Annotated in this window: 34 protein-coding genes and 2 pseudogenes (1 of these 36 only partly in view); 18 read left to right on the forward strand and 18 right to left on the reverse strand. The window is 72.6% G+C overall.

Going from position 1 to position 44,031, the window contains the following annotated elements; all coding sequences use genetic code 11:
- A protein-coding gene (locus IT780_RS23130; protein WP_199513707.1) for a DEAD/DEAH box helicase crosses the window boundary here: on the forward strand, window positions 1-544 show its 3' portion. 953 nt of this gene lie to the left of the window's left edge; only the last 544 of its 1,497 coding nucleotides appear in the window; the start codon falls outside the window, past its left edge; its stop codon occupies window positions 542-544.
- A 117-nt stretch (window positions 545-661) separates the two neighbouring features.
- On the opposite strand, the gene IT780_RS23135 is transcribed toward IT780_RS23130, so the two are convergent.
- Complete coding sequence (locus tag IT780_RS23135; protein ID WP_199513708.1) at window positions 662-1,306, reverse strand: hypothetical protein; 645 nt, start codon at window positions 1,304-1,306, stop codon at window positions 662-664.
- Between the two features lie 17 nt (window positions 1,307-1,323).
- Between IT780_RS23135 and IT780_RS23140 the strand changes: the two genes are divergently transcribed.
- Window positions 1,324-1,515 carry a hypothetical protein gene (locus IT780_RS23140; RefSeq protein ID WP_199513709.1) on the forward strand — a complete coding sequence of 64 codons (192 nt, stop codon included), beginning with the start codon at window positions 1,324-1,326 and terminating at the stop codon, window positions 1,513-1,515.
- Window positions 1,516-1,518: 3 nt separating this feature from the next.
- Here IT780_RS23140 and IT780_RS23145 read toward each other — a convergent pair whose 3' ends face one another.
- The 3 genes from IT780_RS23145 to IT780_RS23155 form a co-directional block, all read right to left on the reverse strand.
- Window positions 1,519-2,559, reverse strand: coding sequence for an App1 family protein phosphatidate phosphatase (locus IT780_RS23145; protein WP_199513710.1), 1,041 nt, complete (start codon window positions 2,557-2,559; stop codon window positions 1,519-1,521).
- Between the two features lie 107 nt (window positions 2,560-2,666).
- Window positions 2,667-3,374 (reverse strand): hypothetical protein, encoded by a 708-nt coding sequence (locus IT780_RS23150; RefSeq protein WP_307831325.1) that lies wholly within the window; start codon window positions 3,372-3,374, stop codon window positions 2,667-2,669.
- A 171-nt stretch (window positions 3,375-3,545) separates the two neighbouring features.
- Window positions 3,546-4,028, reverse strand: a complete 483-nt coding sequence (locus IT780_RS23155) for a hypothetical protein (RefSeq protein WP_199513711.1) — start codon at window positions 4,026-4,028, stop codon at window positions 3,546-3,548.
- 152 nt (window positions 4,029-4,180) lie between these two features.
- On the opposite strand from IT780_RS23155, the gene IT780_RS23160 reads away from it, so the two are divergent.
- The 8 genes from IT780_RS23160 to IT780_RS23195 all read left to right on the forward strand — a co-directional run bounded on the left by IT780_RS23160 (window position 4,181) and on the right by IT780_RS23195 (window position 13,840).
- Window positions 4,181-5,017 carry an NAD-dependent protein deacetylase gene (locus IT780_RS23160; protein ID WP_199513712.1) on the forward strand — a complete coding sequence of 279 codons (837 nt, stop codon included), beginning with the start codon at window positions 4,181-4,183 and terminating at the stop codon, window positions 5,015-5,017.
- 228 nt (window positions 5,018-5,245) lie between these two features.
- Window positions 5,246-6,265, forward strand: coding sequence for a LacI family DNA-binding transcriptional regulator (locus tag IT780_RS23165; RefSeq protein WP_199513713.1), 1,020 nt, complete (start codon window positions 5,246-5,248; stop codon window positions 6,263-6,265).
- A 160-nt stretch (window positions 6,266-6,425) separates the two neighbouring features.
- A complete protein-coding gene (locus tag IT780_RS23170) occupies window positions 6,426-8,108 on the forward strand; it encodes an ABC transporter substrate-binding protein (RefSeq protein WP_199513714.1) in 1,683 nt (560 codons plus the stop codon).
- A gap of 80 nt (window positions 8,109-8,188) precedes the next feature.
- Complete coding sequence (locus tag IT780_RS23175) at window positions 8,189-9,295, forward strand: ABC transporter ATP-binding protein (protein ID WP_199513715.1); 1,107 nt, start codon at window positions 8,189-8,191, stop codon at window positions 9,293-9,295.
- On the forward strand, window positions 9,292-10,272 hold the full coding sequence (locus IT780_RS23180; RefSeq protein ID WP_199513716.1) for an ABC transporter permease: 981 nt from the start codon (window positions 9,292-9,294) through the stop codon (window positions 10,270-10,272). The genes IT780_RS23175 and IT780_RS23180 overlap by 4 nt, the downstream gene beginning before the upstream one ends.
- Window positions 10,273-10,275: 3 nt before the next feature.
- A complete protein-coding gene (locus IT780_RS23185; RefSeq protein ID WP_199513717.1) occupies window positions 10,276-11,361 on the forward strand; it encodes an ABC transporter permease in 1,086 nt (361 codons plus the stop codon).
- Window positions 11,358-12,368: an ABC transporter ATP-binding protein gene (locus tag IT780_RS23190; RefSeq protein ID WP_199513718.1), complete on the forward strand. Its 1,011-nt coding sequence runs from the start codon at window positions 11,358-11,360 to the stop codon at window positions 12,366-12,368. Before IT780_RS23185 ends, IT780_RS23190 begins: the two co-directional genes overlap by 4 nt.
- A gap of 68 nt (window positions 12,369-12,436) precedes the next feature.
- Window positions 12,437-13,840 (forward strand): GH1 family beta-glucosidase, encoded by a 1,404-nt coding sequence (locus IT780_RS23195; protein ID WP_199513719.1) that lies wholly within the window; start codon window positions 12,437-12,439, stop codon window positions 13,838-13,840.
- Between the two features lie 125 nt (window positions 13,841-13,965).
- Here IT780_RS23195 and IT780_RS23200 read toward each other — a convergent pair whose 3' ends face one another.
- Window positions 13,966-15,219 (reverse strand): ROK family protein, encoded by a 1,254-nt coding sequence (locus IT780_RS23200; protein ID WP_199513720.1) that lies wholly within the window; start codon window positions 15,217-15,219, stop codon window positions 13,966-13,968.
- A gap of 113 nt (window positions 15,220-15,332) precedes the next feature.
- On the opposite strand from IT780_RS23200, the gene IT780_RS23205 reads away from it, so the two are divergent.
- Window positions 15,333-16,163 carry a class I SAM-dependent methyltransferase gene (locus IT780_RS23205; protein WP_199513721.1) on the forward strand — a complete coding sequence of 277 codons (831 nt, stop codon included), beginning with the start codon at window positions 15,333-15,335 and terminating at the stop codon, window positions 16,161-16,163.
- Between the two features lie 60 nt (window positions 16,164-16,223).
- Complete coding sequence (locus tag IT780_RS23210; protein WP_199513722.1) at window positions 16,224-16,433, forward strand: hypothetical protein; 210 nt, start codon at window positions 16,224-16,226, stop codon at window positions 16,431-16,433.
- A 279-nt stretch (window positions 16,434-16,712) separates the two neighbouring features.
- Here IT780_RS23210 and IT780_RS23215 read toward each other — a convergent pair whose 3' ends face one another.
- Window positions 16,713-17,081, reverse strand: a complete 369-nt coding sequence (locus IT780_RS23215) for a cupin domain-containing protein (RefSeq protein ID WP_199513723.1) — start codon at window positions 17,079-17,081, stop codon at window positions 16,713-16,715.
- A 70-nt stretch (window positions 17,082-17,151) separates the two neighbouring features.
- Between IT780_RS23215 and IT780_RS23220 the strand changes: the two genes are divergently transcribed.
- Window positions 17,152-17,589: a MarR family winged helix-turn-helix transcriptional regulator gene (locus tag IT780_RS23220; protein ID WP_307831326.1), complete on the forward strand. Its 438-nt coding sequence runs from the start codon at window positions 17,152-17,154 to the stop codon at window positions 17,587-17,589.
- A gap of 371 nt (window positions 17,590-17,960) precedes the next feature.
- Here the strand turns inward: IT780_RS23220 and IT780_RS23225 are convergent, their stop codons facing one another.
- The 6 genes and pseudogenes from IT780_RS23225 to IT780_RS23240 form a co-directional block, all read right to left on the reverse strand.
- The gene (locus tag IT780_RS23225; RefSeq protein ID WP_307831332.1) at window positions 17,961-20,477 is read right to left on the reverse strand and encodes a DNA gyrase/topoisomerase IV subunit A; all 2,517 of its coding nucleotides are present in this window, start codon (window positions 20,475-20,477) and stop codon (window positions 17,961-17,963) included.
- A 228-nt stretch (window positions 20,478-20,705) separates the two neighbouring features.
- Window positions 20,706-21,353, reverse strand: a pseudogene (locus tag IT780_RS43220) (LAGLIDADG family homing endonuclease); the annotation flags it as partial.
- Between the two features lie 171 nt (window positions 21,354-21,524).
- Window positions 21,525-21,785: pseudogene (locus IT780_RS43225) on the reverse strand (DNA gyrase subunit A); the annotation flags it as partial.
- 17 nt (window positions 21,786-21,802) lie between these two features.
- Window positions 21,803-23,860, reverse strand: a complete 2,058-nt coding sequence (locus tag IT780_RS23230; protein ID WP_199513726.1) for a DNA gyrase/topoisomerase IV subunit B — start codon at window positions 23,858-23,860, stop codon at window positions 21,803-21,805.
- Window positions 23,861-23,983: 123 nt separating this feature from the next.
- Window positions 23,984-29,194 (reverse strand): diguanylate cyclase, encoded by a 5,211-nt coding sequence (locus IT780_RS23235; RefSeq protein ID WP_199513727.1) that lies wholly within the window; start codon window positions 29,192-29,194, stop codon window positions 23,984-23,986.
- A gap of 96 nt (window positions 29,195-29,290) precedes the next feature.
- Window positions 29,291-29,926, reverse strand: coding sequence for an adenylate/guanylate cyclase domain-containing protein (locus tag IT780_RS23240; protein WP_307831327.1), 636 nt, complete (start codon window positions 29,924-29,926; stop codon window positions 29,291-29,293).
- Between the two features lie 175 nt (window positions 29,927-30,101).
- Between IT780_RS23240 and IT780_RS23245 the strand changes: the two genes are divergently transcribed.
- Together IT780_RS23245 and IT780_RS23250 are read left to right on the forward strand one after the other, a co-directional pair.
- Window positions 30,102-32,918 carry a helix-turn-helix transcriptional regulator gene (locus IT780_RS23245; RefSeq protein ID WP_199513728.1) on the forward strand — a complete coding sequence of 939 codons (2,817 nt, stop codon included), beginning with the start codon at window positions 30,102-30,104 and terminating at the stop codon, window positions 32,916-32,918.
- A gap of 159 nt (window positions 32,919-33,077) precedes the next feature.
- Entirely contained in the window at window positions 33,078-33,848 is a 771-nt protein-coding gene (locus IT780_RS23250) for a DUF5995 family protein (protein ID WP_199513769.1), read from the forward strand.
- Between the two features lie 71 nt (window positions 33,849-33,919).
- On the opposite strand, the gene IT780_RS23255 is transcribed toward IT780_RS23250, so the two are convergent.
- From IT780_RS23255 to IT780_RS23265, 3 genes are read right to left on the reverse strand one after another with little or no spacing between them, the layout of a single operon-like run.
- Window positions 33,920-34,417 carry a hypothetical protein gene (locus IT780_RS23255; RefSeq protein WP_199513729.1) on the reverse strand — a complete coding sequence of 166 codons (498 nt, stop codon included), beginning with the start codon at window positions 34,415-34,417 and terminating at the stop codon, window positions 33,920-33,922.
- Between the two features lie 41 nt (window positions 34,418-34,458).
- Entirely contained in the window at window positions 34,459-35,808 is a 1,350-nt protein-coding gene (locus IT780_RS23260) for a sensor histidine kinase (protein ID WP_199513730.1), read from the reverse strand.
- The gene (locus tag IT780_RS23265; RefSeq protein WP_199513731.1) at window positions 35,801-36,490 is read right to left on the reverse strand and encodes a response regulator transcription factor; all 690 of its coding nucleotides are present in this window, start codon (window positions 36,488-36,490) and stop codon (window positions 35,801-35,803) included. Before IT780_RS23265 ends, IT780_RS23260 begins: the two co-directional genes overlap by 8 nt.
- A 141-nt stretch (window positions 36,491-36,631) precedes the next feature.
- Here IT780_RS23265 and IT780_RS23270 point away from each other — a divergent pair, with 141 nt between their 5' ends.
- Window positions 36,632-37,102, forward strand: a complete 471-nt coding sequence (locus tag IT780_RS23270; protein ID WP_307831328.1) for a hypothetical protein — start codon at window positions 36,632-36,634, stop codon at window positions 37,100-37,102.
- A 179-nt stretch (window positions 37,103-37,281) separates the two neighbouring features.
- On the opposite strand, the gene IT780_RS23275 is transcribed toward IT780_RS23270, so the two are convergent.
- Window positions 37,282-37,656 carry a VOC family protein gene (locus IT780_RS23275; protein WP_199513732.1) on the reverse strand — a complete coding sequence of 125 codons (375 nt, stop codon included), beginning with the start codon at window positions 37,654-37,656 and terminating at the stop codon, window positions 37,282-37,284.
- A 68-nt stretch (window positions 37,657-37,724) separates the two neighbouring features.
- Window positions 37,725-40,775: a discoidin domain-containing protein gene (locus IT780_RS23280; RefSeq protein WP_372443774.1), complete on the reverse strand. Its 3,051-nt coding sequence runs from the start codon at window positions 40,773-40,775 to the stop codon at window positions 37,725-37,727.
- 236 nt (window positions 40,776-41,011) lie between these two features.
- Between IT780_RS23280 and IT780_RS23285 the strand changes: the two genes are divergently transcribed.
- Window positions 41,012-41,824 (forward strand): endonuclease/exonuclease/phosphatase family protein, encoded by an 813-nt coding sequence (locus IT780_RS23285; protein ID WP_199513733.1) that lies wholly within the window; start codon window positions 41,012-41,014, stop codon window positions 41,822-41,824.
- Window positions 41,825-41,861: 37 nt separating this feature from the next.
- Window positions 41,862-42,437, forward strand: coding sequence for a DUF305 domain-containing protein (locus tag IT780_RS23290; protein WP_199513734.1), 576 nt, complete (start codon window positions 41,862-41,864; stop codon window positions 42,435-42,437).
- Between the two features lie 67 nt (window positions 42,438-42,504).
- Here the strand turns inward: IT780_RS23290 and IT780_RS23295 are convergent, their stop codons facing one another.
- The gene (locus tag IT780_RS23295; protein WP_199513735.1) at window positions 42,505-43,899 is read right to left on the reverse strand and encodes a DUF1996 domain-containing protein; all 1,395 of its coding nucleotides are present in this window, start codon (window positions 43,897-43,899) and stop codon (window positions 42,505-42,507) included.
- Between the last annotated feature and the right edge of the window lie 132 nt (window positions 43,900-44,031).

The following is a 44,031-nucleotide window of genomic DNA, read 5'->3' on the forward strand; positions in this document are numbered from 1 at the left end:
CGACCCGCCGGTCGAGCACAAGGCGTACCTGCACCGCTCGGGGCGTACGGCCCGGGCCGGAGCGCAGGGCACCGTGATCACGCTGATGACCGACGACCAGCAGGGCGACGTGCGGGACCTCACCCGCAAGGCCGGCATCAAGCCGACCACGTCGAAGGCGCGGCCGGGCGACGCCCTGCTCGCGCAGCTGGCGCCGGGTGAGCGGACGTTCACCGCGCCCTCGGCTCCGGCTCCCGTCTCGGACGAGGCGGGCCGGCCATCGGGCGGTTCGCGGCGCGGCCACGGGCGGGGACGCCCCGCCGGCGCCCGCGAGCAGGCGCCGGCCGCGGGTGACAAGTCCGGTGGCCGTCCGCCGAAGGGCCGGAGCGCGCAGCAGTCCCGGACCGGCGCGTCGGGCGGGCAGCCGCGATCGGCCGCCTCCGCCGGGCAGCCGCGGGCTCGTCGCAGCGGCGGCGCCGGTTCGACGCCGGTGCACACCAGCCAGTCCGGTGGCGCCGCCGCGTTCTCGTCGGGCAGCCGCCTCGGTCGCCGCGGCGGCCGCTGACCTCTCACCACCGACCGCCACTGTCGCGCGGCCGCTCGCTTCTGCGGGCGGCCGCTCGCCGTTCCCAGGGACTTGCCCGAACGGTCAGCTCGGCGGTCCTCTGAGGACGGAGCACCGTCAGGGGATGCTGACCGAGATCTCCTCGCCCAGCCGGTAACCGTCGCACAGCTCGAGGTCGTCGCCGCTCCAGAAGCGGCCCGGGTCGTACCAGTTCGGCTGCTTGCCGCGCGGCAGCAGCCCCATGTCCTCGTACGTCACCGCGACCACCTCGGCGCAGTACGCCGTCTCGAGGTCGTCCGGCTCCGGCTTGTCCTGCTGCCAGGGCAGGCGGATCAGCGGCACCCGGCCCCGCGCCCAGCGCCAGGCGAGCTGCGCGCTCGACGGGAACGGCGTGCCGTCCAGGCGGGCCACCGTCTTGAGCGCCTTGTCCTCCATGTCCTTGCCCACCGGCGGCTCGAGCTGACGCAGCCAGCCGCGCTGGCCGTACCGCTTGGCCCACACGGTGACCGCGTCGCGCAGGTCGTGCAGCTGCACGCCGCGCTGGAACGTGCCCGACCACAGGTCCGGCAGGGACTTGCCCAGCTCCGCGTGCCACATCAGCGGCGGCATGTCGTCGATCACGACGGACATGCCCACATGGTTGACCGGACTGTTGGTCATCGCCTGGATGGCACGGTCCGGGCCCGAGCGGCCCCGGAAGATCCAGATGTCACCCGTACGCGTCAGGTCGATGGCCTCGTCGAGGCTGATCCCGGCAACCACGTGTCTATCCTCGGCAGATGCGTTGGTGGAAAGTAGCGGGACTGGCCGGGCTGGCGGGCGTCGCCGCCACGGGTGTGGTGCTGGCACGGCAGGAGCGGCGGCGGCGGGCGTACACGCCGGACGAGATCCGGGAGCGGCTGCACGCCCGGGTGGCGGAGACGTCCGGGACCTCCCCGGACCCGGAGGCCGGGGCCGGCGCCGGGGGCTGACGCCTAGACAACGTCGGAGTCCCGCAGCAGCGACCAGAGGCCGGCGCCGTCCGGGGCGGAGAACCACGTCTTGCCCCCGGAGCCGACGGCCTCCGCGTTGCCCGTGGGCCCCGGGATCGCGCCGGCCAGCACGGCCTGGGTCGGCGACAGGCGACGGATCGCGACCGCGGCCACGTTGTCCGGGTGCGCGTGCGCGAACTCGGAGTAGATCTCCTGGTCGTGCTGGCCGTCGTCGCCGACGAGCAGCCACCGGATGTCAGGGAACTCCCCGGCGAGCCGGGCCAGCGTGTTGCGCTTGTGCTCACTCCCGCTGCGGAACCACCGGTCCGGCGTCGGTCCCCAGTCGGTGAGCAGCAACGGCCCGGCCGGGTAGAGGTGCCGGGAGAGGAACCGGGTCAGCGTCGGGCCCACGTTCCACGCGCCGGTCGACAGGTAGAAGACCGGGGCGCCGGGGTGGGCGTTGACCAGCCGCTCGTAGAGCACCGCCATGCCCGGGACCGCCATGCGGGCGTGCTCGTCCAGCACGAATGTGTTCCAGGCGGCCAGCAGGGGCCGGGGCAGCGCGGTCACCATGACGGTGTCGTCGATGTCGCTGATGACCCCGAACTTCATGGCCGGGTCCACCACGCGGATCGGCGCCTCGACCGGCTCCGCGCCCTCGGTGGACAGGCGTACGCACGCCCAGCCCGGCTCCAGCTCGCCCTTGACCCTGGTGTCCACGTACCCGCTGCGGTCGGTGCGGGTCTGGTGCACCTGGTCGCCGATCTGGATCTCCACCAGCGCGTTGTTGACCGGTGACGTGGTGAAGCTGCGCCAGCCGCGGACCTTCTCCAGCCGCTTGGGGACCTGCGAGTGACGGGTGAGCACGACGCGGGCCATGACGCGGGCCCAGCCGGGGGCACCGTACCCGGTGTAGGCGGTGATCACGGGCCGCCAGCCGCGCTGCCGGAGCCGCCGCTCGACGACCTCGTGGACGGCGTCCTCGATGCGGGCCGCGCGGTGCAGCCGCACGGCCGGCGGACGGCCCGCCGGGGTCACTGACACTTCGGCCTCCTGCCATTCGTCGTCGAGGGCCCCTGTGACGGTACCCGGCCCGCCTGGGTCCCGCGCCGCAACCGGCGAAGGCGCGGGCCGGGGTCCACTCCGGAGGGTCAGTGCACCGCCAGGCGCGCGTTCGCCGGGCGGGCGACCGGCTCGGCCGGGCTCCACTGCTCCGCCCGCCGGGCGTCCTCGGGCCGCGGGTCGCGCCCGGCGCTCATCGTCGCGGCCAGCGCCTCCGCGCGCAGGCTGCGCAGGGCCACGGCGGCCTTCTCGGCCTCCGCCCACGCCGACCGCTCCCGCTCGACGGCGGCCCGGTACGCGGCCAAGCGATGCTCGGCGACGGCGGCCCGCAAGGCGGTCTCCTGAGCGACCGGATGCTTGCGCGGATTCCACGGGCCGCGGTGCGCGAGCACCTCGTTGAGCTGGGCGATCGACAGCTCCTTGCGGCGGCACGCAGCGAGCGCCGAGCGGTGCAGGCAACGCGTGCGGTCGGCGATCTCGGCCCGGGTGCGGCGCTGCCGGAGCACCGGGAACACGGCCGCCGCCCGGCAGCGACGGGCCTCGCGGTCGGCGGCGTCGTACGCGGCCCAGGCGGCGTCGACCTCCTCCTGCGCGATCTCCCACGCGACGCGGCTGCGCCGGGCGACCCCGGCGGCGTGATCGGCGGCCGCGGCCACCTCATCGGCGTACCGTTCGGCGGCGGACGGCGGGGCGGGGTGACGGCCGGCGCGCGCCTCCCGGCGCGGCACGGCGACAGCGGCCGTCGCGGCGGCGACGGCGAGCAGCATGATCATCCAGATGACGGCAGCGGTCTCCACGGTCAACACCGGTTTCCTCGTGCGTCGGGCTTCGCTGATGACGGGCGGGCGGCCGCGGCGGGTACGGGCACAGCACCTCGCCGCGGACCACCGGGGCGACGCTCACACGGGCGGGGCAGGCGCGCACGCCGGCCCGTGGGCGTCACGGGAGGGTTTCTTCGCCGGTGGCCGCTACGCCCGCGGCGGGGCACGCCCGGCGTAGGGGCGCTGGGCGGCACCGTCGAGGCCGGGCACGTCCCGGTCGCAGAGCTTGGCCGGACCGGCCGCGTCGGAGGAGAAGGCGGGCGCGTCGGCCGTCCCGGCGCGGGAGGCGTCGGGGTTCACGGTGCCGTCCGAGCCGCCGGAGGCGGTCGCGGTCTCGCCGGAGGTGGCCGCGCGGGCCTCCAGGCCGGCGACGGCGGCGGCGCGGGCCTCCTCGCCCGACGGCGCGGAACCGGGCCGGGAGTCACCCTCCGGCACCAGCACGCGGTCGCCGAGGCTCGCGTCCAGCGGCGCATCGACCGTGGTGACCACGGTCCCGGAGGTGCCGGCGTCGGGCGTCGCGGACAGTGCCGGCGTGGCGAACGCGAGCGCGATCAGCGCCAGCCCGGCGAGAAATTGCAGCAGGCGGCGCCCGTCCCAGTGACGGGGAAGCAGGCGCACGACGTCGGCCACGGCATCAACCTACCGTGATCCGCAGGTCCGTGCACAGATCGCATCGACTGAGTACTTCGTCCCACTCCCCCGGGTGAACGCCACCGGACGGGCCCCGGCCGCCGTGACCGGCGTCTCGCGGCGTGCGGCCGGTCGTGAGGGACCATGGTGGGGTGGAGCGAGTCGAGGAGCTGGCGCGGTGGTGCGCCGACGGCGGTGTCGTGGTGCTGAGCGGCGCGGGCCTGTCCACCGAGTCCGGCATCCCGGACTACCGCGGCCCGTCGGGCGCCGCCCGGCCCGGCACCCCGATGACCTACCAGGCGTTCACCCGGGATCCGATCGCGCGCCGGCGCTACTGGGCGCGCAGCCACCTCGGGTGGCGCACCATCGGCGACGCCCGTCCGAACGACGGGCACCGGGCGGTCGCGCGCCTGCAGGAGCTGGGCCGCGTCGACGGGATCATCACGCAGAACGTCGACGGGCTGCACCAGTCCGGCGGCGCGCACGGGGTGGTCGAGCTGCACGGCAACCTGGCCTGGATCGTCTGCCTGGACTGCGGCCGGCGGACCGGCCGGGCCGAGCTCGGCGAGCGGCTCGACGCCGCGAACCCGGGCTTCGCCGCGGCGGTCTCGGCCGTGAACCCGGACGGCGACGTGGAGATCGACGATGCCGAGCTGGACGGCTTCACGGTGGTGGACTGCACGGCCTGCGGCGGCATGCTCAAGCCCGATGTCGTGTACTTCGGCGAGACCGTGCCGCCGGCCCGGGTGAGCCGCAGCTTCGAGCTCGTCGCCGGGGCGCGGACCCTGCTGGTCCTCGGTTCGTCGCTCACCGTCATGTCGGGCCGCCGGTTCGTGCTGCGGGCGGCGAAGGACGGGATCCGGGTGGCGATCGTCAACCAGGGCGAGACGCGGGGAACGCCGTACGCGCAGCTGATCGTCGACGCGCCGCTGGGCCGGGTGCTGCCCGAGGTGGTCCGGCGCGTCGAAGGAGTCCCCGCGGCCCACTGATCACGGATCGGTCACGGGAGGGCCTGCGGCCGGCGGGTGATTCGCCCGGTTCGTGGTGGCGTGTGAAGCCGGTAAACGCCTGAGTCTCCCCTTGGTTATCGTCTCGAAACCTAAATAAAGACGCCGACGCGTTGACGTGACGCGGCTCACCGGAGTTTACTGCCGGAACCGCTCCCGAAACCGGTTCCGAACCTGCGGTTTACCCCACGGACACAAGTCGGAGGACCAGTGCCAATCACCATCGCCGATGTGGCGGCCCGGGCCAAGGTCAGCAAGACCACGGTGTCCCGGGTCCTCAACGGCAAGGGTGAACTGGACGAGTCCACCGCCGCCCGGGTCCGCAAGGTCATCGAGGAACTCGGATACGTGCCGAGCTCCCGGGCCGTCGGGCTGGCCCGCGGGCGTACCCGGGTCGTCGGCATGCTGGTCCCCTCCCTGACCTGGCCGTGGATCGGCGAGGTCCTGCAGGGCGCGGTCGACGTGCTGGAGACCGAGCGCTACGGGCTGCTGCTGTTCACCTGCAACCGGGGTGAGGAGTCCATGCGCCAGTTCGGCGTCCAGGTCTCGGCCAAGAGCTTCGACGGCCTGCTGGTCATCGAGCCCGAGGGCACCCTCGACTACATCGCCACGCTGCACGCCCGCGGGCTGCCGGTCGTGCTGATCGACGACCGGGACGTCCAGCCGATGCAGATCCCGAGCGTCGGCACCACCCACTTCACCGGCGCCGGCGCGGCGGCGCGACACCTGCTGGAGATCGGCCGCTACAAGCCGCTGGTCATCGCCGGCCCCGAGCGCTTCGGCTGCACCGTGCAGCGCCTCGAGGGCTTCGCGACCGAGTACGCCGAGGCGGGCCACCCGATCCCGGCCGGCCACATCCTGCCCGGCGACTTCACCATCGCCTGCGGCTTCGAGGGCGTGAACGCCGCGATCGAGGCGGGGCTCGACTTCGACGCCGTCTTCGCCCACAACGACCTCTCCGCCACCGGCGCCATGCAGGCGATCCTCGACAGTGGACGGCGCATCCCCCAGGACGTCGCGGTGGTGGGCTTCGACGACATCCCGCTGGCGGCGCACACCCAGCCGCCGCTGACCACCGTGCACCAACCGTTGCGCGAGATGGGCGAGGCCGCGGCACGCACGCTGCTCGCCCACTTCGAGGGCTCACCCCTGCCCAACCGACCGACCGTCATCCCCGCCACCTTCATGGCCCGCGGCTCGACCGGAGCCGGACCGGCCGCCACCACCTGAACCCGGGGTTCCCCTCCACGCCGACCCAGCGGCAGCGACGCCCACCTGAGAAGAGCCGCACCGGACCTCGCACGCCGACCGCCTCCAGCGGCCGGCCGTACCCGCCCTTCCTCGGGCACCCCCTCTCACCCGATATCGCATTACCTGAGGAGATTTAGAGATGCAGAGAAGGAAACTGTTCGCGGTCGCCCTGGCGGGTGTGCTCGCCTCGGGCGGGCTCGCCGCCTGCAGCGACTCGCCGAACGCGGGCAACAAGAACGGGTCCGGCGGCAACACCTTCCTGACCGTCGGCATGCCGAACGGTCCGCAGACGGAGAACCACAACCCGTTCCTCACCACGTCGGCCGGCGCCTCGCTCGGCTACCGCTGGATGATCTACGAGCCGCTGATGATGTGGAACCCGGTCAAGCCGGCGGACCCGTCGAAGCCGTGGCTGGCCACCAAGGCCGACTGGTCCCCGGACTTCAAGAAGGTCACGATCACCGTCCGCGACAACGCGACCTGGTCGGACGGGCAGAAGGTCACCGGCGACGACGTCGCCTTCACCTTCAACCTGATCAAGAAGAACGAAGCCCTGAACACCGCCGCCATCCCGTACGGCGAGGTCAGCAACAGCGGCAACACGGTCACCGTGACGTTCACCAGCTCGATGTTCGTCTACAAGGACACCTGGCTCGGCCAGACCCCGATGGTGCCCAAGCACGTCTGGGAGAAGATCAGCGACCCGAGCAAGGACCCGAACAAGAACCCGGTCGGCTCCGGCCCGTACACGCTGAAGTCCTTCACCCCGCAGACCACCACGCTGTCGGTGCGCACCGAGGGCTACTGGCAGGACCTGCCCCAGGTCAAGGAGCTGCGCTACACCTCGTACACCGACAACAACGCGCAGACCACGGCGCTGTCGGACGGCTCCAACGAGTGGAGCTTCGTCTTCATCCCGAACTACAAGACGGTCTTCATCGACAAGGACCCGGCCCACTACAAGGTCTGGGCGCCGCCGGTCCTCGGCATCCACGGCCTCTACATCAACACCACCAAGAAGCCGTTCGACGACCCGAAGCTGCGCCGCGCGATGGGCATGGTCATCAACCGCGAGGACATCTTCAACCAGGCCGAGGCCGGGTACTTCCACCCGCAGGTCACCAGCGTGACGGGTCTGCCCTCGCCGGCCGGTGACGCGTACATCGCGGAGGAGTACAAGGGCAAGAACGCGACCGTCGACGTCGCGGGCGCCAAGGCCCTCCTGCAGGAGGCCGGCTACAAGCTCAACGGCACCACGCTGAGCGACCCGAGCGGCAAGCCGGTCAAGATCACCCTGACCGACCCGAGCGGCTGGTCCGACTACCAGACCTCGCTCGAGATCGTGAAGAGCAACCTCGCCGAGATCGGCATCCAGGCCACCGTCGACAAGGCGAACCAGGACGCCTGGTTCCGCAACGTCGAGGAGGGCAACTTCGACGCCACCTTCCGCTGGACCAACGGTGGCGCCACGCCGTGGAACCTCTACCAGACGGTCATGGACGGCAAGCTGCTCAAGCCGGTCGGCACCGCCTCCCCGGGTGGCAACTTCGGCCGCTTCAAGAGCGACGACGCCACCAAGGCGCTCGCCGACTACGCCAACGCCACGGACGACGCCGCGCGGACCAAGGCGCTCGCCACCATCCAGAAGGTGTTCGTCGAGCAGGCCCCGATGATCCCGGTCGGCGCCGACAACATCGGCATGGCGTACAGCACGAAGAACTGGGTCGGCTGGCCCGACGACACCAACCCGTACAGCGCCGGCCAGCCCACGCAGGCCAACGCCCTGGACGTCGTCCTGCACCTCAAGCCCGCCAACTCCTGATCCGCACCGCCGCCCCCGGGACCCGCGTCCCGGGGGCGGCACCGCGGCGGTTCCGACCCCTTTCCTCAAAGGAACTCGACATGACGTTGAGCCCCGACGCGAAAGCGCCGGCCAGCGAGGTGGTGCTTGAGGCGATCGGCCTGACCAAGCACTTCCCCGTCCGCCGGAAGCTGCGCGACCTGTTCAAGCGCGAGCACGACGCCGTGCACGCGGTCGACGACGTGAACCTCACCCTGCGGCGTGGTCGGGTGGTCGCGCTGGTCGGCGAGTCCGGCTCCGGCAAGTCCACGGTCGCGCGGCTGCTCGCGCAGCTGTACCCGCGTACCGCGGGGGACATCCAGCTGCACGGCGAGTCCACCCGGGTCAAGAGCGGCAGGCCCTTCCGGGCGTACGCCCGCCGCGTCCAGATGATCTTCCAGGACCCGTTCGCGTCGCTGAACCCGGTGCACACGATCCGGTACCACCTCACCCGGTCGCTGAAGATCCACGGCAACGCCGGCAGCTCCGCGGCGGACCTCGAGAGCGCGCTCACCGACCTGCTCAACCGGGTCAGCCTGACGCCGCCCGAGCGCTACCTGGACAAGTTCCCCCACGAGCTCTCCGGCGGCCAGCGGCAGCGCGTCGCGATCGCCCGGGCCCTCGGCGCGGACCCCGAGGCGCTGCTCGCCGACGAGCCGGTGTCCATGCTGGACGTGTCGATCCGCCTCGGCGTGCTCAACCTGCTGCGGGACCTGAAGGAACGGCTGAACCTGGCCATCCTCTACATCACCCACGACATCGCGTCGGCGCGCTACTTCGCCGACGAGACCCTCGTGATGTACGCCGGCCGCATGGTCGAGGGCGGCGACAGCGAGAGCGTCACGCAGTCGCCGGCGCACCCGTACACCCGGCTGCTGATCGAATCGGCGCCCGACCCGGACCGGATCGAGAACATGCTCGGCGACGCCGGGGACCGGGGCAACGGCGAGCCGCCGAGCCTGATCCGCCCGCCCGCCGGCTGCCGGTTCCACCCGCGCTGCCCGATGGCGATGCCGCGCTGCACCACCGACCTGCCGGTCCGCCTGGAGATCGGCGACGCCCCCGGCCACTGGGCCGCCTGCTGGCTGTACGACCCGGCCACGGTCGCCGAGCAGCCGCCGGGATCGGCAGCCGCCGCGGGCATCGTGAACGTGGAGGGCGCCCGATGAGGTACCTGGTCCAGCGGATCCTGTTCTACGTCTTCACGGCGTGGGCCGCGATCACCATCAACTTCTTCATCCCCCGGATGATCCCCGGCGACCCGGTCAAGTCGCTGCTCGCCCGCTTCCAGGGCCAGATGAGCACCGAGGCGATCAACTCGCTCTACGTGCTGTTCGGCCTCGACAAGGACGCCAGCATCTGGAGTCAGTACATCGACTACTGGCAGCAGCTGTTCCACGGCGACCTGGGGCTGTCCTTCACGGCGTTCCCGTCGCCGGTGTCCGAGGTCATCAGCGACGCGCTGCCGTGGACCCTCGCGCTGGTCGGCATCACGACGATCATCAGCTTCCTCATCGGCACCGGCCTCGGCGTGCTCGCCGGGTGGCGGCGCGGCTCCTGGATCGACGGGCTGCTGCCGACCACGACGTTCCTCTCGTCGGTGCCGTACTTCTGGCTCGGCCTCCTGGCGATCTACCTGCTCGCCGGCCCGGACAGCTTCTTCCCGTCGTCCGGCGGCTACGAGCCGGGCCTCGTGCCGGCCTGGGACCAGTACTTCATCCCGAGCGCGATCCGGCACAGCCTGCTGCCCGCGCTGACGATCCTCATCTCGTCGGTCAGCGGCTGGATCCTCAGCATGCGCAACATGATGGTCACCGTCGCGTCGGAGGACTACATCACCGTCGCGCACGCCAAGGGCCTGTCCGACCGCCGGGTGTCGCTGAGCTACGCGGCCCGCAACGCGCTGCTGCCCAACGTCTCCGGCTTCGCGCTGGCGCTCGGCATGATCGTCGGCGGCACGCTGCTGGTGGAGATCGTGTTCTCGTACCCGGGCCTCGGCTTCCTGCTGTTCCGGGCGGTCGGCGCCAAGGACTACCCGCTGATGCAGGGCATCTTCCTGGTCATCACGATCTCCGTGCTGGTCGCGAACCTCATCGCCGACGTCGTGTACCTGCTGCTCGATCCCCGTACCCGCAAGGAGGGCTGACCGGTGAGCATCCCCACCTCCAGCGTCGAGCAGGTCATCCCCGGGCAGGGCGCGATGGCCCAGCCCGAGCCGACGCCCGCGAAGGCCAAGCGCAAGCGGTTCCGCTTCGTCGCCAACGCCAAGGCCACCACCGGCCTGGTCGTGCTCGGCCTGTACCTGCTGTTCGCGATCATCGGGCCGTGGATCGCGCCGTACGACCCGGACGCCCGGGGCCCGGCGCTCACCGCCCCGCCCTCGGCCGACCACTGGTTCGGCACCACCCACCTCGGCCAGGACGTCTTCAGCCAGGTGCTGGTCGGCACCCGCGGCGTCATGCTCGTCGGCCTCGCGGCCGGCGCGCTCGCCACGATCCTGTCGGTGCTGATCGGCGTCACCGCCGGCTACCTCGGCGGCGGCTGGGACGACAGCCTCTCCGCGCTGTCCAACGTGTTCCTGGTGATCCCGGCGCTACCGCTGATCATCATCGTGACCGCGGCGGCCCCCGGCGGCGGCGACACCCTCGTCGCGCTGATCATCGGCTTCACGTCGTGGGCCTGGGGCGCCCGGGTGCTACGAGCGCAGACGCTCTCGCTGCGGCGGCGAGAATACGTCGAGGCGGCCCGGGCCAACGGCGAGTCGACCTGGCGGATCATCCTCTTCGAGATCCTGCCCAACCTGACCGCCATCATCGCCTCCGGCTTCGTCGGCACGGTGATCTTCGCGGTCACCTCCGAGATCACCCTGGCCTTCATCGGCATCGGGTCGGTCACGAGCTGGAACTGGGGCACGATCCTGTTCTGGGCGCAGAGCCAGCAGGCCCTCGCCCAGGGCGCGTGGTGGTGGTTCGTCCCCGCCGGTCTCGCGATCGCGTTCCTCGGCACGGCGCTCTCGCTGATCAACTTCGGCATCGACGAGTTCGTCAGCCCGCGCCTGCGCAGCGCCGGCAAGACCAAGGTCAAGACCGCCTCCGGCCACACCGTACGGATGCGCGTCGGCTTCACGCCGGTGCTGAGCAACTCGTCGGCGCCGCACACCCACGCGCGGCCGATCCCCACGATCAACTCCGCGGCGGCGACGCCGGTGAACCGCGGCAAGGAGGCCACGCAGTGAGCGGCGCGCCCGTCCTCGAGATCAAGAACCTGAACGTCGACTACGGCCTGGGCGACCAGGCGGTGCACGCGGTCCGCGACGTGAACCTCACGCTGCACCGCGGCGAGGTCCTCGGCCTGGCCGGCGAGTCCGGCTCCGGCAAGTCGACCCTCGCGTACGGCCTCACCCGGCTGCTCGCCCCGCCGGGGGTCATCAGCGGCGGCGAGGTCATCTACCACCCCGACGGCCGCGACCCGTACGACGTCCTGAGCCTGGACGACGAGGGCCTCCGCAAGTTCCGGTGGGCCGAGACGGCGATCGTGTTCCAGGGGGCGATGAACTCGCTCAACCCCGTACACAAGATCTCCACGCAGTTGACCGATGTCCTGGCCGCGCACGACCCGAAGATGTCGGCGCACAGCCGCAACGCCCGGGCCCGCGAGATGCTCAAGCTCGTCGGCATCTCGCCGGACCGGATGGACGCCTACCCGCACCAGCTCTCCGGCGGCATGCGCCAGCGCGTGATGATCGGCATGGCGCTGATCCTGCAGCCGCAGGTGGTCATCATGGACGAGCCGACCACCGCGCTGGACGTGGTGATGCAGCGGCAGATCCTCGGCCAGCTCATCGAGCTGCGCGAGCGGCTGGGCTTCTCGGTCATCTTCATCACGCACGACCTGTCGCTGCTGGTGGAGTTCTCCAACCGCATCGCGATCATGTACGGCGGCCGCATCGTGGAGGAGGCACAGGCGTCCGCGCTGTACAAGGACTCGCTGCACCCGTACAGCGCGGGGCTGCTGGGGTCGTTCCCGGCGCTGCGCGGGCCGCGCCGCGAGCTCGCCGGCATCCCCGGCTCCCCGCCGGACCTCAAGGGCATGCCCACGGGCTGCTCGTTCCACCCGCGCTGCCCCAAGGCGTTCGACCCGTGCGCGGACAACATCCCGGTGCTGGGCCACCCCGACACACCCGACGGCCCGGCCCGGACCGTGGCCTGCTGGCTGCACCCCGCCCAGCAGCCGGTCGGCTGACCACCGGCCACCGACGGCCCCGGCCTGCGCGCCGGGGCCGTTCTCTATCCATCCCCACCAGGAGAACCATGAACCCCACCGTCAGCTCCGCCCCCGGGCTGCTCCTGCCCGCAGCCGACTTCCCCCCGTCGTTCAAGTGGGGCGTCGCCACCTCCTCGTACCAGATCGAGGGCGCCGTCGCCGAGGACGGGCGCACGCCGTCCATCTGGGACACGTTCTGCCGGGTGCCCGGCGCCGTGGTCGACGGGGACCACGGCGACGTGGCCTGCGACCACTACCACCGGATGCCGCAGGACGTGGCCCTGATCAAGAGCCTCGGCGTGGACACGTACCGTTTCTCGGTGGCCTGGCCGCGGGTGCAGCCGCACGGCCGCGGCCCGGTCAATGCGGCCGGACTCGGCTTCTACGACCGGCTGACCGACGAGCTGCTGGCCGCGGGCCTCGACCCGTGGGTCACGCTCTACCACTGGGACCTGCCGCAGGAGCTGGAGGACGCGGGCGGCTGGCCGAACCGCGACACCGCGTACCGCTTCGCCGACTACGCGATGATGGTCTTCGACAAGCTCAGCGACCGGGTCGGCACGTGGACCACGATGAACGAGCCGTGGTGCTCGGCGTGGCTGGGCTACGTCACCGGCGTGCACGCACCGGGCCGCAAGGACTTCGACGCCGGCCTGGCCGCCGTGCACCACCTGCTGCTCGGCCACGGCCTCGCGACCCAGCGGATGCGGGCCGCGGCGACACGCGAGCACACGTACGGCATCACGCTCAACATGGGTACGGCGGACCCGGCCACCGACAGCCAGCTCGACCGTGACGCCGCCCGCCGCGCCGACGGCATGGGCCTGCGCGTGTACCTGGACCCGCTGCGCAAGGGCGCGTACCCGCAGGACATGGTGGACGACCTGGCCGCGCGAGGCTCGGCGTTCCCCGTGCAGGACGGCGACCTGGAGATCATCTCGACGCCGTTCGACGTGCTCGGCGTGAACTTCTACTTCGGCCAGGACTTCAGCGGCACCGACGAGAACGGCAACACGGTCGACGCCGACGGCCTGCCCGTCGTCCGCGCCATCCTGCCCGACCGTCCCCGCACGGCGATGGACTGGCCGATCACCCCGGAACGCTTCACCCAGCTGCTCGTCCGCCTGCACCAGGACTACCCCGGCCTGCCGATCGTGGTCACCGAGAACGGCGCGGCCTTCGACGACCGGGCCGACGAGACCGGGTACGTGGCCGACGACGACCGCACGTCGTACCTGGCGGAGCACATCGCGGCGGTGGCGGCGGCCCGGGAACAGGGGGCGGACATCCGGGGCTACTTCGCGTGGTCGCTGATGGACAACTTCGAGTGGGCCGAGGGGTACGCCAAGCGGTTCGGCATCGTGCACGTCGACTACGAGACGCAGACGCGGACGCCCAAGCAGTCCGCGCTGTGGTACCGCGACACGATCGCCCGGATGCGCGGGGTCTGACGGTCATCTCGCTGGGGGGCGCGGCTTCGGTCGCGCCCTCTTTGCGTCGGCTTTGTGCGTTCCCGCGGCCTTTGCCGGGGCGATCCCGGCTTTGCGGGACGCTTCCGCGGGCTTGCGTTTTGTGATCAGCGGCCGCGGCTCAGGGACCGGCGGTGGGCCGCCCGGGACATCGGTGCCGGGCCGGCGCTCGCCGGCAGGCCGCCGTCGGCGAGGAGGCGGGCGATCGGCAGGGTGGCCGCGCCCATCGCGACGGCGTCGGGTCCGAGCTGACAGAGCTCGATCCGGGTACGCGAATACGGCTGCCGCAGGGCGTTCCGGGCGGCCGCGTCCCGGATGTCCGGAAGAAAACGCTCTCCCAGAGCCAGGCCCGCCGGGCCGCCCAGCACGATGCGCTCCGGCGAGAACAGGTTGACCAGGCCTGCGATCCCGGCGCCGAGGTAACCGACCGTCTCGCGGATGACCTGCGCGGCCGCCTCGTCGAGCGGGCCGTCCGCCGCCAGCATCCGGGTCAGCAGCTTCGGTTCGGGCTGCCGGCCGGTCGCCTCCGCCAGCCGGGCGATCACCCTCTCCGAGTTGATGTACGCCTCCAGGCACCCCCGCGCCCCGCACCGGCACACGTCACCGTCGTACACGAGGGTGGTGTGTCCCCACTCCCCCGCGCTGCTGTTGGCGCCGCGGTAGCTGCGCCCGTCCATCACGACCGCCGCGCCGACGCCCGTGCCGACCATGACGATGACCGCGTGCCGGGCGCCCCGGCCCGCGCCGAACCACATCTCGGCCTGGCCGACCGTCTTCGCGCCGTTCTCCACGAAGATCGGCACCTCGGCGCCCTCGCGCAGCATGCGTCCCAGCGGCACGCCGTCCCAGCCGGTGGTCTGCGAGTGGACCACCGGGCCGTCCCCGGCCTGGTCCACCACCCCGGCCACGCCCACCCCGAAGCCGAGCACTGCCGACTTCTCGATGCCCGCCTCGGCGACCACCGCGTCCAGCCCTTCGAGCAGCTTCGCGGCGGCCACCTCGGGAACCGGGCCGTCGGCGCCGAGCGCGTACTCCACCACGCCGAGGCGGGACATCGCCAGGTCGTACAGCTCGACCAGGACGCGGGACTCGCCCACGTCGGCGCCGGCGACGTACCCGAATCCGGGGGCGACCCGCAGCAGCGCGCGCGGCCGACCGCCGTCCGAACCGACCAGGCCGGCCTCCTCGACCAGGCCCTCGTCGATCATCTCGCCGATCAGGTTGCTCACGCTGGCCTGGCTGAGCGCCGTGGTGTCGCCCAGCTGCTGCCGGCTCTGCCGGCCGCCGTGGAACAGGTCCGTGAGCAGGCTGGCCCGGTTCGCGCGTCGGACGTCCCGCACCGTCGTACGCCTGGTCTCCAAGCCCGCACCCGCCTTTTGTCGACCCGCATCTGACACCCCCCATGATGGCCTGCCGCCGGCCCGGCGCGAAAACCGGGCGAACCCGCGCCCGAGCTGGGGTACGGTCGGCCCCCGTGACCGATTACCTGGACGTCAACCGCGCCAACTGGGACGAACGCGCCCCGGCCCACGCCGCCTCGACGGGCTACAACCTCGCCGCGTTCGCCGCCGACCCGGGGCACCTCAGCGACGTCGTACGCTTCGACCGGCCGCTGCTGGGCGACATCGCCGGGCTGCGCGGCGTACACCTGCAATGTCACATCGGCAGCGACACCGTGTCGCTGGCCCGGCTGGGCGCGACCATGACCGGCCTCGACTTCTCGCCGGCCGCGCTCGCCGAGGCCCGCAAGCTGGCGGACCGTACCGGCACCGAGATCGACTTCGTCGAGTCGGACGTGTACGGCGCCCCGGACGTCCTCGGCACCGGCGGGTTCGACCTCGTCTACACCGGCATCGGCGCGCTCGGCTGGCTGCCCGACATCCGGCGGTGGGCGCGGGTCGTGGCTGCGCTGCTGCGCCCGGGCGGCCGGTTGTTCATCCGCGAGGGACACCCGGTCCTGTGGTCCCTGCAGGACGTCGGCGCCGACGGCCGCCTCGTGATCGAGTACCCGTACTTCGAGCACGCCGAGCCGATGGTCTGGGACGAGCCCGGCACGTACGTCGACACCGACCACGAGTTCGTGCACACCGTCACCCACGAGTGGAACCACGGCCTCGGCGAGATCGTGACGGCGCTGCTCGAGGCGGGCATGACGATCACCGGGCTGGTCGAGCACGACAGCGTGCCGTGGGAGGCGCTGCCCGGCACGATGACGCTGCTCCCCGGCGGCGAATGGCAGGTCACCGACCGGCCCCGGCGGCTGCCGCACACGTACACGCTGCAGGCCGTGCGCGCCGCAGTTTAGAGATCGACGCGTCCTGGGTATGTCGCGGGCCACTCCCCCACCTCAAGCAGGAGGCCCCCGATGCGCGCAGGATCGATCGGCGCATTCATCGTCATCCTTTGGCTCGTGCTCGGCGCCGTCGCCGCGTTCGAACGTGGCTACTTCAAGGACACCGGCGACGCCAGCTGCGCGAAAGCCGGCACGGTCGTGGTGACCGTCGTCGCCGGACCGCTCAACTGGCTGGGCGTCAACCCGAAGATCAAGTGCGACATCCCGGAGCCGTCGAAGTAAACAGCCGCCGCGCCGCGCGCCCGCCGGGCCATGGGACCGGACGGGCGCGCTGTGGACGTGGCGGTGGCTGAACGCTGCCGCTCGGCCTGCGGGGTTCGTCGCGGGCGTCGATCTTTCGCTGCGAGCTTGGCTACGGGCGTGCGTTGCGGCCTTTCGCTGCGGGCGCCGGCCTTTTGCCGCGGGCGCCGGCTTTTCGCTGCGAGCGCCGGACTCTTGCTACGGGCGCCGGCTTTTCGCCGCGGGCGCCGAGGCCTCGCCGTGCCACCTGGAATCTCGCTGTCAGCGGGTCCACGGTGGGCTGATCGATGAGCCGTCCGGCATGGTGGCCTGCAGGCCGACGCTCGTGGTCACCCACGCCGTCGCCGCGTCGCCCGACGTGTTGTCGACCCGGAACGTCGCCCCTGCCGGCACGAATGCGACTTCGCCCGGCCGCAGCGTGCCCGGTACGCCGTCGACCGCCACCTCCAGCTCTCCGGAGATCAGCAACACCACCTCCTCCCGGCTGACCCGGTGCTCGACTCCCGCCGTACCGCCGGCGACCTCCAACCGCCACGCGCACAGCTCCCGGCTGCCCGACGACGGCGCGACGAAGGAATGGAACGTCGCCCCGTGCAACTCGTGAGCGACCGCTTCCCTGACAACTGCCATGACGCCTCCCTTGGTCAAGCTACTTGACCATATAGTCAAGCAAATTGACTTCTATGTCAAACTGCTTCCCGTGGAACTCCTCGATCTCCCGGTCCTGCTGCTCGGCGTGGCCCGTTCCCTGGTGGACGGCATCGACGACGGCGTACGCGCCCGCGGCTTCACGGACGTGCGACCGGCACACGGCTTCGCGTTCTCCCGCATCTCCTTCGGCGGCGCGACGGTGGCGCAGCTCGCCGAACACCTCGACGTCACGAAGCAGGCGGCCAGCCAGATGGTCGAGGAGCTCGTCACCAAGGGCTACGTCGAACGCCACCCCCACCCGGACGACGCCCGAGCCCGGCTGATCGTGCTCACCGAGAAGGGCTGGGCCTGCACACGAGCCGCGAACGACGCGGCGGACGAGGTGCTGCGGCCGTGGGCGGACGACATCGGACCGGAGCGGCTGGCGGCGTTGCGAACGGACCTCGCGAAGCTGAGCAGGCCGGGCCGCCTCCGGCCCGCCTGGTAGCCGCCACCGCGGCGCAGCCGGTCACAACGCGCACCGATGAGCGACGGCCCCGCGACATACAGCTCAGCCGGGAGCCGGGCTCGCGACAGACGGCTCGGCCGCGAGCCGGAACGGCCAGGCCCGCGCTCGATCGTGCTGCTCGCCCACGAAGACCGCAGGCCAACCCCTCTCCCGCGCAGCACTACTGCAAGCGAACGATGCCGACGGGCCGGGGATGCCGACGGGCCGGGGATGCCGACGGGCCGGGGATGCCGACGGGCCGGGGATGCCGACGGGCCGGGGATGCCGACGGGCCGGGGATGCCGACGGGCCGGGGATGCCGACGGGCCGGGGATGCCGGCGGCGGGCCGGGGGCCGGCCGCCGGCGTCGGTCAGCCGCGTTCGATCAGGTGGCCGACGATCTGCGGGCCCATCAGGACCGCCTCGCCCGAGCCGTCGCGGCGGGTGTCCGGGTCCGGGAGGTCGACCGGGTCGCCCGTGGTGCTGGCGCCGACCGGGCGGGGGCCCACCCAGGCGACCGCGAGGCGGGATTCGCCCTTGAGGAAGCGCTGGACGCGGACGCCGCCCGTGGCTCGGCCCTTGGCCGGGTACGCCGCGAACGGGGTGACCTTCACCTGCGTGCCCGTGGAGGTGACGACCATGGGTTCGCCGTGCTGGGGGTCCTGGGTGCTGACCGCGTTGAACGAGAGGGCCTCGGAGCCCGCGGTCAGGTTGATGCCCGCCATGCCGCCGCCCTTGAGGCCCTGCGGGCGGACGAGTTTCGCCGGGAAGCGCAGGAGGGACGCGTCCGAGGTGACGAAGACGAGGGCTTCGGAGCCGTCGGTGAGCCAGCCGGCCTGGAGCACCTCGTCGCCGTCCTTGAGCGTGATGACCTCGAACTCGTCGGAGCGGACCGGCCATTCCGGCGCGCAGACCTTGACCACGCCGCGGCGGGTGCCCAGGGCCAGGCCCGGGGAGTCGCCGGCGGTGAGCGGGGCCAGGCCGACGACGCGTTCGCCCTTCTCGAGGGGGATCAGCTCGGAGGCGGACATGCCGCCGCGCAGCGACACCGTGCCGGACTGCTCGGGGAGCACCGGCAGCGGCAACACGTCCGTCTTGAACGCCCGGCCCTGGCTGGTGATCAGCAGAACCCGCCCGCGGGCGGTGGAGTGCACGACCGCGCGGACGGCGTCGTGCTTGACCCGGCCGCTGCGGCGGCGAACCTCCGTCGCCTCCTCGCTCTCGGCCGCCGTACGGGCGATCAGCCCGGTGGCCGAGAGGATCACCTGGCAAGGGTCGTCCGCGACCTCCAGCGGCCCGGCCGGCGCGGAGGCGGCCAGCACCTCCTTGAGGTCGCCGTCGATGAGCGTGGTGCGCCGGGGCGTGGCGAACTCCGCCGCGACCTCGGCCAACTCATCCGAGACGACCTGCTTGAGCACGTTCTCGTCGTCGAGGATGCGGGACAGTTCGGCGATCTCCTCGTTGAGCCGCTGCTGCTCGGTCTCCAGCTCGATCCGGTCGAAGCGGGTCAGCCGCCGCAGCGGGGTGTCCAGAATGTACGTCGCCTGGATGTCGGACAGGCCGAACTCGCTCATCAGGCCGGCCTTCGCAGCCGCGGCGTCGTCGCTGCCGCGGATGATCGCGACCACCCGGTCGATGTCGATGAGCGCGATGAGCAGGCCGTCGACGAGGTGCAGCCGGTCCTGCCGCTTCGTCCGCCGGTGCGTGGTGCGCCGGGTGACCACCTCGTAGCGGTGCGCCAGGAACACCTCGAGCAGTTCCTTGAGCCCGAGGGTGCGCGGCTGGCCGTCGACCAGCACGAGGTTGTTGATGCCGAAGGAGGACTCCAGCGGGGTCAGCCTGTACAGGTCGGCGAGCAGCGCCTGCGGGTTGACGCCGACCTTGCACTCGATGACGAGCCGGGTGCCGTGCTCGCGGTCGGTGAGGTCCTTGACGTCCGCGATGCCCTGCAGCCGGGCGGCCTGGCGCTGGCCCTTCCTCGGGCCGGAGACGATGAGCTTGCCCTTCACCTCGTCGGTGATCGCCTCGATGATCTTCTCGGTGCCGACGCCGTACGGCAGCTCGACCACGGTGATGGCCTGCCGGCCACGGCCGCCCTCCAGCGGCCCCGTCTGGGCGCGGGCCCGCATGCGGACCACGCCGCGGCCCGTCTCGTACGCCCGGCGCACCTCGTCGAGCCCGAGCAGCTGCCCGCCGGTGGGCAGGTCCGGGCCCGGCACGAAGCGCATGAGCTCGTCCAGGTCGGCCTCGGGGGTGGTGATCAGGTGCCGGGCGGCCGCCACGACCTCGCCGAGGTTGTGCGGGATCATGTTGGTGGCCATGCCGACCGCGATGCCCGACGTGCCGTTGACCAGCAGGTTGGGGAAGGCTGCGGGCAGCACCTTCGGCTCGCGCTCGGAGCCGTCGTAGTTGGGCTTGAAGTCGACGGTGCCCTCGCCGAGCTCGCCGACGAGCAGCATCGCCTCACGCGACATCCGGGCCTCGGTGTACCGCTCAGCGGCGGGCCCGTCGTCGGGGGAACCGAAGTTGCCGTGGCCGTCGATCAGCGGGACGTTCAGCGAGAAGTCCTGCGCCAGACGCACCATCGCGTCGTAGATCGCCAGGTTGCCGTGCGGGTGGTACTTACCCATGCAGTTGTGGACCACGCGGCCCTCGGCGACGAAGGCGTGCTCCTCGGAGCCGACCTGGATGTCGTAGGTCGTGTCCGGCTCCACCGGCTCGACCGAGACGACCTCGACGAAGGACGACCCGCACAGCGCCTCCAGGCGAGCACCGAGCGGCGAGCCGATGCGCTGCAGCTTCTCGATCCACCCGTCGCGCTGAGCACGCCACAACGGGAATGTCCGCTCGGCGAGCGGCTTCCCGTGGCGATCACGCCCGTAGCGCACCGCCGCGCCGCCGGCCGCCAGCCCGGCGCGGAAGGCCCGGCCGTCGGAATCACGGAACCATCCGCCGCCCTGATGGGCCGCCGACAACTCCTGGAAGAGACGCTGGGCCGGAAGGCGGTCGCTGCCCTGCTTGCCGCCGTACCGGTAGGTCAGCTCGAGGAGGTTCCGCAGCCCGTCCTGCTTGTAGCCGATGCGGACGGCGGGGAGGAGCAGCGCGGCGAGGGCTTGGGCGTCACGGCCCGAGACCGACAGTCCGTGAAGCGTCTTGTGGCCGTCACCGCTCTCGCGTGCCCAGCGGTGACTCACGATGCCGAGGTCGGCAAGCATCGCACTGATCTGGCGCAGCAGGATGATGCTCGTGCTGACGAAGACGACTTCCCGGTTGCGCTTGCGCACGTAACCGTCGCCGTCGAAGTAGCCGGCGAGGAAGGAGACCCACGACTTGCGGTCACGGAGCACGTCCGCGGGCACCTGCTTGGCGTCGCTGAGAGCGCCGCCCACCTCGAGCAGACCGGCGTGCCGACCGAACGTGAGGATGTGCTGGTCGCGATAGGTCGGCTGGGCGGCTCGGCGCTTGCCTCGGGACACGTTCACGCCGGCCTCGATCGCCCACGCGTGCGCCGTGTCGAGAGGCTCGACGTCGCACATGTGGAGCCGGACCCGGCCGTCGGCGGGCCGATGGCGGTCGACCGAGAACCCCTCGGCGATGACGAGGCCGCGGACATAGGCGTAGAGGTCCAGAACACCGGTCGTCTCCGCGGCGCGCCGGTCGCCGAAGCCGACGGTCAGGCGACCTTCCAGCTCGCGGGCGGGCACCCATTCCGTGCGGTAGTCGTCCGACACCACGCGGAACCGCTGCCCGGGCGTGACGACCATGGACGACCCGTTGGACCAGGTGACCTTCACGAGCTCCGAGCCGGGGTTCTCGTACACGGCGGTCACCGGCACGGCGGCACCACCCGGATCGAGCACGAGGTCGCCGACCTCGAACGACTCGATCGGGCGCAGGCCCTCCGGCGTGGAGACCAGCGTGCCCCGGACGAAACAGTCGCCGACGACGCGGGCGGACTTCACGTACGGACGGTCCGGCCGGTGACCCTGCTCCTGCATCGACCACAGGATGCGGCGGTGGACGGGTTTGAGGCCGTCGCGGGCGTCGGGGAGGGCGCGGGAGTGAATGACCGAGTACGCGTACTCCAGGTAGGAGTCCTCGACCTCGGTGGTGATGGGGTTGTCGATGACGCGGGCCCCGGCCTGGTCGAAGGCCGACAGGTCCACCCGGGGCTGCTCGTTCTTGCGGCGTGCCATGTCTTGTGACCCGTTCCTCAGGCGTCGATCGTTTCCTGGTCGATGCGGCCGGCGGCCTCGATGAGCCAGTTCTTGCGCGGCTCGACCCGCTCACCCATGAGCAGCTCGAGCGTGGCCTCGGCCCGCTCGGCGTCGTTCAGGGTGATGCGCCGGACAGCGCGGGTGGCCGGGTTCATCGTGGTGTCCCACAGCTCGTCGGCGTCCATCTCGCCGAGGCCCTTGAACCGGGGCACCGGCCGGTTGACGGTCTTGCCGGCCTTCTCGAGCCGGGTCACCGTGGTCTCCATCTCCTGCTGGGTGTACGTGTACACCGTCTCGGCGTTGCGGCCCTTGGTGCTGACCTTGTGCAACGGCGGCATGGCGGCGAAGAGCCGGCCGTTCTCGATCACCGGCCGCATGTACTTGGCGAACAGGGTGATCAGCAGCGTGCGGATGTGCGAGCCGTCGACGTCCGCGTCCGCCATGATCATGACCCGGCCGTAGCGCATGGTGCTCAGGTCGAACGTGCGCCCCGAGCCGGCGCCCAGCACCTGCACGATGGCCGAGCACTCGGCGTTGTCCAGCACCTGCTGCAGGCTGGCCTTCTGCACGTTGAGGATCTTGCCGCGGATCGGCAGCAGCGCCTGGTACTCGGAGCTGCGGGCCATCCGGGCGGTGCCCAGCGCGCTGTCACCCTCCACGATGTAGAGCTCGCTGCGGCTGATGCCGGTCGAGCGGCAGTCGACGAGCTTGGGCGGCATCGACGCGCCTTCGAGGGCGGTCTTGCGCCGGGCGGCGTCCTTCTGCTGCTTCTGGGTGAGGCGCACGCGCGCGGCGTCGACCACCTTCTGCAGCACCGTGCGGGCCTCGCTCTTGGTCCGCCGGTCGTCGATCCACTGCTTGAGGTGCTGCTCGACCAGGCCCTGCAGCACCCGGGTGATGCCGGCGGTGGAGAGCTCGTCCTTGGTCTGCGAGGTGAACTGGGGCTCGGGCACGCGCACGTGGATGACCGCGGTGAGGCCCTCGAGGTAGTCGTCGAGGACGGGCACGTCCTCCTTGGGCTTGAGCAGGCCCCGGGCGTTGCGGACGGCCTCGCCGAGAGCGCGGGTCAGGGCCCGCTCGAAGCCCTTACGGTGGGTGCCGCCGTGCATGTTGCGGATCGTGTTGGTGAAGCACTCGACGGTGCGCTCGTAGCCGGTGCCCCAGCGGAACGCGACCTCGATCTCGGCGCGGCGCTCGACGTTGGACTGCATGACGCCGTTGGCGTCGGCGGCGTTCTCCTTGTAGGTGCCCTCGCCGGTGACCATCAGGATGCCGGAGACCGGCTTGTCGCCGGACGGGGTGAGGAACTCCACCATGTCGGTGAGCCCGTGCGGGTAGTGGAAGCTCTCCTCGAGCGGCTCCTCGCCCGTGCGGTCGTGCAGCACGAACGCGACGCCGGGCACGAGGAAGGCCGTGTTGCGCAGCTTGGCGCGGACCGTGTCGGCGTCGAGCCGGGCGCCGGTCTCGAAGTAGCGGGCGTCGTACCAGTAGCGGATGGACGTGCCGGACCGCTCGCCGCGCTTCATCTTGCGCACGACGCGCAGGCCGGGCTCGGCCTGGAACGTCGCCGCCGGCCCGTCGCCGGAGAAGATGCCCGGGACGCCGCGCTGGAACGACATCTCGTGGACTTTGCCGTCGCGCTTGACCGTGACGTCGAAGCGCAGCGACAGCGCGTTGACCGCGGAGGCACCGACGCCGTGCAGGCCGCCGGAGGTCTTGTAGCCCGAGCCGCCGAACTTGCCGCCCGCGTGCAGCCGGGTGAGGACGAGCTCGACGCCGGAGAGGCCGGACTTGGCGTTGATGTCGGTGGGGATGCCGCGGCCGTCGTCGTCGACCTGCACCGAGCCGTCGGCGTGCAGGAACACCGTGACGGTGTCGGCGTGGCCGGCGACGCCCTCGTCGGTGGAGTTGTCGATGATCTCGTTGGCGAGGTGGTTGACGCCGCGGCTGTCGGTCGAGCCGATGTACATGCCGGGGCGCTTGCGCACCGCGTCGAGGCCCTCGAGGTGCGTGAGATCGTCGGCCCCGTAGAGGATCTCCTGTTGCGCAGTCACGAGGTATTACTCCCGGGCAGTGGCGGCCGTCAACGACGCGGCGAGCCTACCGGGCAGGTACGACGAGTTTCGTGAGGCCGACCCGGTACGCCCCGGCAAAGACCGGGAGGAACCGGACGAACATCACTCTTCGTGAGCCACGACACGGTTCCGGCCGCCCTGCTTGGCGGCGTACAGGCCCGCGTCTGCCCGGCCGAGCAGGGTGTCCGCGGTCGCGTCCGAGGGACGGAGCCGGGCCAGCCCGACACTGATCGTGACGGGGATCGGGCCCGTACGCGTCTCCACCGGGCTCCCGTCGACGGCGGCGCGCAGCTTCTCGGCGAGCGCCGGCCCGTCCTCGCACACGCCCGGCAGCAGGACGGCGAACTCCTCACCGCCGTACCGGGCGACGAGACCCTCGGGGGGCAGGCCGGCCAGCAGCCGGTCGACCACGCCACGGATCACGTCGTCGCCGATCTGGTGGCCGTACGTGTCGTTGATGCGCTTGAAGTGGTCGATGTCGATCATCAGCGCGGTGACCGGGTCCCCCGACCGCCGCGCCGCGCCGAGGGAGCGCTCGGCGAGCTCGAAGAACCGCCGCCGGTTCGCCACCCCGGTCAGGCTGTCGGTGGTGGCCAGCTCGTTGATGCGGCTGAACAGCCGGGCGTTGTCGTACGCGACCATCCCCTGCCCGACCAGCGCGGCCGCTACGCCGAGGTCCGCGGCGGCGTACGCGTTGGCCCGCTCGGACGCGAGCACGAGCACGCCCACCGGCCCGTCCCGGTCGTCCAGCGTGACGGTCAGCCAGCTGCCGCCGGTGTGCGAGCCCAGCGAGGACGCCCAGGCCGGCGTACCCGGCGTGAGGTCGGCCTGCCGGTTGTCGAGCAGCGCGCGCAGCTCGGGGTGGTCCGCCAGGGTCAGGGTGGCCGTGCCGCCGGTGCCGTCGAGCACGGTGACCTCGGCCGACGACGACGTGCCGAGCAGCAGCCAACCGCGCTCGCCGCCGGGCGTCTGCCGGGCGGTGAGCAGCAGCCGGCGCAGCACGAGCTCCGGGTCGAGGGTGCCGCTGAGCCGGGCCATCGCGCGGCGCAGCGTCTCGGCGAGGTCGCGCTGCCGGTTGGCGGCGGCGACCGCGACCTCGAGCTGCGCGGCGCGGGCGGTCTCCAGACCGACGGCGATGTGGTGGGTGATGGCGGTCAGCACGTCGGCGTCGTCGACCGTGAACACGCCCTTGGCGACGCGGCTGTCCAGGTACACCACGCCGAGCAGGCGGTCGTCCAGTTCGAGCGGGGCGACGAGGATGCTGCGCAGGCCGTACTGGACGACGCTGTCGGCACCCAGGGCCGCGCCCTCCTCGGTGCCGGTGACGACGAGCGGCTCGCGGCTGTGCCGGACCCGGTCCACCACCGTGGTGCTGTAGCCGGTGAGCTCGGCGAGGTCGTGGCCGGTGGCGTCGCGCCCGACCTGCGGGGCGAGCACCCCGCTGTCGGCGTCCACGAGGAACAGCAGGGCGCGTTCGGCGCCGAGCAGGCGTACGGTCTCGTCCAGCGCGACCCGGGTGAGCCGGTCGGGGTCGATGACCCGCGACGCGGCGTTGCTGAGCTGCTCGAGCGCGGCCCAGCGCTGGCCGGCCCGGCCCCGGGCGGCGACGACCGGCACCCGGTTGCGCCGTCCGGCGTCGAGCCGGAACTCGGCGGCGACCCGGCGGGCGCGGTGCGGCCAGCCCCGCTCCTCGGCGATGGTCGCGGCCATCCGCGCCTGGCGGTCGGCCTCGCCGGTCACGCCGAGCAGGGCCAGCGCGCGGGCGCGGATCAGGGCGGCCTCGAAGGAGGTCAGCGGCGCGTCGACCGCGCGCAGCAGCTTCTCGGCCCGGGTGAGGATGTCGAGCGCGACGCCGGCGTGCCCGGGCTTGAGCACCGCCAGGGCGGCCTTGGCGATGCGGTGGTGCGCCGCGACGACCGGGCGCTTGGTGACCCGGCCGAGGGTCGCGACGGCCGCCTCGGCGGCGGCCAGCGCCCGCTCCTGGTCGGCCGGCGCGGCGCGACGGGCCTGTTCGAGGCGGCCGTACGCGTGGTGGACGAAGTACGCGTGCTGGGCCGGGAGGACGTCGGACGGGCGCAGGCCCAGCCCTTCGAACTCCGCGACGGCGTCGTCGAAGGCCGCGCCCAGGTCGTCGCGCTCGATCGCGGCGAGCATCCGGGCACCGATCATGTCGACGATCTCGTGGATCTCCCGGGTGTCACCGGCCCGGCCGAGCGCCGCGAGGGCCTCCCCGGCCCGGCCGCGCATCGCGAGCAGGCCGGCGTCGATCGCCACGACGGCGCTGCGGTCGGCGTGCCCGCCGGCGTCGAGCCAGCGCTGCCGCCCGGCGCAGGCCGCCTCGGCCTCGGCGATCTCGCCGCGCAGCAGCCAGTCCCAGCCGAGGACGGCGTAGCAGTCGAGGATCAGCCCGGCGTCCAGGAAGCGGTCGCGTTCCATCAGCACCCGCCGGACCCGCTCGCCGGAGTCCGCGCCGCTGCCGTGCACGGCGATGGCGGTCATCCAGTCGATGCGGGCGATCAGCGTCGGGTCGCCCAGCTCGGCGGCGGTCCGCAGGGAGGACGTGGTGATCCGGTCGGAGAGGCGATGCAGTCCCACCATGCGCAGGGCCATCGTGAGCGCCACGAAGTCACGGGCGCGCTCCGGGGACCGGCCGAGCCGGTTGATCGGGTACACCATGCGCAACGCGTACGGCAGGGAGTACGTCGGGCGCAGCGTACGGATGGCTCCGGAAGCGCCGTAGTGAAGAAGCGTGGTCTCCAGCCGCAGCAGATCGCGGTGCTCACCCTTCGCGGTGCCGTAGCCCAGCCGCGTGACGCGCGTGAGACATCCGACGAGGAACAGCCACACGGAGGTGAGCACCCGCAGGACGGGGTTGACCGGCAGGCTGCGGCCGAGCTCGGCCAGCCCACGGTCGACCGCCTCCAGCTGAGCGGCCCCACCCCAGTTGCTCTCGTGCACCCGGGCGAGCAGGAGGTGCAGACGCGCGCGTTCGGTGCGGTCCACCGCTTCCGCCAGCGCCTCGGTGACCATCGCCATCGCCTCGTCGAACCGGCCGTTCTGGTGGTACGCGGTGCCGAGCAGCTCCTTGAGGGCGCTGCCCACGGCCAGTCCGCCGGTGTGCGCGGCGTCTCGGGCGTACTCGAGGTAGGTCAGGGCGGTGTCCGGCGCGTGCTCGGCGAGTGCCCGGGCGCCGGCCGCGGTACAGGCGCGCAGCATCCGGGCCGGGTCGTGGCCGGGGTCGCCCAGCGCGCAGTGCCGGGCGAGGGCGTACACGTCCGGGTCGGGGCGGCGGTCCAGGGCGTCGGCGATGCGGTTGTGCAGCTCGCGCACCTCGTCCTCGCCGAGGTCGGCCAGGAGCGCGACGCGGATGCTGTCGTGCAGGAAGCGGTGGACGCCGTCACGCTGGGCGAGCAGACCCTGCCGGTTCGCGTCGGAGAGCACATCGTGCACGCGGCGGCGGTCGACGCCCGCGGCCTCGGCGACGATCCCGGGGCTGAACGCGGTGCCGACCACGGCGGCGATGCTCAGCAGGTGCCGGCTGCCGGCGTCGAGGGCGCTCATCCGGCGCAGGACGAGCTGGGCGGAGTCGGCGGGCAGCGCCAGGTCACGGACCCCGTCGCCGTCGACCTCCCAGGTACCCCAGTCGGGCCGCAGCAGGCCGGCCTCCAGGACCATCCGCGCGTAGGCGAGGGTCACGAAGGGGTTGCCGCCGGTCAGCATCGTGATGTGCGCCGCGGAGCGCTCCGGCAGCCGCAGGCCACCGGAGATCGACTCGATGAGCAGCCCGACCTGGTCCTGGCTGAGCGGCGCGAGGCTGATGTCGAGCACCTGGCCGGAGCCGAGGCGTGGTGGATGCTCCTGCGCATCGCCGTCGGCGGGCCGGGTCGTCGCCACGACGAGCATCCGTACGCCGGACACGCCGGCGGCGAGCTGCTGCAGCACCCGGACGGTGCCCTCGTCGAACCACTGCGCGTCGTCGAGGTGCACCAGCACCGGGCCGGCCGTGCGGGCCAGGCCGGTGAGCAGGTCGGCGACCGCGGCGGCGTGCCGGCCGAGGCCGATCTCGCCCGGCACCTCGGGCACGCCCAGGACCTCGGCCAGCGCCGGCGACAGGCTGGTCACCAGGCCGGCGCTCTGGCCCGCGGCGGCACGGAGGACGTTCGCGGCGGCGGCGCGGCCACCGGGGCGGCCGAGCAGGTCCTTCACGTACGCGTCGACGGCAGCGCGCAGCGGCGCCATCGGACGCCGGTCGCTGGACGACGCACCGCCGCGCAGCACCACGGCGCCCTGCGCGGCGACCAGCGCACCGAGCTCCACCGCGAGCCGGGTCTTCCCGGCCCCGGACGGCCCGTGCAGCAGCACCACGCCGCCACGGCCGCTCGCCGCGTCGGTCCAGCGCTCGCGGAGGAGGCCGAGCTCGGCGTCGCGCCCGGTCAGCCGCGGCTCCAGCGGCGCGACCGGCCCGTCCTCGTCGCCGAGCGGGAACACCGCGGCCGGGTCGGTGGCGAGCCGGCGCAGGTCCGCCAGCAGCCCCGCGGCGCTCTGGTAGCGGTCGTCGGGGTCCTTGGCCAGCAGCCGCACGATGATGGCGGCGAGGGTCGCCCCGAGCCCGGGCGCCAGGGCCCGCGGATCGGGTACGGGCGCGGTCGCGTGCAGGTGCAGCAGCTCGGCGACGTCGTCCGCGGCGAAGGGCGGGGCACCGGTGACGCACTCGAAGAGCACGGCACCGAGGGCGTACAGGTCGGACCGGTTGTCGACGGGCCGGTTGAGCATGCCGGTCTGCTCCGGCGCGCAGTAGGTCAGCGTGCCGGCCACGGCGTCGTCCGGGCCCAGTCCCTCGGGGGACGCGGGGGCGGCGAGCCCGAAGTCCACGAGCCGGGCCGCGCCCTCGGCGGTGATCATGACGTTCTCGGGCTTGATGTCGCGGTGCACGAGGTCGTGCTCGTGGACCGCGCGCAGCGCGCCTGCGGCGTCGGCGCCGATCGAGATCGCGTGCCGTTCCGGTACCGGTCCGCGCAGCAGCCGCCGGGCCAGCGGCTCGCCCTCGATCAAATCCATGATCAGGTACGGGCGCCCGCCGGCGTCACCGGACTTGTGCACCCGCGGCAGGTTCGGGTTGTCGACGGCGGCCAGCAGCGCCGCCTGCCGGTGGAAGTCGCGGTCCCGGCCCGAGCTCGCGGAGGTCTCCTCGAGCAGCATCTTCAGCGCGTAGTCGCGCCCGTCGCGCCGGACCCGGTAGACGACAGCCTGCGCGCCGCGGCCGAGCTCGCCCAGCACTTCGAGCCCGGCGGCGACGCCGAGCTCGGATTGCACCGCTGCCGGCTCTGCCGGTACGGAAGGCGAGGCACCCACGCAGCCTCTATCGGCGCACCACCGCCCCGCTGAAGGATTGTCCCGGCCGTCCGCTCGTCAGGCGCAGGTCTGGAGGGCGCGCTGCGCGGGGACGGCCTGCGGCTGCAGCGCCCGCCACAGCTCGACCGGTGCCGCCTTGCCGGCAACGGACACCGGGGGCATCTCCTGGTACGCGATGGCCGCGTCCGAGGCGCTCTGCGTGGCGGCGCACACCACCACCGTGTCGTGCGGCGCGTACGCCTGCAGCCGTGCCGCCGTGGCGACGACGCTGCCGCTGACCATGCCGTACCCGCCGTCGCGGGCCGCGTCGAGGTCGACGATCGCGTCGCCTGTGGCGAGTCCCACCCGGGTGCGTACCGGGAAGCGGCCGGCCAGAAGACGCCCCCGCAGCGCCTCCTGGATCAGCAGCCCCGCCCGGACCGCGGCCGCGGCCGCCCGGCACGTCTCGTCCGGCTGGCCGGCCCGCGGGCCGCTCGCGCCGAAGACCGCCATGACGGCGTCGCCGATGAACTTCTCCACGACCCCACCGGCCGCCCGGACGACCGAGGACACGGCGTCGAAGTAGTCGACCTGCAGGTCACGCACATCGATGCAGTCAAGATCGTCGATCAGGCTGGTGAAGCCGACGATGTCGACGAACAACACTGTCACGGTCTGTCGCCGGCACCGCAGGCCGGCGGTGGTTCTGTTCACGTCCCCCGCTCCCTTCGTTCGCGTTGGCGAAGGAAACGGTGCCAGCCCGGCACAAGACAGCGGATCCGCAGAATGACGTATCTGTGACAACGGCCGCCGCGTCGGTTGTTCTGTGACGCAGAACAGTCCGAACCGACGAGAACGGCTCACCTCGATTCCCATTAGGCTGCCACGCATGGCCAGCCAGGGGGACGACGCGCCACTTGTCGGACGTTCCGACATCTTGCCGTCGATCCAGGCCGATCTGTTCGCCGCCGGCCCCGGTGGCACCTCCGCCGTGTTCGTCACCGGCGAGAGCGGCGTCGGCAAGAGCCGGCTGCTGCGGGAGACCGCGGAGGCCATGCGGGCGGCCGGGGCCGCCGTACTCTTCGGGGCCTGCCTCGACATCGGCGACGCCTCCCCCCTGCACCCGGTCCTGCAGGCGCTGCGGCAGGCCGGCGCGCACGCCGCGGCCGGCGAGGCCCCGGACGGTGCCGGCGCCCTGCTCGAACGCGTCTCGCAGGAGCTGCGCACCCTCGCCCGCGGACGCCGGCTGCTGCTGGTCCTCGACGACCTGCAGTGGGCCGACCGCAGCACCCGCCAGCTGCTGCTCTACCTGCTGGCCGGCCTCGGCGAGCTCAACCTGTCGGTGCTGGCGGCGGTGCGCTCGGAGTCGCTGCACGGCTCCCATCCGCTGCGACGGGTCCTGGCGGAGCTGCGCCGGCTGCGGTCCGTACACGTGCTCGACCTGGCCCCGCTCGACCAGGACGCCACCGCGGAGCTGGTCACCGCGATCGCCGGGAAGGACGTCGCGCCGGAGGACGCCGACCGGGTCTACAAGCGCAGCGGGGGCAACCCCTTCGTCGCCGAGGAGCTGGCGCGCGACCTGCGCGACGGCCGGGTGGAGCTGTCCGACACGCTGCGCGAGATCTTCCTGTCCCGCGTCGACGAGCTGCCCCCGCACGCCCACGACGTGGTGCACGCCGTCGCCGCCGGGGTGGAACCGGTCGAGCACGAGCTGCTCGCGCGGGTGCTGCCGCTGCCCGAGAACGAGCTCATCGAGGCCGTCCGCGACGCCGTCGCGCACCGGTTCGTGACCAGCGCGGCGGACGGCTACCGGCTGCGCCACCAGGTCGTGGCCGAGGTCCTGGCGCACGAGGTGCTGCCGGCCGAGCACACCGCCCGGCACCGCCGCTACGCCGAGGCCCTCGAGGCCTTCGCCGGCGAGCCCGACCACGCCCGGCTCGCACACCACTGGCAGCAGGCCGGGGAGCCCGCACGCGCGCTGCCGTCGGTGGTCGCCGCAGCCCGCGCGGCCGAGCGGCTGTACGGCTTCGCGGAGGCGTACCGGCACTGGGCGCTCGCGCTGGAGCTCACCCCGGACGCCGATCCGGGGCGCACGGACCTGCTCGCGCACGCCGCCGAGTCCGCGCACCGCTGCGGCGAGCACCAGCGTGCCCTGTCCACCCTCGAAGAGCTCGCCCGGCGCGACGACGCCCCCGGGGTGTGCGCGTTGCACCTGCGCCGGGCCCGCTACCTGGCCGCCGCTGGCCGCGCCGCGACTGCCGAGATCGAGTACGAGCGCGCCCTCGCGGCCTCGGCGTGCACTCCCTCGGAGAAGGCCAGCGCCGCCGCCCACCTCGCCGAGCTGCTCGTGCACCTCGGCCGGTACGCCGACGCCGGGGTGCGCGCCCGCGACGCCCTCGACCTGGCCGACCGCGCCGACGGCTCGACCGCGGACCTCGTACGGGCCAGCGCGGCGCTCGGGTTCAGCCTCGCCTTCCGGGAGGATCCGGACGCCGGGCTCGCCGTCATCCGGCAGGCCGTGGAGATCGCCGAGCGCTCCGGGCACCCGGACGACATCGGGTGTGCGTACCTGCACCTCGCCGAGCTGCTGACCAACCCGCTCAACAACATCGAGGAGGGCGTGCTCGTCGCCCGCCGCGGCGCGGAGAAGCTCGCGGCGATCGGGCAGGGGCGCACATATCAGACGCGGTTGCTGGCGATCGCGGCGAACGGGTTGTTCCGGGTGGGTCAGTGGGCGGAGGCCGAGCAGGTGCTGGCCGCCGCCATGCGGCACCGCCCGTCGGGGGCCGACGCGGTCGAGATCCTGCTGGCGCGGTGCCGGTTGTGGGTGGGTTTCGGCGACATCGCGGCGGCCGACCGGGACCTGGACGCGGTCGCCACGATCCTCGCCGGCGGCGGGGCGCGCCACGTCATGCCGATGCTCACGCTGCGCGCGGGCCTGGCGATGTGGCAGGGCCGGCACGCCGAGGCCCGGTCGGCGGTGCAGCGCGGGCTCACCGAGACCCGCTCCGACGACCTCGTGCTGCTGGGCGTGCTGGCGTGGCACGGGCTGCGCGCCGAGGCGGAGGCGCAGGTCGGCGGCACGGTCCCGGTGGACGCCGGTGCGGTACGCCGCCTGCAGGTGGTGGTGGACCGGGTCGCCCGCAACGCCGGGAGCGCGCCGGCGCCCGTACGCGCGGTCGTCGACGGTTATCTGGACCTGTGCGCCGCCGAGCTGAGCCGGATCGAGGAGCGCAACGATCCCGAGCTGTGGGCCAAGGCGGCCGCCGCCTGGGACCGGCGGCACCAGCCGTACCCGGCGGCGTACTCCCGGCTGCGGCAGGCCGAGGCGTCGTTCGCGCGCCGCACCCGCCGGGCCGCGGCGACCACCGCGATCCGGGAGGCGTACGCGACCGCGCAGGCCATGGGCGCCAAACCGTTCGCCGCGGAGATCACCCAGGTCGCGGGCCGGGCCCGGGTCGCGCTGACCGGCGACGAGGAGATCGTGACGGCGGTGCCGGCGCGGCCGGGCGACGAGCTCAGCATGCTGACCGATCGGGAACGCGAGGTGCTGGCCGCGGTCGCCGAAGGGCTGACGAACCGCGAGATCGGCCAGAAGCTGTTCATCAGCGAGCGGACCGTGGGCGTGCACATCGGCCACATCTTCGACAAGCTCCAGGTCCGTACGCGGGTCCAGGCGAGCCGGGTCTACCTCCGCGCGGCGTGACCGTTTCGTTATCTACGTACGGGAGATACGTCGTTCTACCGATCCCCGCGTAGGCCGCCGGTGCCAGGCTGGGTCTCGTTCGGGGGAGCACCGCCCGGCGGCCCGGTCGCCGGGCGGTGCTGGAGGGCCTCCGCGGAGGACGTCAGTGGAGGATCCATGATCACCGAGTCGGTCTGGGGACCAGTGCAGCGGGAGATGGCCGACGTGCTGGCCACGTACCCCGATGACGTGCCCGCCGTGGTCGATCAGCTGACCAAGCTGCAGGACGTCCTCGACCGGGTGCCGCCGCTGCTGGGCAGCAACCCGGTCGCCGACTTCAACAAGCAGTACCTGACGATCACGACGTGCGTCCTGGAACGGCTGTACGCGGGCAGCTTCGCCGACCCGGCTTTCCTCGCCCGGCTCGACGTCGAGTTCGCCGCCCGGTACTTCGACGCGCTGCGCCAGTGGTCCGACATGAGCTCCGGCTGTCCGAAGGCGTGGACCGTACTGTTCCACCGGATCCCCTGCCCGGACGCGCGGCCGCTGCCCTCGGCGGCCGCCGGCCTCAACGCGCACATCAGCTACGACCTGCCGTTCGCGCTGGTCACCACGTTCGACCACCAGGGCTGCGACCCGGTGGACGACAGCGACCAGCACCATGACTACCTGCACCTCAACGACATCTTCGCCGCCCAGATCCCGGGCCTGCGCCGCGGCTACCTCGAACGGTGGCAGCTGCTCGTCGACATGATGAACGGCGACCTCGACGACTGGTGGCAGGGCGGCGTCGTGGAGTACACCCGCAACGTCGCTTGGCGCAACGCGCAGCGGCTGTGGACCGTACGCCACGACCTGCAGGCCCTTGGCCGCGAACGCGGCCGGCTGGACCACACCGCGGAGGCCGTCGGCAAGCTGCTGCTGTCGCCGATGGGCGCCATCCTGCAGTGATTCTTTGATGAGGGGGCGGGGCAGGGCCCGCGCTCGGACGGCAACGAGCGCGGGCCCTATCCCATCGACCGCTACCCGATGACGATCAGGCGCGCGACGGCCGCGTCGCCGTCCTTGCGGCCGGCCACCCCGATCGTCGCGCCGGTCCTCACGGCGTCCACCGCGACCTTCTTCTTGTCCTGCTTCTTGTCCTGCACGACCCGCAGCTTGTCGCCGAGCGTCCAGGTCTGCGCGAAGCCGTCCGAGGACTTGACGCTGACGGTCTTGCCGTCGGCGGCCGTGACGGTGCCGCGCTGCACGACGATCGTCCGTACGCCGTCCTTGCCCTGCACCGCCACCTCGCCGTGCAGGGTGTTCTTGCGCAGCAGCCGCCGCGCGCCGGGCCGGTGCTCGCCCGGCTTGCCCGGTGCGGCGCTGGGCTCGCCCTGCAGCGCGACGGTCCGCAGGGCGGCGGTCTCGTCGGCCACGTCGGCGCCGGGGGCCGCACCGGGGGTGCCGCAGCCGGTGAGGGTCAGCAGGCCGGCGAGGCCCGCCGTGGTGAGGGTCAACGCGATGCGGTGTCGAATCATGGTGATCACCCTGCCCCCGCGATGCGCGGGATGCGTCAGCGTCAGGTTCGGGTTGTGTAAGGCAGCGTCACGACGAACTGCGCGCCGCCCTCCGGGGCGTGACCGGCCTCGATCGTGCCGCCCAGCCGGGCCACGAGCCGGGCGGCCAGGGCCAGCCCGAGACCGCTGCCGGTCTTGCGCACGTGCCGGTACCGCTGCTGCAGCGCACCCCGCTGGAACGCCACCGCCAGGTCCTCGTCGGTGAGCCCGGGACCGCCGTCGCGGACCTCCACCACGCCGCCGCGCTCGCCCGCCCGTACGGCCAGCACCAGCGGCGCCCCCGCCGGCACCACCCGCAACGCGTTCTCGCACAACCCGTCGAGCACCTGCCGGATCCGCCCCGGGTCGGTGTCGACCACGATCGGCCGGTCCGGCACCTCCACCGAGAACCGCGGACCGTCCGGTGTGCACCGTGAGACCCACGCCTCACCCGCCGAGCGCACCAGCTCGGCCAGGTCCACCGCGACGACGTCGACCGGCAGGTCCGCCGCCTCCAGCCGGGACAGCACCAGCAGGTCCGAGATGAGCCGGTCCAGCCGGTCCGCCTCGGCGACCATCGTGGCGCCCGCCTTGACCGCGCCGTCATCGGTCACGACGCCGTCCGCCAGCGCCTCGGCGTAGCCGCGGATCGTGGCGAGCGGCGTCCGCAGCTCGTGGGAGACCGACAGCAGGAACTCCCGCTCCCGGCCCTCGCTGATCTGCAGGGCCGCGCCGAGCCGGTTGAGGGCCACGGCCAGCTCGGCGGCCTCCGCGGGCGGGCGTACGGCGAGCCGCACCGACCGGTCCCCCGCCGACAGCCGCCCCGCCGCCACCGCAGCCTGCCGCAGGGGCCGCGCGATGAAGTGCGCGAGCAGCGCGCCCGCGCCGACGCCACCGAGCAGCCCGGCCAGCAGCGCCACCCAGACACCGCCGAGCACGCGGGCAGCGGTGCCGGACACCACGCCCCGGGTCAGCACCACACCGCTGTCGACACCGCGCAGCGGCCGCCCGGCGATGAGCACGGCCTCCCCGTCGACGATCCCCCGGGTGTCGACGACCGTGCCGGACGCCACCTGCGTGACCACCCGCTCCGGCAGCCCGGGCCGGTCGACGACGCCCCGCCGGACGAGGTAGAGGTCGATGCCGTCGTCCCGCAGCCGCTGCACGATCCGCTCCCGGACGACGGCGCGCTCGCTGGTCAGCAGCTCGACCGCCACGGCGGCCTTCTCGGCCAGGTCGGCGCGGGCCGCGCTGTTGGCCGACCGCACCGCGATCGGCAACGCGACCATCGCGGTGATGATGACGGAGACGACCGCGGTGGCGGCGGTGACCAGGACCGTCCGGCCGGCCAGCGTCGCGAAGAACCTACGCATCGGCGGTGTAGCCGACGCCGCGCACGGTGCGGATCACCCCGGCGGCGGCGCCCAGCTTGGCGCGGACCTGGGCGACATGGACATCGACCGTACGCGTGCCCGCGTGCGACGCGTACCCCCACACGCTCGCCAGCAGCTCCTCGCGGGTGAACACGCGCCCGGGCCGGCCGAGCAGGTGCCCGAGCAGGTCGAACTCGGTGGGGGTCAACGCCAGCGGCGAGCCCTCCACGGTGACGAGCCGCCGCGCCGGGTCGAGGGTCACCGGCCCCACCGAGCGCACCCGGCCCCCGTCCGGCGGACCGGCGGCGCGGCGCAGCAGGGCCCGCACCCGGGCGACGAGCTCCCGTGGGCTGAACGGCTTGGTGAGGTAATCGTCGCCACCCAGCTCCAGGCCGAGAATCCGGTCCACCTCGTCGTCGCGCGCGGTCAGGAACACCACCGGGGTCCAGTCGCCGTCCTCGCGCATCCGCCGGCAGATCTCGGTGCCCTCCATGCCCGGCAGCGCGATGTCCAGCACGCAGGCGACCGGCCGCATCCGCCGTACGGCCGCCAGGCCCGCGGCGCCGTCATGCTCGACGTGGACGCCGAACCCGTCCCGGGCCAGGTACAGCCGGACGAGGTCGGCGATGGGCCGCTCGTCCTCCACGACCAGGATCAGGCCCTTGGCGGGTGCGTCGCTCACCCGCCCATTCTGCCCGGGCCCGGGTGCCCCGGATGTTCGGATCAGGTACGGATCCGCCAGGGCCGCCGCGGCCGCACCGGGCCGGGCCGCACCCGGCCGGGGTGATCGCGCCGTGCCCGCGGGCGGGTGTTGGATAGGGGCGTGACCCGACCCGTACTGCTGCTGGACGTCGACGGGGTGCTCAACCCCTTCGGCGCCTCCACCTGCCCCGACGGCTACCTGGAGCACGAGTTCTACCCGGGCGAGGGCCCGGAGCGCTACTGTCCCGGCCACGGCGCCTGGATCGCCGAGCTGGCCGGGGCCGGCGACGTGCACTGGGCCAGCGCGTGGGGCGAGGACGCCAACTCGCTGCTGGTGCCGATGCTGGGCATCGACCCGCTGCCGGTGGTGCGATTCCCGCCGCTGCCGTTCAAGCCCGAGGACAAGGTCCCGGCGATCGCCGCCGCGGCCGGGGACCGGCCGGCCGCCTGGATCGACGACAACCACACCGACGCCGGCCGCCGCTGGGCCGCCGGGCGCGCCGCGCCGACGCTGCTGGTCAGCATCGACTCGGCGATCGGCTGGACCCGCGACGACGTCGACCGGGTCCTCGCCTGGGCCCGCGAGCTGTAGACCGTTCCCGGCCTCGTTGCCGGTCGGGATGACCACGAGCCCGGCCGGCCCGTAGCGACGCCGCGGGCGGGGGGGGGGGGGGGGGGGGGGGCCCCCCCCCCCGCCCCCCCCCCGGGGGCCGGCGGGGGGGGGGGGGGGGGGGGCCCCCCCCCCGCCCCCCCCCCCCCCGCCACGGGGACTCAGGCGTTCTGCCAGAGGCCGATCAGGTTGCCCTCGGTGTCGCGGACGTACGCCGAGAACCCCATCTCACCCACCGCCTGCCGCCCGATCTCCACCTTGCCGCCCAGCTTCTCGACGCGGGCGAGCGACTCGTCCAGGTCGTCGACCCCGATCGTGATGACCGGCGCGGTGATCGGGCCCTGGCGGGCGAGCATGCCGCCGTTGATGCCGCCCGCCTCGCCCGGCCGCCCGGACTCGTCGGTCTGCGTCGTGGTGACGAGGGTGTAACCCATGCCCGGCATGGACTGCATCCCCCAGCCGAAGGCCTCACGGTAGAAGCCGTGCGCCCGCTCGGCGTCGTCGAACGGAACCTCGAAGTGGACCACGCTGTCCATCGTTTCCCCCTCGTTGCCGGGATCCTCACCTCTGACGCTAGACCTGGGGGCCGGCAAAAACGATGGTCTCAGCTGCGGTACACGCCCAGCTCCCACAGCGAATATCCGTACGTGGTGGCTCGGCTGGTGCCGTTGACGCGGACGTAGCGGCCGGAGCCGTTCACGGTGAGGTCGTCGAAGCCGCCGTTGCCCGAGCCGGTCGAGTAGACCGTGCTCCACGTGCTGCCGTCGTTGGAGACCTGGACCGTGTACGCCTTCGCGTACGCGTCCTCCCAGGCGAGCAGCACGCGGTTGAACGACTGCACCGAACCGAGGTCGACCTGCAGCCACGCCGTGTCGACCCATTCGCTGGCCCAGCGGGTGCCGTAGTCGCCGTCCACCGCGTACGCCGGCAGCTGCGGCCCGTTCGTGCCGGTCGGCTGGTACGTCGACGCGGTGGCCGGCTTGCCCTTCGACAGGTTGGTGCCGGGGACCGTCGGCGGCACCACGCGGAACGAGCGCTGGTCGATGCCCACGTTGCCCTGGCCGTCGTACGCGTACACGTAGACCTTCCAGACGCCGAGCTTCTCCGGGGCGCGGGCGGTGAACGTGCCGTTGCCGTTGTCGGTGAAGGTGACGTGCCGCAGGCCGGTGTTGCCGGTGATGTGCTTGTCCGAGTACATGAGGTTGTAGCGGATCAGGTCGCCGTTGCGGTCGGTGGCCGATGCGCTGACGGTGAACGTGCCACCCGCGGGGACGGACGTCTGGTTGCTCACCGACATCGCCGTGATCTCCGGCGGCGTGTTCGCCGAGGCCTGGCCGGTGTACGCCTGCTTCAGCGCGTGATAGCCGAGCCGCCGCCAGCCGCCGGTGAAGGTGTTGAGCCAGACGCCGCCGAAGTCGTTCTCGAGTCCGTAGTGGAACTCCGTCGCCCCCAGCGCCACGCCGGGATGCGACTTGATGGCGTTCCAGCTGGCCGTGTACCCGGCGCGCTTCTGCAGGTCGGTCGGTTCGGTGGGTACGCCGTTGACGTCGGCGGGCACCTCCCACTCGCCGGCCGGTCCGCCCTCGGTGACGATGTACGGCTTCGTGTAGCCGCCGTTGATCCAGTCCTGCTTGACGTTGCCGATGGCGCCGTACGAGTTGACGGCCAGCAGGTCGAGGTCGGGCGCGTACTGCTTGTAGTACGGCCAGGCGCCCGTGTACGCGTCCGTCGAGGTGACCGGGTGGTTGGGGTCGGCAGCGTGGATGGCCTGCGCGACCTCGTTGACGAATTTCGCGTACCCGACGCGCCGCGCCTCGACCTCGGCGGCGGACAGCCCGTGGTCCTGCATGGTGAGGATGACCTCGTTGCCGACGTCCCACATCAGCACGCCCTGCCGGTTCTTGAGCGCGTTGACGCGGGCGACGATCTCGGCCTTCACGGAGTTCTTGTACGCCGTGTCGTTGACGTAGTCGGCGCCCTGGTTGAGCCAGTGCCCGACGATCACCTTGATGCCCTGCTGCGCCGCCCGGTCGAGCAGCGCCGGCGTGTTCGCGTCGTCCACGCCCCAGATGCGGATCGTGTTGACGCCCATGGACTTCAGGTCGCGCATGTAGCCGTCCGCGGCCGCCTGCGGCGGACCGTAGGTCAACCCCTTGATCTCGTACGGCGAGCCGTTGACGCTCAGCTGCCAGTTCCCCTGCGTACCCGTGACCCGGACGGTCGACGGCCCCGCGGGGGTGGCCGGGTCGGTCATCGCGGCCGGCGTGCTGCCGGTGGCGCGGGCGACCGTGACCGAGTCGACGGAGAGCACGCCGCCCGAGGTGGTCTCCGGGGTGGGCGTGGTGAAGCCGGCGATCGCGTTCGGCAGGCTGCCGCCGATGGCGAGGTCGAAGCGCAGGAAGAAGCCGTGGTGCACTGCCGCGGCCCACGCGGTCACGCCGACCTGGGACTCGCGGACCACCCAGGTCTGCCGGCCGTCGAGGTAGAAGCGGATCTCCTCGTCGGTCTTCGTCCGGTCGATGATCTGCGTGTACTCGTGGTAGCCGGTCTGGCAGCCGGTGCACGAGGCGAAGCCGCCGGCGCGTCCGTCGTACTCGTTGCACGGGCCGCCGGGCGCGGTGCCGCAGTGCAGGGTCTGTGACAGCTGGTTGCGGCCGTTGACGTCGGTCATGATGTCGGTCTCGCCGACACCGGGCCAGTTGGTGTAGTTCCCGCGGTACGCGGCTCCGGTCGCACGGAAGCCGGGCCAGTAGCCGAGTCCGTTGGCGACGTCGGGCTGCTTGAGGACGGCGGTGAACTTGAGCTGCTCGCCGGCGCGCGGCTCGAAGTCGGTGCGCTGCGTCTCGATGCGCCCGGAGGTCCAGGTACCGGAGCCGTCGCGGATCGCCTTGATGGCGAGCCGGCCGTTGCCGTCGAGGGAGACGTTGGCGGTGGAGCTGCTCGCCGTCTCGACCTCACCGGTTCCCCAGTTGGCCGCGCCGCCCGGGTACTGGGTGCCGGTGCGCAGCAGCCAGTTGGCCCCGCTGGGCGAGGTGTTGGCCGGACCGGTGAAGTCGTCGGTCCAGACGGTGTTCCAGTCGCCGGGGATCGTTGTCGGCGGCGTGGTGGGCGGTGTGGTCGTACCGCTGCTGCCGTAGACCTTGAACTCCCACAGCGAGTAGCCGTAGCCCGTGCCGCGGCCGGTGCCGTACATCCGCACGTAGCGGCCGCTGCCGTTCACGGTGAGCGTCTCGGTGCCGCCGGCACCGGTGGCGGTGCTGTAGATGTCGGTCCAGGCGGTGCCGTCCGGCGAGGTCTGGATCTTGTACGCCTTGCCGTACGCGGTCTCCCACTGCAGCACGACCTGGGTGACCGTCGCGGTGGCGCCGAGGTCGACGCTGATCCACTGCGGGTCGGCGAACTGGCTGGACCAGCGCGTCCCGGCGTTGCCGTCGACGGCGTTGCCGGGGGTGACGTCGTTGCCCTCCTGCGAGGACGCGGTGACGGGCTTGCCCTGGGAGAGCAGGGTGTCCGCGGCGTGCGCGGTGAGCTGCACGGTGCCGACGTACGCGGCCACCACGGCCAGCGCCGCGAGGGGTGCCAGCCGGCGCAGGCGGCGGCGACGGGGTGGCGGGCCGCCGGCGGACGGCGGGGCCGGAGGAGAAGCCGGGTGCACGGGGAACTCCTGACGCTCGGGGACTTCAGGGTGCGGAGTCGGGGAACTCCGGGGGATCGGTGGAGAGCGCTCTCCACGTGGCCGCAGTGTTACGCTCGCTTTTCCTTCATGTCAATAGAAGGGGTCGACCAGCGCGGACGAAGTGGGGCCAATCAGACACAGCTGCCGAGGTCTCGGAGAGCGCTTTCCAGGCCGGGGTGTGCATGAGGATGGTCCGGGGCGGGGACTGACCACGCATGCGAGTCGTGACGTGGAACGTCTGGTGGCGCTTCGGCGGACGCTGGCCCGAGCGGGAGCCGCGGATCGCCGCCGCGCTGGCCCGGCATTCGCCCGACCTCGTCGCCCTGCAGGAGACGTGGGGCACCGCCGGCGGCTCCCAGCCCCGGGCGCTGGCCGACCGGCTGGGCCTGCGCGGGTCCGTGTTCGTGCCGACGTCGCTGCCGCCCGTACCCCCGGAACCGGAGACGCCCGACCAGGCGGGCGTCACGATGGGGATCGGGCTGATGAGCCGGTGGCCGCTGCGGTCGGTGGAGGTGTACGACCTGCCGCACGACCTGCGCACCGGCCCGGCGCCGACCGCGGTGCTGGCCACAGTGGACCACCCCGCCGGGCCGCTGCACACGTTCGTCACCTGCCTCGAATGGCAGCCCCAGTACGCGCCGGACCAGCTGGCGCAGGCGCGGGTGCTGGCCCGGCTGGCCGCCGACCCCCGGCTCGACGGCCCGCTGCCGGTGCTCGTGATGGGCGACCTCAACGCGTACCCCGGGCAACCGGAGATCGCGCCGCTGAGCGAGACGCTCGTCGACCTCTGGGCGGCGGCCGGCGGATCGCCGGACGCGGTGACGCTGGACCCGGCGCACCCGCAGGCGCCGGTCGAGGCGACCCACCTGATCGGCCGCCGGATCGACCACATCCTCGCCCGGCCCGGCGATCCGGCGCGTCCGCTGCGGCCCACCCGGGCATTTCTCATCGGCGACCGGCCGGACGAAGGGCTGTACGCCTCCGACCATTGGGCGCCCGCGGTGGACCTCACCGAATCCGATTCGTGAATTGACACCGGGGCGGGCGGCGTCAAGACTCCCATTCGTGAATCGATATCCCCGTCGCTCCCTCACGGCGGTGTGCATTCTCATCACCGTGCTCGGACCGGCCGCTTGCGCCGCCGCCGAGGACCCGGTCGCCGGCCCGTCGCCCTCGCCCACGGCCGGCGGCGCGGGCTTCTTCGGCGGCACCGACCTCGCCTGGGTCGAGATCACCATCGCGATGGACGAGGAGCTGCTGCCCCTGCTCGCGCTGGTGCCGGCCAACGGCTCCGACCCGGCCCTCAAGGCGCTGTCCACCGAGGTCACGGGCGTGCACGAGCGTGAGCTGACGGCGCTGCGCGGGCTGCACGACCAGGCGAAGCTGCCCGCCGAGAACCCGCACAAGGGCATGCCGATGCCCGGCATGGTGACCCCCGAGCAGGTCACGGCGGCGGCCGCCGCCCGCGGGAAGGCGTTCGACGACCTCGTCCGCGACCACCTCGAGGCGCATCTGCGGCAGGGGCTCAAGCTCGCCGAGAGCGAACGGAAGTCCGGCGTCGAACCGCAGACCCGCGCCCTCGCCGCCGAGGTGCTGCGCACCCGGCGGACATATCTGACCCGGCTCGGAAAAGGCTCGTGAATTTCGGTTATCGCGGTACGGGGAAATCGTCCGGGGCCCACGACCCGGACGATTTCCCCGTACGGGATCAGGGAAGTTCGTAGTTCTCGTTCAGGGCCGCACCGCGGTCCGGCTTGTACTGGTCGAAGCCGCGCGGGTCGCACTGCAGCCCGCCGTTGATGCAGTGGGTGACGAGCGCGTTGAGCGTCGGGGCGTCCCACGCGTTGTAGAAGTCGTAGTGGAACGAGTAGCCGCGCCCGCTCGCCAGCCGCACGTTGGCCATGTTCCCGCTGACCGGGAACGCCATCTTGAACTCGATCATCGGTACGGCCACCGGGTGGCTCGCCGGGCAGACCCCGACCACCGGGTACGCCATGTGACTCTTGTGGTCGGGCGTGTCGAGGTGGATGCCGTCCCAGCAGCTCGGCGCCTGGTAGCGGATGTTGAGCTGGCTGCCCGCCACACAGTTCGCCGGGAAGTCCCAGTTCCGTACGCTGTCGCCGCACTCCCAGCCCTCGACGGCGCCCGGCGCGTTCTTGAACTCGTCGAGCGAGGCGGACGGGCTGCCGACGACGTACCGCAGCCCCGGCGGGGACGGGCGCACGCTGCGGTAGTCGATGACGCCGCTCTTGTAGTAGATGACCTGCCGGCCGACCGGCTGCACGGCGGTGTCACCGTTGAGCAGCGTCGGCATCCAGTAACCGGTCTTGTCGCCCGGCGTGATGCACGACGTCTGACCGGCCTGCAGGCCGGCGAGCGTGGTGGCCGCGTTCGTGGTGCTGTTGCCCATGAACGTGTGCGAGTGCGAGGCGCCCGGCATGTTCGGGAACACGATCGGGTCGTCGGGCAGGTTCGACCGGCTCACCGAGCAGTTCGCCTGGAACTCGTGGTGCGTGGTCGGCGGGTTCGTCGCGGGCGGGACGGCGGTGGACGGGACCACCCCGGTGACGGGCGGGTTCGCGTACACGTAGCCGCCGCCGTTCGGGGGTGTGGTCGTCGACGCCGTGCCGTAGACCTGGAACTCGTACAGCGAGTAGCCGTAGCCGGTGCCGCGCTGGGTGCCGTACATGCGCACGTACCGGCCGCTGCCGTTGACCGTCAGCGACTGCGTGCCGCCCGTACCGTTCGTCGTGCTGTAGATGCTCGTCCAGGTGGTGCCGTCCGGGCTGGTCTGGATCTGGAAGGCCTTGGCGTACGCGGCCTCCCACTGCAGGACGACACGCGAGACGGTGGCCGTGCCGCCGAGGTCGACGCGCAGCCACTGCGGGTCGGCCCACTGGCTGCCCCAGCGCGTCTCGGCGCGCCCGTCGACCGCGGCGGCGGCCGGGGACTCGCCGTTCTCCAGCGATGAGGCGAGCGCGGGGCGGCCCTGCGAGAGCAGGGTGTCGGCCGCGTGCGCCTGCTGGACGCCGACCGCGAGCAGGGAGCCCGCCACTACGGTCGCGCCGAGCGGGGCGAGCAGCCGCCTGAGCTTTGTTCTCATGGGATCTCCATAAGGTTGTTGATCGTCTGGGGTGATGCCCTGGATGCCCGGGGACGGTGGGGTGTGGCTGATGGTTTCTTGTCGTTGGGTGGTTTCCGAGGAGTGGCCGCCCTGCCGTTGCCGATGGCCTGG

It is taken from the genome of Nucisporomicrobium flavum (assembly GCF_016464385.1).
GTDB classification, from domain to species: Bacteria; Actinomycetota; Actinomycetes; order Mycobacteriales; family Micromonosporaceae; genus Actinoplanes; species Actinoplanes flavus_A.

Excerpts from the sequence above, each read along its gene's own strand:
- IT780_RS23195 (WP_199513719.1), top strand. The coding sequence starts at position 12,437 with ATGAACCCCACCGTCAGCTCCGCCCCCGGGCTGCTCCTGCCCGCAGCC.
- IT780_RS23170 (WP_199513714.1), top strand. The coding sequence starts at position 6,426 with ATGCAGAGAAGGAAACTGTTCGCGGTCGCCCTGGCGGGTGTGCTCGCC.
- IT780_RS23175 (WP_199513715.1), top strand. The coding sequence starts at position 8,189 with ATGACGTTGAGCCCCGACGCGAAAGCGCCGGCCAGCGAGGTGGTGCTT.
- IT780_RS23260 (WP_199513730.1), bottom strand. The coding sequence starts at position 35,808 with ATGCGTAGGTTCTTCGCGACGCTGGCCGGCCGGACGGTCCTGGTCACC.
- IT780_RS23215 (WP_199513723.1), bottom strand. The coding sequence starts at position 17,081 with ATGGCAGTTGTCAGGGAAGCGGTCGCTCACGAGTTGCACGGGGCGACG.
- IT780_RS23245 (WP_199513728.1), top strand. The coding sequence starts at position 30,102 with ATGGCCAGCCAGGGGGACGACGCGCCACTTGTCGGACGTTCCGACATC.
- IT780_RS23285 (WP_199513733.1), top strand. The coding sequence starts at position 41,012 with ATGCGAGTCGTGACGTGGAACGTCTGGTGGCGCTTCGGCGGACGCTGG.
- IT780_RS23275 (WP_199513732.1), bottom strand. The coding sequence starts at position 37,656 with ATGGACAGCGTGGTCCACTTCGAGGTTCCGTTCGACGACGCCGAGCGG.
- IT780_RS23140 (WP_199513709.1), top strand. The coding sequence starts at position 1,324 with ATGCGTTGGTGGAAAGTAGCGGGACTGGCCGGGCTGGCGGGCGTCGCC.
- IT780_RS23295 (WP_199513735.1), bottom strand. The coding sequence starts at position 43,899 with ATGAGAACAAAGCTCAGGCGGCTGCTCGCCCCGCTCGGCGCGACCGTA.
- IT780_RS23210 (WP_199513722.1), top strand. The coding sequence starts at position 16,224 with ATGCGCGCAGGATCGATCGGCGCATTCATCGTCATCCTTTGGCTCGTG.
- IT780_RS23180 (WP_199513716.1), top strand. The coding sequence starts at position 9,292 with ATGAGGTACCTGGTCCAGCGGATCCTGTTCTACGTCTTCACGGCGTGG.
- IT780_RS23255 (WP_199513729.1), bottom strand. The coding sequence starts at position 34,417 with ATGATTCGACACCGCATCGCGTTGACCCTCACCACGGCGGGCCTCGCC.